The sequence below is a fragment of the Streptomyces sp. NPDC053673 genome (assembly GCF_055585225.1).
On sequence record NZ_JBVJKN010000001.1, the window covers coordinates 111,474 to 169,144 of the forward strand.

General features: G+C 70.8%; 48 protein-coding genes (2 of these 48 cut by a window edge). 20 read left to right on the top strand and 28 right to left on the bottom strand.

The features are described from left to right. From ACZ6ZQ_RS00565 to ACZ6ZQ_RS00590, 6 genes are all read right to left on the bottom strand, one after another. A protein-coding gene (locus ACZ6ZQ_RS00565) for an NUDIX domain-containing protein (protein WP_469766341.1) crosses the window boundary here: on the bottom strand, positions 1–192 show its start. Its footprint begins 300 nt before the window's first position; the window shows 192 of its 492 coding nt (coding positions 1–192); the start codon lies at positions 190–192; the stop codon falls past the left edge of the window. Positions 193–272: 80 nt separating this feature from the next. Then, positions 273–4,319, bottom strand: coding sequence for an SAV_2336 N-terminal domain-related protein (locus tag ACZ6ZQ_RS00570; protein WP_469766342.1), 4,047 nt, complete (start codon positions 4,317–4,319; stop codon positions 273–275). A 5-nt stretch (positions 4,320–4,324) separates the two neighbouring features. Then, positions 4,325–5,353, bottom strand: coding sequence for an AAA family ATPase (locus tag ACZ6ZQ_RS00575; RefSeq protein ID WP_469766343.1), 1,029 nt, complete (start codon positions 5,351–5,353; stop codon positions 4,325–4,327). Then, positions 5,350–7,527, bottom strand: coding sequence for a VMAP-C domain-containing protein (locus ACZ6ZQ_RS00580; RefSeq protein ID WP_469766344.1), 2,178 nt, complete (start codon positions 7,525–7,527; stop codon positions 5,350–5,352). Before ACZ6ZQ_RS00580 ends, ACZ6ZQ_RS00575 begins: the two co-directional genes overlap by 4 nt. A 3-nt stretch (positions 7,528–7,530) precedes the next feature. Further along, positions 7,531–7,911 carry a CU044_2847 family protein gene (locus ACZ6ZQ_RS00585; RefSeq protein WP_469766345.1) on the bottom strand — a complete coding sequence of 127 codons (381 nt, stop codon included), beginning with the start codon at positions 7,909–7,911 and terminating at the stop codon, positions 7,531–7,533. Positions 7,912–7,969: 58 nt separating this feature from the next. Further along, complete coding sequence (locus tag ACZ6ZQ_RS00590) at positions 7,970–9,091, bottom strand: ADP-ribosylglycohydrolase family protein (RefSeq protein ID WP_469766346.1); 1,122 nt, start codon at positions 9,089–9,091, stop codon at positions 7,970–7,972. A gap of 112 nt (positions 9,092–9,203) precedes the next feature. On the opposite strand from ACZ6ZQ_RS00590, the gene ACZ6ZQ_RS00595 reads away from it, so the two are divergent. Together ACZ6ZQ_RS00595 and ACZ6ZQ_RS00600 are read left to right on the top strand one after the other, a co-directional pair. Further along, complete coding sequence (locus tag ACZ6ZQ_RS00595; protein WP_469766347.1) at positions 9,204–10,334, top strand: glycerate kinase; 1,131 nt, start codon at positions 9,204–9,206, stop codon at positions 10,332–10,334. Positions 10,335–10,772: 438 nt separating this feature from the next. Then, positions 10,773–11,585, top strand: coding sequence for an SAM-dependent methyltransferase (locus ACZ6ZQ_RS00600; protein ID WP_469766798.1), 813 nt, complete (start codon positions 10,773–10,775; stop codon positions 11,583–11,585). Between the two features lie 99 nt (positions 11,586–11,684). Here ACZ6ZQ_RS00600 and ACZ6ZQ_RS00605 read toward each other — a convergent pair whose 3' ends face one another. Together ACZ6ZQ_RS00605 and ACZ6ZQ_RS00610 are read right to left on the bottom strand one after the other, a co-directional pair. Beyond that, on the bottom strand, positions 11,685–12,587 hold the full coding sequence (locus ACZ6ZQ_RS00605; protein WP_469766348.1) for a helix-turn-helix domain-containing protein: 903 nt from the start codon (positions 12,585–12,587) through the stop codon (positions 11,685–11,687). 91 nt (positions 12,588–12,678) lie between these two features. Further along, a complete protein-coding gene (locus ACZ6ZQ_RS00610; protein ID WP_453669017.1) occupies positions 12,679–12,912 on the bottom strand; it encodes a DUF397 domain-containing protein in 234 nt (77 codons plus the stop codon). Positions 12,913–13,130: 218 nt separating this feature from the next. Between ACZ6ZQ_RS00610 and ACZ6ZQ_RS00615 the strand changes: the two genes are divergently transcribed. Continuing rightward, positions 13,131–13,622: an ATP-binding protein gene (locus tag ACZ6ZQ_RS00615; protein WP_469766349.1), complete on the top strand. Its 492-nt coding sequence runs from the start codon at positions 13,131–13,133 to the stop codon at positions 13,620–13,622. Positions 13,623–13,702: 80 nt separating this feature from the next. On the opposite strand, the gene ACZ6ZQ_RS00620 is transcribed toward ACZ6ZQ_RS00615, so the two are convergent. Next, on the bottom strand, positions 13,703–14,107 hold the full coding sequence (locus ACZ6ZQ_RS00620; RefSeq protein ID WP_469766350.1) for a hypothetical protein: 405 nt from the start codon (positions 14,105–14,107) through the stop codon (positions 13,703–13,705). Positions 14,108–15,041: 934 nt separating this feature from the next. Between ACZ6ZQ_RS00620 and ACZ6ZQ_RS00625 the strand changes: the two genes are divergently transcribed. From ACZ6ZQ_RS00625 to ACZ6ZQ_RS00635, 3 genes are all read left to right on the top strand, one after another. Then, entirely contained in the window at positions 15,042–15,752 is a 711-nt protein-coding gene (locus ACZ6ZQ_RS00625) for an ABC transporter ATP-binding protein (protein ID WP_469766351.1), read from the top strand. Between the two features lie 20 nt (positions 15,753–15,772). Continuing rightward, on the top strand, positions 15,773–17,980 hold the full coding sequence (locus ACZ6ZQ_RS00630; protein ID WP_469766352.1) for an ABC transporter permease: 2,208 nt from the start codon (positions 15,773–15,775) through the stop codon (positions 17,978–17,980). Between the two features lie 267 nt (positions 17,981–18,247). Continuing rightward, on the top strand, positions 18,248–19,702 hold the full coding sequence (locus ACZ6ZQ_RS00635) for a glycosyltransferase family 39 protein (protein ID WP_469766353.1): 1,455 nt from the start codon (positions 18,248–18,250) through the stop codon (positions 19,700–19,702). Between the two features lie 93 nt (positions 19,703–19,795). Here ACZ6ZQ_RS00635 and pssA read toward each other — a convergent pair whose 3' ends face one another. The 9 genes from pssA to ACZ6ZQ_RS00680 form a co-directional block, all read right to left on the bottom strand. Beyond that, positions 19,796–20,653, bottom strand: coding sequence for a CDP-diacylglycerol--serine O-phosphatidyltransferase (gene pssA / locus ACZ6ZQ_RS00640; protein WP_469766354.1), 858 nt, complete (start codon positions 20,651–20,653; stop codon positions 19,796–19,798). Next, complete coding sequence (locus tag ACZ6ZQ_RS00645) at positions 20,640–21,296, bottom strand: phosphatidylserine decarboxylase (RefSeq protein ID WP_469766355.1); 657 nt, start codon at positions 21,294–21,296, stop codon at positions 20,640–20,642. Before ACZ6ZQ_RS00645 ends, pssA begins: the two co-directional genes overlap by 14 nt. A gap of 170 nt (positions 21,297–21,466) precedes the next feature. Beyond that, the gene (locus ACZ6ZQ_RS00650) at positions 21,467–22,672 is read right to left on the bottom strand and encodes an acyl-CoA dehydrogenase family protein (protein WP_469766356.1); all 1,206 of its coding nucleotides are present in this window, start codon (positions 22,670–22,672) and stop codon (positions 21,467–21,469) included. A gap of 2 nt (positions 22,673–22,674) precedes the next feature. Continuing rightward, the gene (locus ACZ6ZQ_RS00655) at positions 22,675–23,199 is read right to left on the bottom strand and encodes a MaoC family dehydratase (RefSeq protein ID WP_450719417.1); all 525 of its coding nucleotides are present in this window, start codon (positions 23,197–23,199) and stop codon (positions 22,675–22,677) included. A gap of 3 nt (positions 23,200–23,202) precedes the next feature. Beyond that, positions 23,203–24,168: an HpcH/HpaI aldolase/citrate lyase family protein gene (locus ACZ6ZQ_RS00660; protein ID WP_469766357.1), complete on the bottom strand. Its 966-nt coding sequence runs from the start codon at positions 24,166–24,168 to the stop codon at positions 23,203–23,205. Continuing rightward, positions 24,165–26,186: a protein meaA gene (locus ACZ6ZQ_RS00665; RefSeq protein ID WP_469766358.1), complete on the bottom strand. Its 2,022-nt coding sequence runs from the start codon at positions 26,184–26,186 to the stop codon at positions 24,165–24,167. Before ACZ6ZQ_RS00665 ends, ACZ6ZQ_RS00660 begins: the two co-directional genes overlap by 4 nt. Before the next feature lie 16 nt (positions 26,187–26,202). Then, positions 26,203–27,540, bottom strand: a complete 1,338-nt coding sequence (gene ccrA, locus ACZ6ZQ_RS00670) for a crotonyl-CoA carboxylase/reductase (protein WP_469766359.1) — start codon at positions 27,538–27,540, stop codon at positions 26,203–26,205. Positions 27,541–28,016: 476 nt separating this feature from the next. After that, positions 28,017–28,835 carry a TetR family transcriptional regulator gene (locus ACZ6ZQ_RS00675; RefSeq protein ID WP_469766360.1) on the bottom strand — a complete coding sequence of 273 codons (819 nt, stop codon included), beginning with the start codon at positions 28,833–28,835 and terminating at the stop codon, positions 28,017–28,019. A gap of 103 nt (positions 28,836–28,938) precedes the next feature. Further along, a complete protein-coding gene (locus ACZ6ZQ_RS00680; RefSeq protein WP_469766361.1) occupies positions 28,939–30,720 on the bottom strand; it encodes a 3-hydroxyacyl-CoA dehydrogenase family protein in 1,782 nt (593 codons plus the stop codon). 313 nt (positions 30,721–31,033) lie between these two features. Between ACZ6ZQ_RS00680 and ACZ6ZQ_RS00685 the strand changes: the two genes are divergently transcribed. After that, positions 31,034–31,609, top strand: coding sequence for a HEAT repeat domain-containing protein (locus tag ACZ6ZQ_RS00685; protein WP_469766362.1), 576 nt, complete (start codon positions 31,034–31,036; stop codon positions 31,607–31,609). Here ACZ6ZQ_RS00685 and ACZ6ZQ_RS00690 read toward each other — a convergent pair. The 3 genes from ACZ6ZQ_RS00690 to ACZ6ZQ_RS00700 form a co-directional block, all read right to left on the bottom strand. Beyond that, positions 31,558–32,238: a GNAT family N-acetyltransferase gene (locus ACZ6ZQ_RS00690; RefSeq protein ID WP_469766363.1), complete on the bottom strand. Its 681-nt coding sequence runs from the start codon at positions 32,236–32,238 to the stop codon at positions 31,558–31,560. The two genes, ACZ6ZQ_RS00685 and ACZ6ZQ_RS00690, sit on opposite strands and share 52 nt — an antisense overlap. A gap of 54 nt (positions 32,239–32,292) precedes the next feature. Next, positions 32,293–33,885 carry an alpha/beta hydrolase gene (locus tag ACZ6ZQ_RS00695; protein ID WP_469766364.1) on the bottom strand — a complete coding sequence of 531 codons (1,593 nt, stop codon included), beginning with the start codon at positions 33,883–33,885 and terminating at the stop codon, positions 32,293–32,295. Between the two features lie 135 nt (positions 33,886–34,020). Continuing rightward, positions 34,021–35,091, bottom strand: coding sequence for an Rv2578c family radical SAM protein (locus ACZ6ZQ_RS00700; RefSeq protein WP_469766365.1), 1,071 nt, complete (start codon positions 35,089–35,091; stop codon positions 34,021–34,023). Between the two features lie 133 nt (positions 35,092–35,224). Between ACZ6ZQ_RS00700 and ACZ6ZQ_RS00705 the strand changes: the two genes are divergently transcribed. The 8 genes from ACZ6ZQ_RS00705 (at position 35,225) to ACZ6ZQ_RS00740 (ending at position 47,156) form a co-directional block, all read left to right on the top strand. Continuing rightward, a complete protein-coding gene (locus ACZ6ZQ_RS00705; RefSeq protein WP_469766366.1) occupies positions 35,225–35,668 on the top strand; it encodes an SRPBCC family protein in 444 nt (147 codons plus the stop codon). A gap of 240 nt (positions 35,669–35,908) precedes the next feature. Then, positions 35,909–38,338, top strand: a complete 2,430-nt coding sequence (locus ACZ6ZQ_RS00710; RefSeq protein ID WP_469766367.1) for an MFS transporter — start codon at positions 35,909–35,911, stop codon at positions 38,336–38,338. A gap of 166 nt (positions 38,339–38,504) precedes the next feature. Next, on the top strand, positions 38,505–40,979 hold the full coding sequence (locus tag ACZ6ZQ_RS00715; RefSeq protein WP_469766368.1) for an ATP-binding SpoIIE family protein phosphatase: 2,475 nt from the start codon (positions 38,505–38,507) through the stop codon (positions 40,977–40,979). 106 nt (positions 40,980–41,085) lie between these two features. Then, a complete protein-coding gene (locus tag ACZ6ZQ_RS00720) occupies positions 41,086–41,811 on the top strand; it encodes a class I SAM-dependent methyltransferase (protein ID WP_469766369.1) in 726 nt (241 codons plus the stop codon). A gap of 74 nt (positions 41,812–41,885) precedes the next feature. Further along, complete coding sequence (locus ACZ6ZQ_RS00725) at positions 41,886–42,719, top strand: M55 family metallopeptidase (protein ID WP_469766370.1); 834 nt, start codon at positions 41,886–41,888, stop codon at positions 42,717–42,719. Continuing rightward, the gene (locus ACZ6ZQ_RS00730) at positions 42,712–44,091 is read left to right on the top strand and encodes a M20/M25/M40 family metallo-hydrolase (RefSeq protein WP_469766371.1); all 1,380 of its coding nucleotides are present in this window, start codon (positions 42,712–42,714) and stop codon (positions 44,089–44,091) included. The genes ACZ6ZQ_RS00725 and ACZ6ZQ_RS00730 overlap by 8 nt, the downstream gene beginning before the upstream one ends. A gap of 10 nt (positions 44,092–44,101) precedes the next feature. Then, positions 44,102–46,102 (top strand): prolyl oligopeptidase family serine peptidase, encoded by a 2,001-nt coding sequence (locus ACZ6ZQ_RS00735; RefSeq protein ID WP_469766372.1) that lies wholly within the window; start codon positions 44,102–44,104, stop codon positions 46,100–46,102. 121 nt (positions 46,103–46,223) lie between these two features. Further along, on the top strand, positions 46,224–47,156 hold the full coding sequence (locus ACZ6ZQ_RS00740; protein ID WP_469766373.1) for a S66 peptidase family protein: 933 nt from the start codon (positions 46,224–46,226) through the stop codon (positions 47,154–47,156). Positions 47,157–47,313: 157 nt separating this feature from the next. On the opposite strand, the gene ACZ6ZQ_RS00745 is transcribed toward ACZ6ZQ_RS00740, so the two are convergent. Beyond that, positions 47,314–48,411: an adenosine deaminase gene (locus ACZ6ZQ_RS00745; protein WP_469766374.1), complete on the bottom strand. Its 1,098-nt coding sequence runs from the start codon at positions 48,409–48,411 to the stop codon at positions 47,314–47,316. Between the two features lie 184 nt (positions 48,412–48,595). After that, entirely contained in the window at positions 48,596–49,345 is a 750-nt protein-coding gene (locus ACZ6ZQ_RS00750; RefSeq protein ID WP_469766375.1) for a GntR family transcriptional regulator, read from the bottom strand. Positions 49,346–49,631: 286 nt separating this feature from the next. Between ACZ6ZQ_RS00750 and ACZ6ZQ_RS00755 the strand changes: the two genes are divergently transcribed. From ACZ6ZQ_RS00755 to ACZ6ZQ_RS00770, 4 genes are all read left to right on the top strand, one after another. Then, positions 49,632–49,790, top strand: a complete 159-nt coding sequence (locus ACZ6ZQ_RS00755; protein WP_469766376.1) for a hypothetical protein — start codon at positions 49,632–49,634, stop codon at positions 49,788–49,790. Next, entirely contained in the window at positions 49,772–50,107 is a 336-nt protein-coding gene (locus ACZ6ZQ_RS00760; RefSeq protein ID WP_469766377.1) for an MFS transporter, read from the top strand. Before ACZ6ZQ_RS00755 ends, ACZ6ZQ_RS00760 begins: the two co-directional genes overlap by 19 nt. Before the next feature lie 101 nt (positions 50,108–50,208). Beyond that, the gene (locus ACZ6ZQ_RS00765; RefSeq protein WP_469766378.1) at positions 50,209–50,469 is read left to right on the top strand and encodes a LapA family protein; all 261 of its coding nucleotides are present in this window, start codon (positions 50,209–50,211) and stop codon (positions 50,467–50,469) included. A gap of 241 nt (positions 50,470–50,710) precedes the next feature. Beyond that, entirely contained in the window at positions 50,711–51,247 is a 537-nt protein-coding gene (locus ACZ6ZQ_RS00770; RefSeq protein ID WP_469766799.1) for a GNAT family N-acetyltransferase, read from the top strand. A 21-nt stretch (positions 51,248–51,268) separates the two neighbouring features. Here ACZ6ZQ_RS00770 and ACZ6ZQ_RS00775 read toward each other — a convergent pair whose 3' ends face one another. Both ACZ6ZQ_RS00775 and ACZ6ZQ_RS00780 read right to left on the bottom strand, forming a co-directional pair. After that, positions 51,269–51,970, bottom strand: a complete 702-nt coding sequence (locus ACZ6ZQ_RS00775) for an alpha/beta fold hydrolase (RefSeq protein ID WP_469766379.1) — start codon at positions 51,968–51,970, stop codon at positions 51,269–51,271. Positions 51,971–52,192: 222 nt separating this feature from the next. Beyond that, positions 52,193–52,531, bottom strand: a complete 339-nt coding sequence (locus tag ACZ6ZQ_RS00780; RefSeq protein WP_469766380.1) for a DUF6204 family protein — start codon at positions 52,529–52,531, stop codon at positions 52,193–52,195. A gap of 242 nt (positions 52,532–52,773) precedes the next feature. Between ACZ6ZQ_RS00780 and ACZ6ZQ_RS00785 the strand changes: the two genes are divergently transcribed. Beyond that, positions 52,774–54,765 (top strand): DUF5107 domain-containing protein, encoded by a 1,992-nt coding sequence (locus ACZ6ZQ_RS00785; RefSeq protein ID WP_469766381.1) that lies wholly within the window; start codon positions 52,774–52,776, stop codon positions 54,763–54,765. Positions 54,766–54,813: 48 nt separating this feature from the next. Here ACZ6ZQ_RS00785 and ACZ6ZQ_RS00790 read toward each other — a convergent pair whose 3' ends face one another. From ACZ6ZQ_RS00790 to ACZ6ZQ_RS00800, 3 genes are all read right to left on the bottom strand, one after another. Continuing rightward, positions 54,814–55,173: a VOC family protein gene (locus ACZ6ZQ_RS00790; RefSeq protein ID WP_469766382.1), complete on the bottom strand. Its 360-nt coding sequence runs from the start codon at positions 55,171–55,173 to the stop codon at positions 54,814–54,816. A 100-nt stretch (positions 55,174–55,273) separates the two neighbouring features. Beyond that, positions 55,274–56,083, bottom strand: a complete 810-nt coding sequence (locus ACZ6ZQ_RS00795) for a class I SAM-dependent methyltransferase (RefSeq protein ID WP_469766383.1) — start codon at positions 56,081–56,083, stop codon at positions 55,274–55,276. Between the two features lie 197 nt (positions 56,084–56,280). Beyond that, positions 56,281–57,671 carry the 3' portion of a phosphatase PAP2 family protein gene (locus ACZ6ZQ_RS00800; RefSeq protein WP_469766384.1) on the bottom strand. Its footprint extends 271 nt past the window's final position, so 1,391 of the gene's 1,662 nt are visible here — the last part of the coding sequence; the start codon falls outside the window, past its right edge; it ends in the stop codon at positions 56,281–56,283.

Sequence of the window (57,671 nt, forward strand, 5' to 3'; positions counted from 1 at the left end):
CTCCCGCCGGGCAGCCTCACGCGGCGTCTCTCCGGCTTCGGACTCGATCGTCCCGCCCGGAAGCGCCCACCCCTCGCGGTAGTTGGGCTCGACGAGCAGCACCCGCCCATCGGCGTCCCGGAAGAGAGTGGCGGCACCGGCGAGGACGCGGGGCAGGGACGCGATGTACGCGGAGTATTCGTTGGTGGTCACGGCGGAAGCGTAATCGGCCTGCGGATCATGCGTGTCACACCGGACACACACGAACGTCACCGGACATTCCCGGACACCCGTCAGCCCCCGCCCTTCGGGGAAGCGGGCGGCCGTTTCCGGCCGCCGAGCCGCTGCCGTGCCGCGGCGGCGTTGGCTGCCGCGGCCACCGTGTCGGGATGTGCGGCGCCCAGGTTCCGGGTCCAGCCGTGCGCCACCGCGTCGTACAGCTCGGCGGCCTCGGCCCAGCGCTCCATGCGGGCCGTGACGAGCGCCAGTTCATGCAACGTGACCAGGGTGTCGGCATGCAGTGCGCCCAGCTCGTCCGCGCGGGCCCGACAGGTGTCGCGCGCCACCTTGTACGCCTCCGTGAGGCGGCCCATGGAAGCCAGTGTGGAGGCCACGTTGTGGCGGCACCGCATGGTGTCCTCATGGGTCGCACCCTGCAACCGCTCGCGCTTGGACAGCACTTCGAGGTAAAGGGTCAGCGCCTCGCTGTGCCGGCGCAGCAGACCGAGCGAGAAGGCGGCCTGCTGGCGGGCGTCGAGGGTGCGGGGGTGGTCCGGGCCCAGCACGCGTGACCGGTCCCGGGCCACCTGCCGGTACTCCTCCAGGGCCTCGGCGTTCCGGCCCAGCGAGAGAAGGGCGAAGGCCCGTTCATAGCGGGAGCTGAGCGTGGCCTCGTGCTCGGGGCCGAGTACCGCCTCGCGGGCGGTGACGACATCGCTGAGCACGCGCAGCGCGAGCTCGGGGCGGCCGTCCCGCAGCAGCGTCACACCGTAGGCGTGCCGCTCGTCGTGGTCCCAGCCCCGGGCCGGCGAGGTGCGCGGGGGAGCGGGGCTGAAGGCGACCGGCGCGGCCGTGGTGGAGCGGAGCCGGGCGTACGGAGAGCCGAGCTCGATCATGTACGAAGGGGCGAGCAGATCGAGCAGTGCGCTGCGCCCCTGCTGCGAGACGATCACATGGACGCCCTCGCACCTGCTGAGGGCCGCTGCCTCGTCGGCAAGTGCGAAGAAGGACTCCTCGGTGCCGGCGATCCGGTCCAGGTCACCGAGGACGACCAGGAGCCGGGGAAGGCCCGCCGCTTCGGAACCCGTACGCCTGCCACGCTCCTTGAGCAGCAGTCCGGTCAGTTCGCGCAGTCGCACGGGCAGGCCGCCGACGGCCTCGCACCAGACGACGTGCGGCAGCGCGGAGAGCGCCGAGCGGCGCAGCGTGCCGCTGTAGTCGGCGCAGACGACGGTCAGGGCGTCGGCGGAGTGGGCAGCGGCGAGATCCAGGACGACGGCGGTGAGCAGGTCGTGCCGACCGGCGTCGGTGCCGCCCCGGATCAGACCGTGCGGGCCGAGACCGCCCTGATCCGGCGCGTTGATGTCCAGGGACACCCGCCGTCCGTCGCCGTCAGCGCCCAGCGGTACGGCGTCCAGGACGACGGCCGGCCGGCTGTCCGGGTCGAACGCCCACAGCAGTTCGTCCGCGGTGGGACGGGCCGAGGGGTCCTCCGCGAGGCAGTTCACGAGCAGCAAGGAGACCTCGGCGGGCACACCGGCGACCTGTGGGGGCAGCTCGAGGGAGAAGAAGGACGCATCCGGCTCGCCCGTCAGTGCCGCCAGCAGGATCGATCCCACCGCGAACATGTCGGTCGCCGGGGTCGGTGCGTCCGGGTCGTCGACGAGCTCCGGCGCCTCGTACGCGACCTGCTGGCGGAACGCCTCGCGGTGGCTGCTGTGCGCACCGTCGACCGACGCGGTCATCCAGCCCGTGACCCGTACGTCCTCCCCGGCGATCAGCACCGAGTCGGGGCGCAGGGTGCCGTGGACGAGGCCCTCGCGGTGGGCCTCGCCCGTCGCGGCCGCGAACTGGCGGCCGACGGAGAGGAATTGCGCCGGGGAGAGGGCGCCGTGGCCGGTGCGGTAGGTTCGGAGGGTGGGGGCCGGCTCCCCGGTCGCGGGGTCCACCAGGCACTCGGTGGCCAGCCACCCCGGCTCGCTCCGGGTGCTCATACCGAGGAGACGAGGCGCGTGTTCGGCGCCGAGCCGGGCCAGCGCCTCGGCCTCGGTGGTCAGCAGGTCGTACGCGGTCGAACGGTCCACCAGTTCCGGGATGCGGATCATCGCGTACGAGGCGTGGTCGTCGGCGGTCCCGAGGTAGACGCCGATCCTCGGCCGGCCGCCCAGTCTGCGGGCCACCAGCCGGTACGGCCCGACGGACCGTGATCCCTCCGACGGCTGGAGCGAGACCCAGTCGGAGCCGGGCCGGTCGACGAACGCAGGCAGAGACGAGCGCGGTTCCGGCGCCCCCGACTCCGCCTCCCGGTCCGTCCCCGATACCGCCTCCCGGTCCGTCCCCGCCTCCGCCTCCCGGTCCGTCCCCGTGTCCGTCCCCGCCTCCGACTCCGGCTCCGTGTGCGGCTCCGTCCCCGACAGGCCGGACTCCGGCGCGGAGGCATCCCCGGACACCTCCGCCTCCGCGGGGCCGGACACCTGCGGCCAGGGCGACGCAACCGTCGGGCCGTCCGTGGGCGCCGGCATCCCCAGCCGCCGCAGCAGCCGGTCGTCCACCCAGCCGAACGGCCGGGCACCGTCCGCCACTCCGTCCCGGCCCGAAGGGTGCGGCAGCCAGGCCGGGAAGCCCACCGTCCGGTCGGTGAGTTCGGCCATGCGCGTGGTGACCGCGCGGGTGGTGCGGACCAGTTCGGCGGGCGGCACCGTGTCCAGCAGGATGCGGCGGGCGTCCTCCGCGAAGTCGAAGCCGCGGTGCTGCGGCAGCAACTCCCGCTCCGGCCCGTCCGCACCGCGCATCAGACCGCCGAGGAACACCTCCGCCAGATGCCCCGTGTCGACCTCGGGGCCGAGCGCGTCCTGGACCAGCCGCATCGCCGGCACCGACACCGGCGCGACCGCCGCGAGATGGGCGGCGAGCCGGTACGCCTGAGGGGATGCCGCGTTCCGGAAGCGCAGCAGGGCGTCATCGCCGCCCGTACGCGTGACGGCGTAGGCGCGGGGCGGGGTACGCGGAGCCAGCAGCGGCAGCACCATCGAGGTACCGGACGAGCCGACCAGCCGCGCCCAGTCGCCCACCGACTCCGGGGTGGGCGCGAGCACCGGCACCGGAACGCCTCGGTAGGGGGCGAGTTCGGGCGGCAGCACCGGGTCGGCGACCCGCCACGTCCGGTTGGCCGCACCGCGCCGGCGCGTGGTCACCCGCCAGGGCTCGGCACGGATGCCGGACCCGTCCCACAGCCGCTCGGGCAGTGCGTGGAGCACGGCCGTCGGGCCGTTGCGGGCCGCCCGCTCCAGGACCTGGTGCATCCGGCCGTCCCGCCAGGCCGGACCGACGCCGTCGCTGACGACGAGCAGCAGGGTGTGGCCTCCCGCATCCGCGATGGCGTTCACCGGGAGGGCAGCGATGTCCTGCGCGAACGGATGGTGCCGCAGTACCGGTGCGTCGGAGCCCCGGCTGTCCAGCGCGTACACCCGTACGTCACGGAACGCGCCGCTGCGCTCCATCAGCGTCCGCGTCTCCGCCGCGAGCCGCTGCCACAGCAGCATCGACACCCCGTCGTCCACGAGCAGAACGAGATCGAGCCAGCGGGTCCTGGCCGGGCGCAGCACCACGTCCGGCAGACCGGTCTCGGCGATGGCGGTGACCGTGGCGGGCTCGTCCAGCTCCCAGGCATGGCGGTCGGGCCGCAGCTGCTTGAGCGGGCGCAGCGCGCGGCCGATCCGCAGCTCGGCGGAGGCAAGGGCCCTGGCCTCCGGGGCGCGTACGGGCAGGGCGGGGCGGGAGACGGGGGCGTCCGCCGCGCGGGGCGTCGGGGGTCCGTGCAGTTCGGCGCCACGACCTGCGCCCGTGCGCCCCGACGGGGCACCGGTGCTGTCGCCCGCGCCCCGGACCGACGGTGTCGCTCCGCTCGGGAACGCGTCGGTGGAGGGCTCTTCCTGGTGAAGGTGGGCCGTCGGCCCGGACTCCCCGGTGTCCGGCGCCTGGTGCGCCGACGGCGCGGCGGCGGCGAGGGCCGTCGCCGCGCCCGGCGGCAGCCGTCCCGCCAGCCACACCGCGTCCAGCAGCTCCTCGTTCGACAGCTCGACGCCGCCGTCGCCGAGGACCCGCCGCAGCTCCTGCCACACTTCGGCTACACCGTCCCGCCGAGCCGGTGCAGTACGGCGTCCAGCAGCCCGTCCGCGTCCAGATCCACCCCGCCCTTGCGCAGGAACACGGCGTTCAGAAGCTGGTCGGTGGCCAGCTCACCGCGCCCGCGCCGGGCCAGGAAGGCGCGCAGCAGCTCGTCCGCCCCGTCCAGCCGGGTCCCGTCGCCCAGATGGGCCCGCACGATCTCCAGCAGCCGGTCCTCGTCCGGCTCGGGCAGATCGAGCCGGATACAGCGGCGCAGGAAGGCGGGCGGGAAGTCGCGCTCGCCGTTGCTGGTGATGACGACGACCGGGAACTCGGAGCAGCGCACCCGGCCGCGTACCACCTCGGTCCTGGACTGCGGATCGGCGGTCAGCACCTCGACGGACGACTGCTCCTCGGGCAGTCGCGCCAGCTCGGGAATCTCGAACTCGCCCTCCTCGAAGACGTTCAGCAGATCGTTCGGCAGGTCCACATCGCCCTTGTCGAGCTCGTCGACGAGGAGCATGCGCGGGCGGGTGCCGGGCACCAGCGCCGTGCCGAGCGGGCCGAGCCGCACATAGGAGCCGATGCCCAGCTCCTCGGCCGCCTCGCCCCGGTCGCGGCGCAGGTTCGCCTCGCGCAGCCGGCCGATCGCGTCGTAGCGGTAGAGCGCGTCCTGCAGGGTGGCCCGGCTGTTGATCTGCCAGCTCAGCACCCGGCCGAGCCGCAGTTCGTACGCGATCGCACGGGCCAGCGACGACTTGCCGGTTCCGGGACGGCCGGTCACCAGCAACGGGCGGCGCAGGTGCAGTGCCGCGTTGACCACGTCGGCCTCGGCGGGACCGATCAGATAGGGCAGCGGCCCGGACGTGCCAGGATCGCCCGCGTCACTGCCCCCGCCGTCACTGCCCGCGCCGTCACTGCCCGCGCCGTCACTGCCTGCGCCGTCGAAGCGGCGCCACGGCGGGGCCTCGGGGAACGCGACCGCACGGGCCTGTCCATCTCCGTGGAACAGCCGCCAGTCGGCCGCCTCGCCATGACGTTCCGTCATCGGATGTCCGCTCCTTCCGCGGGATCAAGCAGTTCGAGCCCGCCAGGCAGCGGGAGTTCGGTGTCCTCCCACACCAGCGCCGGTCGCGCGGTGCCCGGGTCCTGGGCGCCGTATCGCTCGGCCCTGAAGTGCCGGATGCGTTCGGGAAGCTGATGCAGCGGACCGGAGGGCGCGACCGCGTCGAGGCGGTGCGCGTGCTCGTGCCCCTCGGCCTCACGGTCCCACAGCACCACCGGTACGCCGACGGCGAGGCACAGCTGGACCAGCCGTTCCCGGTCCGCGCGCGGGCCGTGCACCACGACCTGGGCGGTGTCCCGGTGGCTGGTCTCCAGCATCGCGTACACCCGCTCCGGCGAGGTGCAGCTCTCGTCCACGACCAGCGGACCCGCGTGCCCGCTCTCCCAGCGTCGCCGCAGCTCGGCATCGCGTCGCGGCGCGCGGGCGCTCACCTCGGGGCAGCGCAGCGCGATCCGGTAGGTGACGCCGAGCGGCACCCCGGGAAGGAACTCCAGCGGGCTTCCCGCGTCCCACTCGTCGAAGGCCAGCTCCAGACCTTCCCGGCCGACGACGACATCGATCTGGTCGACCGGGGGGCCGCCGTCACCCGCCGCGCGCTCCGCGGACTCGCGGATCAGCCGGCCTATCTCCGGCGCGCTGCGCGGCCGGTCCGCCGCGGCGAGCCGGGCGGCCGCGCCGTCCTTGCGCACCTCCCAGACGTCGCAGCGGAAGTGGCCCTCGGGGTCGCCCGGTGCCATGCCGACCTCGACCACCAGCCGTACGACCGGCGAGGGCCGGTGGGCTGCCCAGGCCGCCGCGTCGCCACGCCGCTGGGAGAGCGCGGCCCGGTGCACCCCGAGACGCCCGGCGACCCGGTCGGACCAGTCGGCCAGCGCCCTGCGCGAGGGGGCGGGGGCGCACGCGGCCGCGTACTCGACCAGCTTGAGCAGCGCGGGTACCGGCGTGGTGCCGTCCGGCAGCGGGCCGCCGTCCCGGTACGCCTCCAACGCGCCCACCACCAGGCCGAGATCGTCACTGGACAGCCGGGACGCGCGCAGCGGCGCGGGCAGTGGCGTGTAGCGCAGGGCCTCCCGGGCGGCACGCGGCAGCAGCGTCGCGTCGGCCTCCACCACCGCCTGAAGTTCCGTGACGAGCAGGCGGTGTTCGTCCACCGAGAGCAGCCGCGCACCGGCCAGCTGCCCGGTGATCAGGAGCCGGTCCAGACTCTCGCGCCCCGGCCCGGTCCCGGCCGCGGGTGCGAGCGATTCACTGAGCGTGGCCAGTGCACGTTCCTCGACCGTCAGTACCGCCGCCAACTCCTCGACAGAGGGGGCGGATTCACCGGCGGGGGGCTCGTATCCCAGCGTGGTCGCGAGCGCACGCGCGTGCTGGGCCCGCCGCACGGGATCGCCCAGCAGCTGCCACAGCTCGGCGGTGAGCGGCGCGGTCGCCGGATCGTCCGGCGGCGCCGGACTGTGGACCGCGCACTCGGCGAGCACCTCCGCCGCCCCGGCCCGCTCCAGCTCGTCCCGTACGGTCTGCCAGGGCACCGCCCAGCTGCGGCGCACCGTGTCCTGGGCGCCGAGCGGGCGCTCGCGCTCCGGCAGTACATGGGCGACCACCAGACCGGCCACGGTGGCGTCGTCCAGGGACCAGAGCGGGCCGCCGCTGAAACCCGGACCGATCGCCGCGCCGGACAGCTCGCCGTCCAGATACCCGAAGCGGCCCTCCTGGAGCTTCACGTGGGTGTCCGCGAAGGTGATCGCCGCACCGCCGCCGTGCCAGGCTCGCAGCGTCTGGCCCTCGGCCATGTCGCGCCAGACCACCGGGCGCGGTCCGGGCGGCGCGGGCTCGGTCAGTTCGAGGACCGCGAGATCGCCCCGCCACACCAGCGCGGACGCGGCGGGCCCGGGCGGCACCCAGACCGACAGCCGGGCCGCCCGCCGGACGGGCCCGGCATCACCGTGGGACTCGGCGTGAAAGGCGATGAGCAGCTCGGCGCCCGTCGGAGGCCCGGTCTCGTACAGATCCCGCCCCAGCGCGTCATTGACGACATGCGCGCAGGTCAGCACCTTGCGCGCGGACAGCAGCGCCGCGCCGCCCGCAGCCTTCCGCCCGTCGGCGTACAGCACCGAGAGACGGGTGGCCGGGGCCGCCGGCCGTCTGAACCAGCCCATGTTTCAGTTCTGCCGCTCCCTGGGCTGCCAGGTGGCCGACACGGTCATCGTGGCCTTGCCGTTCGCCCCGACGATGCCCAGCTTGAGGTCCTGCCCGATCTCCACGCCGAACGCGACCGTGAGTTCGCTGGGCGGGTTCTCGGCGGACGCCACCGAGGCGTGGATCTCGTCCAGCAGCGGACCCATCGGTCTGAGAGCGGTGCGCAGTGCGTCTGCGGCACGCGTCGCGGCGCGCCCCTCTCCGCCACGCGCCACGGGCACCGCAGACCCGAAGCCCTCCGGAAGATCGTCGGGGCCGGCCGTGCGGCCGGACACGGTGAGGGGCTCACCGGTCCCGGACAGCTCCAGCCGCACCTGTGAACCGTCCGTCAGCGAAACTTCCATGTACTCGGGCACCTGGCCATTGTGCCGATCAAGTGCTGTGGTGGGAGACGGTTTCCAGTCAGGCTGCCGCCAATCGTGCCGTCCGGTTCGCCAGTTCCCCGATGCGCGCGCCGTCGAATCCGAACACGGCGCTGCGCACCCGGTCCTCCAGCGGCTGCGTCCACTGGGCCGGAATACCGGAGGCGCCGACCAGCACACCGGCAACCGAACCCGCCGTCGCGCCGTTGGAGTCGGTGTCCAGGCCGCCGCGGACGGTGAGGGCGATCGTGTCGGTGAAGTTCCCCGCGCCGTACAGCAGTCCGGCCGTGATGATCGCGGCGTTCGGGACCGTGTGGATCCAGCTGAGGCGCCCGGTCTCCCGGTCAAGCTCGGTGAGCGCGTCGGACCAGGTGAGGCCGGCGTCGTGCAGCGCGGTGGCGTGGCGGACGGTACGGGAGAGGCGGCTGCTCGCCGGGATGTGCTCCAGTGCCGTGTCGATCGCCTCACGCGCACCGGTGGCGGTGAACGCCGCGGCGATCATCGCCGCGGCCCACATCGCCCCGTACACCCCGTTGCCGGTGTGGGACAGCACCGCGTCCCGGCGGGCGAGGGAGGCCGCGCGGTACGGATCGCCCGGGCAGGTCCAGCCGAAGATGTCGGCGCGGATCAGGGCGCCGATCCACTCCTGGTGGGGATTGTCGTGGGTGGCGGTGAGCGGCGGCTTCAGTCCGGCCGTGAGGTTGCGGTAGGCGGCCCGTTCAGCCGTGAAGGTCTGCAGGTACGGCAGCCGCAGCAGCCACAGCTCGCCGACCTGCTCGGTGGTGAACGCGAAGCCGTGGGTCTCCAGCAGATGGAGCCCGAGGATCGCGTAGTCGACGTCGTCGTCGCGGCAGCTGCCGTGGATGCGGCCGCGGACGCATTGCCGCCACTCCGGGCGCAGCTCGAAATCGGCCGCGGCGCCCGGGGGCGGCTCGGGCAGATAGTCGGTGAGCGGAAGCGCGTCGGTGAGCCGCAGGTAGCGGTCGATGCGCTCGCGCGTCCAGTAGTCGCCGCGTTCGACGGGCTTCCCGAGCATGTTGCCGGCGATCCTGCCCAGCCAGCCGCCGAGGATCCGGTCGGCCGTCCGAGGGGCCGTGAACTCGGCGCGTGAAGGGCCGGGCGGCGCGGGCTGGTCGATCGGTCCCGTACGTTCCGTACTCATGACGCCCCACTATGGTACGAAATACCGTCTCATCAGGGGGTGGCACACCGTCTCGGGGTGCGGATAGGGTCGGGGCGGCGCGACTGCACGTTCGAAAGCAAGGGATAGCAAGGTGGCGGACGGAGCAGTTACTGCCGCGCGAGTGCTCGTGGCGGCGGACAAGTTCAAGGGCTCGCTCACGGCCGTACAGGTCGCGGAGCGGGTGACGGCGGGGCTGCGGCGGATCGTCCCCGGGCTTCCCGTGGAGACCCTGCCCGTCGCGGACGGCGGCGACGGCACGGTCGCGGCGGCCGTCGCAGCGGGCTTCGAGCGCCGTGAGGTACGGGTGACCGGGCCGCTCGGCGAGCCCGTGACCGCGGCGTACGCCCTGCGGGGCACCACCGCCGTGGTGGAGATGGCGGAGGCCTCCGGCCTCCAGCACCTCCCCGAAGGGGTCTTCGCGGCCCTCACCGCGACCACGTACGGCTCCGGTGAGCTGCTGCGCGCTGCGCTCGACGCGGGGGCGCGGACGATCGTCTTCGGTGTCGGCGGCAGCGCGACGACGGACGGCGGGGCCGGGATGCTGGCCGCGCTGGGAGCGCGCTTCCTGGACGCGGACGGCAAGCCGGTCGGCCCCGGCGGCGGCGCGCTGATCTCGCTGGCCGAAGCGGATCTTTCGGGCCTCGACCCGCGTTTCAGGGACGTCAGCCTGGTCCTCGCCAGCGACGTCGACAACCCGCTGACCGGCCCGAAGGGCGCGCCGGCCGTCTTCGGCCCGCAGAAGGGCGCCTCGCCGGACGACGTGGCCGCACTGGACGCGGCGCTCACCCACTACGCGTCGGTCCTCGGCCCCGAGCAGGCGCAGTCGCCGGGTGCCGGCGCGGCGGGCGGCATCGGCTACGGCGCGCTGGTTGCGCTCGGCGCGAGCTTCCGCCCCGGTATCGAGGTCATGCTCGACATCCTGGGCTTCGCGTCGGCCTTGGAGCGCGCGACCCTCGTGATCACGGGCGAGGGCTCCCTGGACGAGCAGACCCTCCACGGCAAGGCCCCGGCCGGCGTCGCCGCGGCGGCCCGTGCGCAGGGCATCGACGTCGTCGCGGTCTGCGGCCGGCTCGCCCTGTCCCCCGAGGCCCTCGGCAAGGCGGGCATCCGCCGCGCGTACTCCCTGCTGGAGCTGGAGCCGGACCCGGCGGTCTGCATGGCGCAGGCCGGCCCGCTGCTCGAGCGGGCGGCGGAGTCGATCGCGCGGGACTTCCTGGCCTAAGGGCTGTCCCGCAATACCCACCGGGCGCACGACGACAGCTACGGCCCCTCGCCGCGTTGTCGAATCGTCCCGATACATCCAGTATTGGGACGACCCTGCGCCTTGCGATGCGTCCCCTCGGCCCTCCGGGCCTGGTGAGACCCCATGCATCTGACGCCGCGCGCTGGTCCGCCGGGTATTGCGGGACAGCCCTTAGGGGCTGTCCGGCGGATCCTGCCGGACTCGCGGCACCGAAGCCCCCGGGATCGCCCGGGGGCTTTCGCGTGCCTCCGGGGCGCCCCGGGACCGCGGTGCCGCGTATGCGGGAATGCCGGAGTGTGGCTGAAAGAGGTCCCTGCCGATTTTCTTGCCGGCTGAACGACCTGTACCGCCTCCTCAGCTCTCCCTAGCATGTGCGTCTTGCAGGATCCGATTCCCACTGACGTGAATGAGGACTGGATGCAGCGCGAGTCGTGGCGCCCGGACGCCATCGACACCAAGGTGCCGAGCGTGGCGCGCATGTACGACTACTTCCTGGGGGGCGACGACAACTACCAGTCCGACCGCGACGCTTGCGAGGAGCTTCTCAAGCAGGTCCCCAGCACCAAGACGCTGGCCGTCAACAACCGCCGGTTCCTGCGGCGTGTGGTCCGGACGCTGGCTGCCGAGCACGGAGTGCGGCAGTTCATCGACCACGGCTCCGGGCTCCCGACCCAGGACAACGTCCACCAGGTCGCCCAGGCCGTCGACCCGGCCTCACGCGTGGTCTACGTCGACAACGACCCGATCGTGCTGGCGCACGGCCGCGCGCTGCTGGAGGAGAACGAACGCACCGCGGTCATCCAGGCCGACATGCGGGACACCGAAGGCATCTTCGGCCATGAGGAGACGACGCGGCTGATCGACTTCGACCAGCCGGTCGCGGCGCTGTTCGTGTCGGTGCTGCACTGCATCCCGGACGAGTCCGACCCCGCGGGACTGATCCGGCGAGTGGCCGAGCGCCTCGTGCCGGGCAGCTTCCTCGTGGTCTGTCAGCTCGTCAGCGACCGGCCCGAGATCCGCCGGTTCGTCACCGACTTCATGGCGGAGGCCACGGGCGGCAACTGGGGCCGGGTGCGCGAGGAACACGAAGTGACCGAGTACTTCGCGGGCCTGGAGATCCTGGAGCCGGGCCTGGTGGAGGTGTCGACCTGGCGGCCGGACACCGACCTCGCCCCCGTCCAGCAGACCGACGAATGGATCGAGTGGGGCGGCGCCGCCCGTCTCGTCTGACGGCGCTGTCTCGTCTGACGGCGCCGACACCTGTCGCCTTCCACGACGCGGCCCGGGCGGCATGCACGGGTGAGCATCCCGCCCGGGCCGCGGCGGTGTTCAGAGCCCGGTCAGGCGCTCCTGGATCAGGGCGCGTGACTCCTTGGGCGTGAGGGCACATGCCCCGAGCCGGTCCATCATGTCGCGGTACTGCTCGACGACCTGCGGCTTCTGACTGAACGTGCTGTCCGTCAGATGCTCGATGTAGACGGCGTCCTTGAGGTCGCTCAGCGCGAAGCGGAGATACGTCACGCCCGTGCCGACGCCGACCGATGCCGTCACGTCCAGGGGAGCGATCTGCAGCGTGACACGGGGTTGCTGCGTCATCGCGACGAGCTGCGCGAGCTGCCCGCGCATCACCTGCGGACCGCCGACCGTGCGCATCAGTACGGACTCGTCGATCACCGCCCACAGGCGCGGACCGTCCGGCTGCGCGAGCTGCCGCTGCCGCTCCTGACGGAGGGCGACCCGGCGCAGGACGTCATGCGTGTACAGGCGGGCGGGTCCGGACTGGATGACCGCGCGTGCGTAGGCGGGGGTCTGCAGCAGTCCCGGTACGTAGAAGGGCTCGTAGGTACGGATGGTCGAGGCCGCGCCTTCGAGGGCGACCAGCGGGGTGAAGAAGTCGGACAGGACGTCGCTGAAGGAGCGCCACCAGTCGGCCCGGCGGGACTGCTCCACCAGCCGCAGGAACTCCGCGACGCGGTCCTCGCCGTCCACCCCGTAGAGACTCAGCAGGGCAAGGGCATCGGCCGGCTTGCAGCCGTGGCGGCCCAGTTCGATACGGCTGGTCTTCGACCGCGAGAAGCCGAGTCTGACGTCGACGGCGGAGGGGTCGAGTCCGGCACTGATGCGCAGCTCGCGCAGCTTGCCGCCCAGAATCACCTTCAGGGCGGTGGGGTTGCCTTCGACCGCCCCCAGCTGCCCGACGAACAACGACGGGCTCGGTTCGACTGCAGCCATCGCTTGCTCCTGCGGATGATGAGAAGACGACGACACTATCCCGCACCCCCGGGCGTGAGCCATGGGGAAGCGGTCGGCCGTGCAACCGATTTCAGCCAATCATGGAGTCGAAATCGCCATCCCGGGCTCCCGCGACGAATGCCGCGACCTCGTCGCGCGTATAGACGAGCGCCGGACCGTGCGGATCGCGGGAGTTGCGCACGGCCACCCGGCCACCAGGCAGTGCGGCCAGCTCCACGCAGTTCCCGGTGGCGTTGCTGTGGCTGCTCTTGATCCAGGTCGCCGAGACCAGCGTGTCCGCCTGCATGCCGTTGGAGTACTCCATGCCCACGAGCCCCTCTTCGTGCGTACGTCGGTCCGCCTCGGATCCGGCCACTGCAATCTCAGATGCAATTGCATTGCCGAGCCGGACTCGACAATACTCGTTCCGCATCGACCGCCGCAGCGTCGAACACCGAAGCCTGCAGGGGGACATGACCAGTGACGATTTATACGTCAACCAGTTCGAGCACCAAGTCCTCGTACGTTGACTGGCGTTCTCCTGTGGAATTCGGCCCGAAACCGTCGTCCGACGGACCGTGTGCGCAGCGGCAGCAGGGTCTGGACGAGTACCTCGACCCTGGTGGCTTCGCCGCCTGCGGACTGGACGGCGGACTGCGAAATGCCCGTCAGGCGCGCCGGTTCGTCGGCATCACCCTGCACGGCTGGGCCATGGACGCGCTCGTTCCCGACATGGAACTGGTCGCGAGCGAACTGGTCACCAACGCCGTCCGGCACGCGCTCGCCGAACCGTCGGAGGAGTGGGCGGACTACCCCCTCTGGCTGGGCCTCTTCCGACAACCCGCGCACGTCGTCTGCACGGTCACGGACCCCAGCTCCGACCCGCCGCGGCCATGCGCACCTGAGGCCCTGGAACTCGGCGGCAGGGGACTCGCTCTGATCAGTGAACTGAGTGACAGCTGGTCCTGGTCCCTGACGCCGCCGTGCGGCAAGGCGGTATGGGCGAGCCTCGCCCTGCCGACGCGGGCGACCTGAGACAGCGTCAGCGAGTCGATGTCCGGGGGCGCGGATGCCCTGTGTGGCAGATGCCGGCATCTGCCACACAGGGCATGGGATCAGCGTCCGTCGCCGGGCCGGTCGTCCGGGCCGCACTTGTCCGGGGTCAGGTCAAAGTGCACGCAAGCGGTGACCTTCACGACGTAGTTGGACGTGGAGGAGTCGCTGTACGTGGTCTCTCCCTGGCCCTTCGTGTTCCAGAGGCGAAGGCCCTTGGTGTTCTTGCGGTCGAACTCCGAGTAGACGGAATTGCCGTCCGCCCTCTCGTCGCGCACGGCAACATTCTTGTTGCCGTTCGACTTCAGGCTGTAGGCGTAAGAGATGTGGATGTTCGGGTTGGTGTGGTGGTTGAGCCTGGACGTGACGTCCTCGCCGGCGTCGGCGTAGGCCGGCGCTGCGCCCGCAAGGGCGCCGACCATGGCAGCGGCCATCGCGGCCCTCTTGGCACTCCTGGAAATCTGCATGCTTTTCCCCTCTGACGCAGCAACTCACCAGCTGCGGTTGGCGGTCATCGCGATGAAACGGCCTTCAGGTGGCGCACCCACGGACAGGGCAGCGCGAGACAGGAAGCACCGAACGGCTTCCGCTGTAGAGACCCCCGTGGGAGCGAAGAAGAAGGCCTTCCTCGCGTCCAGAGCGAGATCTTATGTCAAAGCCAACGGCAGGCAAACGCACTTCCGTTGGGGCTCGCATCACCGCTTGGCGCTTCGCTCAGGACGTCCTTGTGGTCGCTCAACGCCGTTATGGCATGGGCAACTTGATGTCTCGTGTGCTGCACCCGGCAAGCAACAGCACTGCCTGAACGGAGAGTTGAAGCACGGCACGTACACACCTCCCCCTTGGTGTGACGTGCGTCATATGCCGTCGATGCTCGGCGCTCGGCTGAAGCGGGAGGCCGGAAGGGGCGGGACCCTGCAATGCGGGGCCTGGCCGGCCACGTCAATCCCTCTGTGGATTAGGAGGGGTGAGGCATTTTCGGAAGGCCGGCATTGCTGCCCGTCCGTCAAGCTGTTTCAGCGACGCTGGAATCGACGTGTCGCACGTCACAGGCGCGGACTCATGTACGCACTGTTCCGATCGCCTCAACTCTGCTTCAAATGTCGGGACCATAAGCATCCATCGGGATCCTTAGGTCGGTTTTGCCTTCGTGACGCAAAGTGAACGTGTCGAGGGCATACGCAGGTTGCTTCCTTTTGCCTGGTGATCGCCGTGGCCTAATGTCGGCACTTATCGCGAGGGCTGACCTCTCTCGCGCAACGTGGGGAAGATTCACGGGGGCGCTGTTTCATGCTCACCGGAAGAGCCCCTATCCGCGGGACGGGGGTGGTCGCCTCTGCCCCGCAGCGCCACCGCGACGTCGACGGTGAACGCGGCAACAGCTACCCGAGGGCACATCACGTGAGCAACTCCGACACCGGGCCCGCGCCCGACCCCGTACTGCACATTCAAGATCTGAACTACTCGGTCCGGAACCGGGCCCTGTTCAAGGGCCTGCAGCTCAGTGTCAGTGCCGGCGAGTCAGTGGCGATCACGGGTCCGAGCGGCTCGGGCAAGAGCACGCTGCTCTCGTCGATCCTCGGTCTGATCAAGCCGCACGGCGGAAGCATCCGGGTAACCGGTGCGGAAGTAACGAAGCTGCGGCGTGCGCAGATCGCCAAGCTGCGCAGCGAAACGATCGGCACAGTCTTCCAGTTCGGGGAGTTGCTGCCCGAACTCAGCCCGCTGGACAACGTCGCGCTGGCGGCGCTGTTGTCGCGTTCTGACCGCGCCGGCGGGTACCGCCAGGCACAGGAACTGCTGGATGAACTGCGCGTTCCGCGGGCCGATTCGACGGAGGAACTCTCCGGAGGCGAGCATCAGCGTACGGCTGTGGCCCGTGCGCTGATGAACTCGCCCGAGCTGATCCTGGCCGATGAGCCCACTGGCTCCCTCGACCCTGACGCCACTGCTCGCATCGCGGAACTGCTCTTCGATCTCCCTCGACGGCGCAGGTGCGGGCTGGTGCTGGTGACGCACGATGTCGAGGTTGCCGCGCGAGCGGACCGGGTGCTGCGTCTTGAGGCCGGTCTGCTGGTACCTGCCGGGGTGCGGGAGGCGGTGGAGGCGTGAGCGGGGCGAGACATGGCGGCTTGTCACTTCGCCTCCTGCGCATAGGGCGCGACGCGGGTCGACGCTCGGAGGCGGCCGGTACCAGGGCCGCGGCCCTGGCGCTGTCGGCGTTCGCTGTCGCACTGTGCCTGGGCCTGCTGGCGATGGTGCACGCCTCCTATGCCGGTAAGGAGCTGCGGCGTGACGCCAGGACTCCGGTTGGGCAGACGGATCAATCGCAGGCCAGCCGGGCCACGTTGTGGCTGGTCGGCTCGGACGCGCTGACAGGGCAGCGGAGTTTCAGCGTGGTATTCATCGCGCCGCATACGCCGGATGCCCCACTCCCTCCCGGGGTGGATCGCTGGCCAGGGTCGGGTGAGGCCGTTCTGTCCCCCGGTCTGCTGAAAGCCGGCGCCGGGGAGGGAATCGCCGGCCGTTACGGAAAGCTCTCGGGCACCATCGGGCAGGAGGGGCTGGACGACCCTGGAGAGTGGCTCGCCTACGTCCGGCCCGCCAAGGGCATGAAGGCCGAGGCGCCGATCGAGGCCGTGGTCGGTTTCGGGCCGAAGGCAGGCACGCCGGCTGAAGGCTTGCAGCCCGGAACGGGGCGCGACAACGACAAGCCCGAGTGGATGTTCCAGGGCCTCGTCATCGGCCTGCTGCTCGTACCGAGTCTCGTGCTCCTCTTCACCGCACTCCGTGCCGGGGCACATGGCCGTGACCGCAGAGGCGCCCTGGTCGACGCCCTGGGAGGACTGAGGCGCGACCGCGCCCTGATCGTCGTGGGCGAGGCGATGCGACCGGTGACGTCGGGGGCCCTCGCGTCGATTCCGTTCTTCGCCGTGGCCGCGTTCGTCGACATCCGGATCCCGTACGTCGGCTACGTGCTGTCATCCGCCGACGTGCGTCAGCACGGCTGGCCGGTACTGCTGACGCCCGTGGCCGTCATCGTGACGGCACTGGCCCTGGCCGTCATCAGCGATCAGCTGTCCAGCCGGGCCAAGGGGACCCGACCCGCCAACGCGAGCAGGTCACGCCGGCAGCGGTACCTCGCCATTCTGTGTGCGCCGGCGATCCTGTTCGCCAGCCGCGGTCCGGAACTCGCCGGCGACAGTACGCAGTACCGGGCATGGATCAGCTGGATCGGCCTCGCCCTCGTCGTACTCACCCTGCCGGCCGGGGTGGCAGTCGTCGTCGCCAAGCTCGGGGGAAGCCTGGAGCGGACCGGGCGACAGCGGGGGTGGGCCGGTGCGCTGATCGCTGGCCGCCGCATCAGCCACTATCCGGCGGCTACGGCCCGCCTGGTCACCGGTGTGACGGTTGCGCTGATCGTCTTCATGCAGGCCCTCGCCTGGCAGGCGATGTTCGGGACCTACCACGCCAAGATCGAGGAGATCCTCAGCGCTGTCGACAGGAACGTGGCCGAAATCGGCCCCAGGGGGACGGTCTCCACCGGGGACGCCGTCGCCTATCTCAACCTCATCCCCGAGGGCAATGTGCCTGTCGTCCTCGCGCCTCCCCGTACCGCCGGCGATGGCCCCATCACGGTCAGCGGAGGATGTGATGCTCTTGAGAGCCTTCGGCTGCCGTGTTCACCCACACCGGCCCGCCTCGATGTCGCTGTCGATCGCCGCTTGCAGCAGCTGCTCCGCTGGAACACGGAGGGCGGCACCTATCTGAAGGTGGTCCGAGCCGACCACGCTGAACTGGCCAAGCAAACCGCGCAGAGCACCAACACTCTGGCGGTGGTGAGCGCCGATGGCGGCGTCCCTGCCGTCGCGGCTCTCAAGGAAGCCTCCTACCGGGCTTATCCCCGCGGGGCCCAGGTCCGCTTTCCCGGGGAGGAGTGGCTGGCGGACGGCATTCCGGACCGGGATCAGGGCCGGTGGATTCGGCTCTTCGGTGTGCTGGGGATGGGAATCCTCGTGCTCGCCATCGGCCTCAGTGGCAAAGCCGAGTTCCTGCGCCAGGGCCGGGCACTGGCGCCGCTGACCGTGTTGACCGACGGATACCGCGTCTTTCGCAGCAGCGCAGCCTGGGCGATCGTCGCGCCGCTCGCGCTCGCCGCACTGGCGGGTTGCGTCGTCGCTGCCTGGACCGCACGACCGGTCGCCCGGCCAGGAATGACCTACTTCGTCCCCACGGGCCTCATGGCAACCGCCGTCACCGTGGTGCTCGCCGTGTCGGTCGTGATGGGGCTGTGGGCCGCTCGGATCGCAGGGCAACAGGCACGCAACTGGAGGGCCTAGGCCCTGTCCGGGCGATCTTCGAGGAGCAGGCCGCGGCGTCAGATGCGGGTTGTAGCGAAACGAACCGATCGCCCTTCATCCAGCCCGATGTGAGCGTCTCCCGCATGCGTCGGCGATCCGGCTGATCCTCACTCCTGCCGGCCATGGCGCTCTCCCCGCACGCGGCCATCCGCCGAATCGGGCGTCTCATCGGACGCCCGAGGCCGACTTCGCCCGGCTTCGCCCGACTTCGCCCGGCTTCGACACCCCAAGGACCTGAACGACTCCATGAGCTGCCACATAACCATCCTCCGGCGCCGCCTGCCCGTCTGGCTGATACCGCTGCTGTGGACCCTCGTTCTGGGCCTGTGGGGGCTTTCCCGGCAGCACAGCGTGTGGCGGGACGAAGCCGCAACCTGGCAGGTGGCCCGGCGGTCCGTCGCCGACATCTGGCACATGCTGGGGGAGGTCGATGCCGTGCACGGCCTCTACTACCTGCTCATGCACGGGCTCTTCGAATGCTTCGGGCCCAGCACCACGACCCTGCGCCTGCCCTCCGTGCTGGCCATGGCGGTGGCGGCGGTGTGTGTGACGGTCATCGGCCACCGGCTGGCCGGTGTCCGGGCGGGCCTGGGAGGAGGGCTGGCGTTCGGGCTGCTTCCGGCCGTGCAGTTCTACCTCCAGGAGGGACGCCCGTACGCACTGGTCGTGGCAGGAGCCGGCGTCTCCACACTGCTGCTGGTCACCGTGCTGCGGGGACGCGACCGGAAAGCGCACTGGGCGGCGTACGGCGGCACGGTCCTGCTGTGCGCGCTGCTCAACTGGCTGTCACTGCTGATACTGCCCGCGCACTTGGCGACCCTGGCCTGGACGAAGGCCGGGCGCGGGACATGGATCCGCTGGTCGGCGGCCGCAGCGGCTGCCGTGGCAGCCGCCCTGCCGTTGATCCTGTTCACCCGGACCCAGTCCCAGCAAGTGTCCTGGATCCCGCCGCTGACCTGGCACATGCTGATCGGCCCGGCGATCCTGCTGGCCATCGGCACTCTCGGGGCCCTGCTGGACCGGCCGCGGGCAGGCCGACTGTCGCTGGCAGCCGTCGCTCTGCCATTGCTGGCCGTGCCGCAGATCGGCCTGATCGGCCTCTCCTTGGCCAAGCCGCTCTTCCTGGACCGCTACGTCCTGTTCAGCATGCTGGGCCTGGCCCTGCTGATCGGCGCAGCACTCGGTGCGGTGGCACGGAAGATCAAGCCGCGGTTCCCGCGAGTGTCACGATGGCTGGTCCCGGCCGTGGTAGCCGTGGCGGTGATCGCACTGTTGCCGCAATCGCTGGCCAAACGGTCCCCGGCCAGCCGCGTGGACGACGTCCTGGCGGTGGCGGCGGACGTGCGACGGCTCAAGGAGGACGGCGACGCGGTTGTCTTCATTCCGGCGGCCCGGCGCGATACCGCGCTGGTTTCCCCCGCCGCATTCTCCGGTCTGCGGGACATCGCGCTGGCGGAGAGTCCTGTGGCGTCCGGGACGCTGAAGGGTGAGGAGGCGAGTCCGGAGCGCATACGGACCGCGATGCTGGCACAGCGGCGGATCATGCTGATCACCGATATGCCTGAGGTGGCCCGGCCGGTGTCGGCGACAAGGGACAAGGAGAAGACCGCCGTCCTGAAGAGGTGCTTCACAGTGGTGGCGGACGAGCAGGTCCGCGGGCGGCGGGTGACGGTGTACGAGCGGCTCCCATCAGCCCCGTAGGGCATCGAGGGGTGCTGCTGCAGGAAAGCCCGAGGGGCCCGGACCGATTCGCGATTCGGTCCGGGCCCCTCGGGCAAAACGTACAAGCGCGAGCTACGGCGCCTGCGTCATCCGCGCCTCGCGGCGGTTGTCACGGAAGTTGTTCACCCGTCGCGCCGTGGCGAACAGCGGGATCACCGCGCCGAGCACGAGCTGCAGCGCGCAACCCGTCTGAAGCAGCAGCTGCCCACCCGGGGCATCAAAGGCCCAAGCCGCCAGCAGCCCTATGCTCAGCACGATCCACGACAGCATCGCGACGGCCAGCCGTCCCCGCGGCTTCGGGTACTCGACCCGGCTCACCATCAGCCACGCGGTACCGACGACCGCCAGCAGTGTCGCCTCGAACGGCAGCTCGAGCAGCACGATCGAGACGACCGTGAGCGCACCGAAGGGCGAGGGCATGCCCTGGAACGTGCCGTCCTTCACGGTGACGCACGAGAAGCGGGCAAGCCGCAGCACCACCGCCAACAGCACAACGATCGCGGCCACCGCCGCGACCCGCTCATGCGCGTCCCTCGCGACCATGCCGTAGACGAGCACGAAGTACGCGGGCGCCAGACCGAAGCTGATCAGATCGGAGAGATTGTCCAGTTCCGCACCCATCGGCGACGACCGCAGCTTGCGGGCGACGAGGCCGTCGAACAGGTCGAAGACAGCCGCGCACAACATCAGGATCACGGCCGTGGCCGCGCTGTTGCGGGCCATGCCCGACTCGTCACCCGTGAGGTGCGGGATGAGGATCCCGGTGGTGGTGAAGTACACCGCCATGAAGCCACACGTCGCGTTACCGAGAGTGAGGGTGTCCGCTATCGACAGCCGCAGAGAGAGGGGCATCTCCTCCGCTTCGTCCCCGGACCCGGACTCGGCCTCGGCGGCCCAGCCGGCCTGTGTCTCGGGATCAATCACGGTCAATGCGAGTCACCCCCGCGGTCGTGGCCTGGCCGACCTCGACGGCGACCTCGACACCGGCCGGAAGGTAGATGTCGACCCGGGAGCCGAAGCGGATCAGGCCGATGCGCTCGCCCTGCTCGACCTTGGTGCCCTGCGGGATGTAGGGAACGATGCGGCGCGCCACGGCGCCGGCGATCTGGACCATCTCGATGTCACCGAGCTCGGTGTCGAAGTGCCAGACGACGCGCTCGTTGTTCTCGCTTTCCTTGTTGAACGCCGGAACGAAACCGCCGGGCACATGCTCGACGGACGTCACCGTGCCCGCGAGCGGGGCGCGGTTGACGTGGACATTCAGCGGGCTCATGAAGATGGCGACGCGGGTGCGCCCGTCCTTCCACGGCATGATGCTCTGCACCACACCGTCGGCCGGGGAGATGACCCGGCCGTGGGCGATCTCGCGCTCGGGGTCGCGGAAGAACCACAGCATGCCCGCCGCGAGCGCGGTGGTGGGCACGGCGATGGCCGCGGCACGCCTCGACCGGCGAGAGCGCGCAAGACTGAGCGCTGCGGTCGCGACGGTCGGGAGAAGCCACGGCGATGCTCCGCGCGCGAGGCGTACGCCGGCGAGGCTGTCGCGATGTGCAGAGGTTTGGCTGTGGGGCATGGATGACCTTCGTAGCGGATGATGCCGCGCTGGCAACAGGGGGACGGCGGCTTTCCGGCGATGCTATCGGTTGCGGGCCGCAACTGGGCAAGCCAGAGGCCGAGTCGACGGCCGGAAGACGATAACAGGGTGTGATCTTCTTCGCGGCCGTACCGACTCAAAAGTGATAATCAGCCCTGGAACCGGTATTCCTCAAGGAGTCGACGGCCAATGATCATTTTCTGGATCTCGGCGGTACCTTCGCCGATCAGCAGCATCGGAGCCTCACGGTAGAGGCGCTCGATCTCGTACTCCTTGGAGAAGCCGTAGCCGCCATGGATCCGGAAGGCGTCCTCGACGACTTCCTTGCAGTACTCGGAGGCGAGGTACTTCGCCATCCCTGCCTCCAGGTCGTTTCGTTCCCCGGAGTCCTTTTTGCGTGCCGCGTTGACCATCATGGCATGAGCGGCCTCGACCTTGGTAGCCATCTCGGCCAGCTTGAACTGGATCGCCTGGTGCTGGGCGATCGGCTTTCCGAAAGTGTGACGCTGCTGGGCATAGGAGACACCCAGCTCGAAGGCACGCTGGGCGACACCGCAGCCACGCGCCGCCACATTGACGCGGCCGACCTCCACGCCGTCCATCATTTGGTAAAACCCTCGGCCGGTGGTGCCGCCGAGGACCCGATTGGCCGGAATGCGCAGTCCGTCCATGATGAGCTCGGTGGTGTCGACCCCCTTGTAGCCCATCTTGTCGATCTTCCCGGGGATGGTGAGGCCGGGGCGGACCTCTCCGAATCCGGGCTCCTTCTCGATCAGGAAGGTCGTCATGGACTTGTGCGGGGCGGTGCCCTCAGGGTGTCCTTCGTCACTTCGCACCAGAACGGCGACCAGAGTCGAGGTGCCGCCGTTCGTCAGCCACATCTTCTGGCCGTTCAGGACGTACTCGTCGCCGTCCTTCACCGCCTTCGACGTGATCGCCCCCACGTCCGAGCCGAGCCCCGGCTCGGACATCGAGAACGCGCCGCGCACCTCGCCGGCCGCCATCCGGGGCAGGAAGTACTCCTTCTGCTCCTGGGTGCCGTGCTGCTTCAGCATGTACGCCACGATGAAGTGCGTGTTGATGATGCCCGAGACGGACATCCAGCCGCGGGCGATCTCCTCGACGCACAGCGCGTACGTGAGCAGGGACTCGCCCAGGCCCCCGTACTCCTCCGGAATCATCAGGCCGAAGAGCCCGAGCTCCTTGAGGCCGTCGACGATCTGCTGCGGGTACTCGTCGCGGTGCTCCAGCTCGGTCGCGACCGGGATGATCTCCTTGTCGACGAAATCCCGGACGGTGGCCAGGATCTCCTGCTGGATGTCGGTCAGACCGGCGGTCTGGGCGAGTCGTGCCATGACTACTTCTCCGCCTTCTTCGAGGGCTCGATCAGCTCCGGGCGGCCGGGCTGCTCGCCGCCGCGCTCCTTGATGTACGTCTCGGTGGGGACCATCACCTTGCGGCGGAACACGCAGACGAGCGTGCCGTCCTGCTTGTAGCCCTTGGTCTCGACGTAGACGATCCCGCGGTCGTTCTTCGACTTCGAGGGGGTCTTGTCGAGGACGGTCGTCTCGCCGTAGATCGTGTCGCCGTGGAAGGTCGGCGCCACGTGCCGCAGCGACTCGATCTCCAGGTTGGCGATGGCCTTGCCGGAGACGTCCGGCACGGACATGCCGAGCAGCAGCGAGTAGATGTAGTTGCCCACGACGACGTTCTTGCCGAAGTCCGTCGTCTTCTCCGCATAGTTGGTGTCCATGTGGAGGGGGTGGTGGTTCATCGTCAGGAGACAGAAGAGGTGGTCGTCGTACTCGGTGACCGTCTTCCCGGGCCAGTGCTTGTAGACAGCGCCGACCTCGAACTCCTCGTAGGTGCGTCCGAACTGCATCGCTTACGCCTCCGGGGCTTCGAACTTGGAGGTACGGGTCATGCCGGCCGCGCGGCCCTTGCCGGAGATGACCAGCGCCATCTTGCGGCTCGCCTCGTCGATCATCTCGTCGCCGAGCATCGCCGAGCCCTTCTTGCCGCCGGCCTCGGACGTGTAGTACTCGTACGCGTCCAGGATCAGCTCGGCGTGGTCGAAGTCCTCCTGGGACGGCGAGAAGATCTCGTTGGCCGCGGCGACCTGGTCCGGGTGCAGCACCCACTTGCCGTCGAAGCCGAGGGCGGCGGCCCGCTGGGCGACGGCGCGGTAGCCCTCCTGGTTGCGGATCTGCAGGTAGGGGCCGTCGATCGCCTGGAGGTTGTGCGTACGGGCCGCCATCAGGATGCGCATCAGGATGTAGTGGTACGCGTCCGCCGGGTAGCCGGGCGGCTGCTCGCCCACGACCAGCGACTTCATGTTGATGGACGCCATGAAGTCGGCCGGGCCGAAGATGATCGTCTCGACGCGCGGGGAGGCGGCCGCGATCGCGTCGACGTTCACCAGACCCTTGGCGTTCTCGATCTGCGCCTCGATACCGATCTTGCCGACCTCGAAGCCCATCGTCTGCTCGATCTGGGTCAGCAGGAGGTCCAGCGCCACGACCTGCTCGGCGTCCTGGACCTTCGGCAGCATGATGCAGTCGAGGTTCTGGCCCGCGCCCTCGACGACCGTCACCACGTCCCGGTACGTCCAGTGGGTCGTCCAGTCGTTGACCCGCACGACACGCGTCTTGCCCGTCCAGTCGCCCTCGTTGAGGAACTTGACGATGGTGTGCCGGGCCTCGGGCTTGGCCAGCGGCGCGCACGCGTCCTCCAGGTCCAGGAAGACCTGGTCGGCCGGCAGCCCCTGGGCCTTCTCCAGGAAGCGCGGGTTCGAACCGGGCACCGCGAGGCAGGAGCGGCGCGGGCGCAGCCGGTTGACGGACGTAGTCATGCGGGGACCTCCAGAGGGTCGAGCTTGTTCGCTTTCCGGATCTCGTCGACGATACGTCCGATGATCTCCGTGATACCGAAGTCCTTCGGTGTGAAGACGGCGGCGACACCCGCACGCTTCAGTTCGGCGGCGTCGGCGTTCGGGATGATCCCGCCGACGATGACCGGAATGTCGCCGGCACCCGCCTCGCGGAGCCGGTCGAGGACATCCGGTACCAGCTCGGCGTGCGAGCCGGAAAGGATCGACAGGCCCACACAGTGCACGTCCTCCGCGAGTGCGGCGTTGACGATCTGCTCGGGCGTGAGCCGGATGCCCTGGTAGACCACCTCGAAGCCGGCGTCGCGCGCGCGGACCGCGATCTGCTCGGCGCCGTTGGAGTGCCCGTCCAGGCCCGGCTTGCCGACGAGCAGCCGCAGCCGGCCGGAGGCCAGCTCGTCGGCGGTACGGGCCACCTTCTCCCGGACGAGAGCCAGCGGGGTGCCCTCCTCGGCGGTCACGGCGACCGGCGCCGACGAGACCCCGGTCGGGGCGCGGAACTCGCCGAAGACGTCCCGCAGCGCCCACGACCACTCGCCTGTGGTGACACCCGCGCGGGCGCACTCGACGGTGGCGGCCATCAGATTGCCGTCGCCGGCGGCCGTGGCCTTCAGCGCGGCCAGGGCGTCCTGGGCGCGGCTCTCGTCGCGGTTGTCGCGCCACTCGTGGAGCTTTGCGACGACCCGCGCCTCGTTCGCCGGGTCCACCGTCATGATCGCGGTGTCGAGGTCCGCGGTGAGCGGGTTCTCCTCGGTGGTCTCGAAGATGTTGACGCCGACGATCTTCTCGTCGCCGGCCTCGATCCTGGCCCGCCGCTCGGCGTGCGAGGACACCAGTTGCGACTTCAGGTAGCCGGACTCGACGGCCGCCATCGCGCCGCCCATCTCCTGGATCCGGGCGATCTCGGCGAGGCACTCCTCGACCAGGGCGTCCACCTTGGCCTCGATGACGTGCGAGCCCGCGAAGATGTCCTCGTACTCCAGCAGATCGCTCTCGTGCGCGAGGACCTGCTGGATACGGAGGGACCACTGCTGGTCCCAGGGCCGGGGCAGGCCCAGGGCCTCGTTCCACGCCGGCAGCTGGACGGCGCGGGCGCGCGCGTCCTTGGACAGCGTCACGGCGAGCATCTCCAGGACGATGCGCTGGACGTTGTTCTCCGGCTGGGCCTCGGTCAGTCCGAGCGAGTTGACCTGGACGCCGTAGCGGAAGCGGCGTTGCTTCTCGTTCTCGATGCCGTACCGCTCGCGCGTCACCTTGTCCCAGATACGGCCGAAGGCGCGCATCTTGCACATCTCCTCGATGAAGCGGACGCCCGCGTTCACGAAGAAGGAGATACGGGCGACGACATCGCCGAACTTCTCCTGCGGCACCTGCCCGGAGTCGCGTACGGCGTCGAGCACGGCTATCGCCGTGGACATCGCGTACGCGATCTCCTGGACGGGTGTGGCCCCGGCCTCCTGCAGGTGGTAGCTGCAGATGTTGATCGGGTTCCACTTGGGGATGTTCGCGACCGTGTAGGTGATCATGTCGGTCGTCAGGCGCAGCGACGGTCCCGGCGGGAAGACGTGCGTCCCGCGCGACAGGTACTCCTTGACGATGTCGTTCTGCGTCGTCCCCTGGAGCTTGGTGATGTCGGCGCCTTGTTCCTCCGCGACCACCTGGTAGAGCGCCAGCAGCCACATGGCGGTGGCGTTGATGGTCATCGAGGTGTTCATCTGCTCCAGGGGGATGTCCTGGAACAGCCGGCGCATGTCACCGAGGTGCGAGACCGGGACCCCCACCCGGCCGACCTCGCCGCGGGCGAGGATGTGGTCGGGGTCGTAGCCGGTCTGCGTCGGCAGGTCGAACGCCACCGACAGGCCGGTCTGGCCCTTGGCGAGGTTGCGCCGGTACAGCTCGTTGGACGCCTCGGCCGTGGAGTGACCGGCGTACGTGCGCATGAGCCACGGCCGGTCCTTCTGGACCTTCTGACGCTCTGTCATCTAACGGACCTCTGACTCAGATGTTCCGGAAGCGGTTGATGGCGTCGATGTGCTTGGCGCGCATCTCCTCGTCGCGCACGCCCAGGCCCTCGCTCGGAGCGAGCGCCAGCACGCCGACCTTGCCCTGGTGCAGGTTGCGGTGCACGTCGTAGGCGGCCTGGCCGGTCTCCTCCAGGGAGTACACCCTGGAGAGAGTCGGGTGGATCTTGCCCTTGGCGATCAGGCGGTTGGCCTCCCACGCCTCGCGGTAGTTCGCGAAGTGCGAGCCGATGATGCGCTTCAGCGACATCCACAGGTAGCGGTTGTCGTACTCGTGGTTGTAGCCCGAGGTCGAGGCGCAGGTGACGATCGTGCCGCCCTTGCGGGTCACGTAGACCGAGGCGCCGAAGGTCTCGCGGCCCGGGTGCTCGAAGACGATGTCGACGTCCTCGCCGCCCGTGAGCTCGCGGATGCGCTTGCCGAAGCGCTTCCACTCCTTCGGGTCCTGGGTGTGCTCGTCCTTCCAGAACTTGTAGCCCTCGGCGTTGCGGTCGATGATCGCCTCGGCGCCCATCGCGCGGCAGATGTCCGCCTTCTGCTCGCTGGAGACGACGCAGATCGGGTTGGCGCCGCCGGCCAGCGCGAACTGGGTGGCGTACGAACCGAGTCCGCCGCTCGCGCCCCAGATCAGCACGTTGTCGCCCTGCTTCATGCCGGCGCCGTTGCGGGAGACCAGCTGGCGGTACGCGGTGGAGTTGACCAGACCCGGTGCCGCCGCCTCCTCCCAGCTCAGGTGCTTGGGCTTCGGCATCAGCTGGTTCGACTTGACGAGTGCGATCTCCGCCAGGCCGCCGAAGTTCGTCTCGAAGCCCCAGATCCGCTGCTCGGGGTCGAGCATCGTGTCGTTGTGGCCGTCGGAGCTCTCCAGCTCGACGGAGAGGCAGTGCGCGACGACCTCGTCACCGGGGTTCCAGGCGTTGACGCCGGGGCCGGTGCGCAGGACGACGCCCGCCAGGTCGGAGCCGATGACGTGGTACGGCAGGTCGTGGCGCTTGGTGAGCTCGGAGAGCTTTCCGTAGCGCTCCAGGAAGCCGAAGGTCGGGAGCGGCTCGAAGATCGAGGTCCAGACGGAGTTGTAGTTGACCGAGCTGGCCATGACCGCCACGAGCGCCTCACCCGGGCCGAGCTCGGGGACGGGCACGTCGTCGAGGTGGAGGGACTTGCGCGGGTCCTTCTCGCGCGTCGTCAGACCCGAGAACATCTCGGTCTCGTCCTTGTGCACGGTCACCGCACGGTACGACTCGGGGAGCGAGAGTGCGGCGAAGTCGGCGGACGTCGAGTCCGGCGACTGAATCGCGTCCAGGATTTCCTTCACGGTGTTGCCTCCGGCGAAGAGCGTTCGAATTCGGTGAACGCTGAGGGGAACGTCGGGGAGTGCTGCTTCGGAGGTGCCGTCGGTATCGGCGGGGGTGGTGCTGTGGCAGCGCTTTTGTGGGCGCGGGAGGTTGCCTGTGACGCAGGCGTCCGGGCGCGCGAGCCGGGAGGCTTGCGGGGACAGCCGGCGTACGACAGTTGTCTGCACGCCGGCCGCCCGGACAACATCAACGTATGGCACCCCGTGCCAACTCGCAAGACACTGGGTGCCAGAGATTTCACTCAGATGCAATCCGCGTGTCACAGATGAGCGATGATCGATCGAAAGTTCGCTGAAAAGCGACAATCGCCGGACGGGCTCAGAATGAGCTCGTCCGGCGATTGAGGAGAATCGAGGAGAGGGTCTGGGACCGGGCCCCCACGTGGCGCCGCACACATCGCGGGAAGGGGCGGGGCGGCGCGGGGAACGGCCCCGCGCTACTTCTTCCTCAGCGCCTGCTCGATCGTGCGCATGACCTCCGGCAGGGGCACGTCCGTGCGGGCCACGGCCACCAGCACCTCGCCGCTCGTGTGCACCTGCGCGGCAGGGCTCCGGTCCGCGCCGGAGCGCCCCGCGCCGATCCCCGTGCCGAACGTGTCGCGGACGATCGCGAAGGCGTGGTCGAGCTGGGCCTCCACATCGCCCTGACCGCCCGCCCGCAGCCAGCGGCGCAGTACGTGGTTGTGGGCGGTGACCACGGCGGACGCCGCCACCTCGGCGAGCAGCGGGTCGTCGTTGCCGTCGTGGTGGTCGCGCTCGTCGAAATGGCCCAGCAGATAGCGGGTGAAGAGCCGCTCGTAGCGGGCCACCGAGGCGATCTCGCGCTCGCGCAGCGTGGGCACCTCGCGGGTGAGGCGGTAGCGCTCGACGGAGACCGCCGGCGAGGCCGCGTACATCTTCATGACCTCCTTGATGCCCCGGCACACGGTGTCGAGCGGGTGCTCATGGGCCGGAGCGGCGTTCAGCACCGCCTCGGCCCGTACGAGCGTGTCGTCATGGTCGGGGAAGATGGCCTCTTCCTTGGAGCGGAAGTGCCGGAAGAACGTCCGGCGGGCTACACCGGCCGCCGCGGCGATCTCGTCGACGGTCGTCGCCTCGTACCCCTTGGTCGCGAACAGCTCCATCGCTGCCGCGGCCAGCTCTCGGCGCATCTTGAGCCGCTGAGCTGCGGCGCGACTGCCTGCGGCACTTTCCGGGGCGTCGGTCGTGGCGGAGGTACGGGCCGTCCGTCGGGGAGCGTCAGCGGGCTGGGACATGCCCTGAACGTACTGCATTTGCGCAGGAGACTGTGCCTGCGGGGGCGGGCCGCCCGCGCCGTCGAGCAACCCGCCCCACCCCGCGCCGTGCGCGCGGCCGGAATCAGCGACGGGCATATTCGCGGAAGCCGCGCCCCGTCTTGCGGCCGAGGCAGCCCGCAGCCACCAGGTGCTCGAGCAGTGGCGCGGGGGCCAGGCCCGGGTCCCGGAACTCGCGGTGCAGCACCTTCTCGATGGCCAGCGAGACATCGAGACCGACCACGTCGAGCAGCTCGAAGGGCCCCATGGGGTAGCCGCCGCCGAGCTTCATCGCGGCGTCGATGTCGTCGAGCGATGCGTAGTGCTCCTGGACCATCTTGATCGCGTTGTTGAGGTACGGGAACAGCAGCGCGTTCACGATGAAGCCGGCCCGGTCGCCGCAGTCCACCGGGTGCTTCTTGATCCGGGCGGTGACCTCGCGGACCGTCGCGTGGACATCGTCCGAGGTCAGGACCGTACGGACCACCTCGACGAGCTTCATCGCCGGGGCCGGGTTGAAGAAGTGCATCCCGATGACGTCCTGGGGCCGCGAGGTGGCGCGCGCACAGGCGACGACGGGCAGCGAGGACGTGGTGGTGGCGAGCACCGCGCCCGGCTTGCAGACCTTGTCGAGAGTGGCGAACAGCTCCTGCTTGATCTCCAGGTCCTCGGCGACGGCCTCCACCGCCAGATCGACCTCGGCGAAGGCGTCCAGCGAGCCGGCCGGGGTGATCCGGGCCAGCGTCTCGTCCCGTGCCTCGGCGGTCAGCCGGCCCTTGTCGACAGAGCGTGAAAGCGACTTGGCGATACGGGACTTGGCGGTCTCGGCCTTCTCCTGACTGCGGGCGGCGAGGACCACGTCGTAGCCGGCCTTCGCGAAGACCTCCGCGATCCCACTCGCCATCGTGCCGGAACCGGCCACGCCCACCGAGCTCACCGGGCGGGCGGCGGCGGTCTGCGCGGCCTCCAGCGGCGTCAGCGCGTCCCGCACGACCGTGCTGCTGTCCGGCGCCTCGTACGTGTAGAAGCCGCGTCCCGACTTGCGGCCGGTCAGGCCCGCCTCGCTGAGCTGCTTCAGGATGGGCGCGGGGGCGTGCAGCCGGTCACGGGACTCGGCGTACATCGCGTCGAGGACGGTACGCGCGGTGTCGATGCCGATCAGGTCGAGCAGCGCGAGCGGGCCCATCGGCAGGCCGCAGCCCAGCTTCATCGCGGCGTCGATGTCCTCGCGGGAGGCGTACTTCGCCTCGTACATCGCGGCGGCCTGGTTGAGGTAGCCGAAGAGCAGCCCGTCCGCGACGAACCCGGGCCGGTCGCCGACCGCGACGGGCTCCTTGCCCAGGTCGCGGGCGAGGGCGGTGACGGACTCGACCGCCTGCGGGGCGGTCAGCACCGAGGAGACCACCTCGACGAGCTTCATCGCCGGGGCCGGGTTGAAGAAGTGCAGGCCGAGGACGCGCTCGGGGTGCGCCGAGTCGGCGGCGAGCCGGGTCACGGACAGCGCGTTGGTGCCGGTGGCCAGGATCGCCTCCGGGCGGACGATGGCGTCGAGCGCACGGATGACCTGCTGCTTCGTCTCGTACGACTCGGGCACGACCTCGATCACGAGGTCGGCGTCGGCCGCCGCCTGCAGATCGGAGAAGGTGCGGAAGCGGGCGAGGACGTTCCGCCGCTCCTCCTCGGTGATGCGCTCGCGCTGCACGGCGCGGGCCGTGGAGGCTTCGAGGGCGGAGGCGGCGTGGCGGGCGGCGGCGTCGCTGATGTCGATACCGATCACCTCGCGGCCGGCGCGGGCGAGGACCTCGGCGATGCCGGTGCCCATGGTGCCGAGGCCGACGACGGCAATGGTGGAGAGAGGGGTGTCCATCACGGGACTCCAGGAATGAGTGACGACTGAGGGAGGGCGCGCGTGCGGAAGGGGCGCGCTGCGGTGCGTGTCGCTGTGAACCGCGGCCAAACCGCGGTGAGGAAGCGACGGACTCTGTCCCGGAGCCACGTCGTACAGAACTGCCGAACCGACAACACTCGCGGTGGCTGCGTCACCAGGCCACCGAGAGCTGCGCGGGTGTGACCCGCTCACTTGAGGTTAACTTGCGGGTAACGAGCGCGCCAGCCCTGTGCGGATGTGATCTGCGCCGCGCGCCCCGCGGACGCGGCAGCCCGGCAATAAGGTGCTTGCCATGGACGCGGATCTCGAGGACCTGGCGCTGCGCACGCAACAGGAGCTGACCGGTCCCGCCGACGAGGAACTGCACCGGCAGCTGACCGCCACAGTCGACCTCGACGCACTCGCCGCCGTGCTGACCGAGACCGAACGGCCGTTATGGGCGCGGGAGATCGCCGCGTTCCGGCTCGGCTGCGCCGGGGACGACCGGGCCTTCGAACCGCTCGTCCTGCTGCTCAACCACCGCGACGCCGAGCGTTGCGTCTCCGCCTCTTACGCCCTGACGAGGCTCCGCGACCCACGCACCGCACGCGCCGCCGCCGCGCTCGCCACCAACGAGCTGCGCGTCGCCTACGCCCTGACCCCGGTGCGGCTTCTCACCACCCTGCGGGCCCCCGAATCCACCCCGGCGCTGATCACCACACTTGGGCGGAGGCTGGCCCCGGGAGATCCGCACTGGCGGGTGGCGCTCGCCTGCGTCGAAGGTCTGGGCGCGCTCGCGGACGAGCGCGCCCGCCCGGTCCTGGAAGCGGCCCGCGCTCACCCGCGCCTGTCCGCCGCCGCCTCCGCGGCACTCAGCCGCCTGCCGTAGCGCACCTCGGGCACCGCGACGCCGCCCACCTCGAACGGCTCCTCGGCCCCGTCAGCCGCGAACCCCGCCCGCTCGTAGAAGCGGCGCGCCGCCGCGTTCTCCTTCAGCACCCACAGCAGCAGCGACGGACAGCCGTCTGCCTTGGCCCGGGAGACCAGTTCGGCCATGAGCACACGTCCCACCCCGGTCCCGATCCGCTCCGGCCGTACATAGAGCGCGTAGACCTCGCCGTCGCGGGTCGTCGCGTCCTCTTCGCGGTACGGCCCGTAGCAGCCCCAGCCGACCACCTCGCCACTCACCTCCGCGACCACATGGACCACCCCCGCGCCGGCCGCGGCGGCCAACTGCGCCCTGCGCCGCTCGGCGTCCTCCGCCTCGTCCATCCCGTCGAGATACGACCGCGGTATCAGCCCCGCGTACGCGTGCCGCCATCCGCCGACCCGGACGGCCGCGACCGCCTCGCAGTCGGCATCCGCCATGTCCCGCACCCGAACGCCCTGGCGGCCCTCGTCGGAGGCGATCCGGCCGGACGCCGCGGGGAAACGGCCCGCGCCCGTCGTCGCACGGGTGCGGCCGGTGGCGGGGAGGACGCCGTCAGGGGCGTGCACACGGGTGAGGTGCGTATTCATGTCCTCATCCTGGCGCACGCCACTGACAACGGGAGGGCCCGGCCGGGGTGCCGGTCAGTTTCTGTGACCGAGTGCCTGGTGCAGTGCGGACCCGGCCCGGGCCGCGTCCGTGGACCCGGGGCGGAGCGACGTCTTGAGCGGCTTCGGCTCCGGACCCGCCGCGCAGACGGCGTCCGCCTCACCGGCGCCTGCCCGCGGCAGCTTCCCGGTGGCCAGATAGTCCGTCAGATGGCGGTCCAGGCAGGCGTTTCCGCCCAGCGTGATCCCGTGGTTCCCGCCGCCGTCCTCGACCACCAGACGGGAGCCGTGCAGTTTGCGGTGGAGAGCGGCACCGCCCTCGAACGGGGTGGCCGCGTCCTCCGTGGCCTGGAAGATCAGCACCGGCGGCAGTGCATGGTTCGAGACGTCCGTCGGGCGCAGCGGCTCGACGGGCCAGGACGCGCACGGGGCGTTGTACCAGGCGTTGTTCCAGGTGGAGAAGCGTGCCTTGGCGTACACCGTCCAGTTGTCGCCGCGCCAGGTGGCCCAGTCCCGGGGCCAGCCGGCGTCCCGGCACTGCACCGCCGTGTAGACGGAGTAGCCGTTCTCGCCCTCCGCGTCGACCGCGCCGAAGGACCTGTACGCCTCGACCAGCCGGCGGGGGTCCTTGTCGTTCACATACGCCGCGAACGCCTCGGCGAGGTGCGGCCAGAAGCCGTTGTAGTAACCGCCCGGCAGGAAGGTGTCCTCGAGTTCGGCGGGACCGACCTTCCTGCCGCCCGGCTGCTTGCGCAGCGCGTCACGCATCGCGTACCACGCGGCCTCGACCCTCGCCGGGTCGCTGCCCAGCCGGTACGTCGCGTTGTGTTTGGCCACCCATGCGGCGAAGGCCTTGTGGCGGGCGTCGAAGCCGTAGTCCTGGCCGAGGTTGGCGTCGTACCAGACGCTGTCCGGGTTCACCACGGAATCGAGCACCGCGCGCCGCACCCGGTGCGGGAAGTACTTGGCGTACACGGCACCGAGATACGTGCCGTACGAGTATCCGAGGTAGTTGATCTGCGTGGCACCGAGGGCGTGCCGGATGAGATCCAGGTCCTTCGCCACGTTGACCGTGTGCATATGGGGCAGCACATTGCCGTACTTGGCCGTGCAGGCCTGGGCGAAGGACCGTGCCCTGGCCAGATTCGCCTCCTCGAGCTCCTGGTTCCCCGGCACCGTGTCGGGGCGTACGGGGGCGAAGTGGCCGGGTCTGCAGTTCAGCGCGGGCTTCGAGGCGCCCACACCGCGCGGGTCGAAGCCGACGACGTCGTACTGGGCGGCGACCTTCGCGGGCAGTGAGGCCGCCACGAACCCGGCCAGCTTCCGCCCGCTTCCGCCGGGACCGCCCGGGTTGACCAACAGCGGCCCCTGGAACGTCCGTGCCGTGTGCCGGACCCGCGAGAGCGCGAGCGAGATCCGCCTGCTGTGCGGATCGGTGTGATCCAGCGGCACCGCCAGCTGGGCACACTCGAGCCTCGGGTACTTCTCGGTGGCGCAGCCGGTCCACTTCAAGGCCCCGGCCTGCGATGCCGCGGGTTCGGCGGGTCCTGCGGACGCGGAGGGCACGGCGGCGACCAGTCCCGTCACCGCCGCTCCGACGGCGACCAGCACTCCTGCGCGACTGTACATATGGCCTCCCGTGATGGCGGGGGGCGCGGCCGAGTGGCAGAGCCCCGGCGGCAGCGTTCCCCGATATCCGCCCGGAAGGTCATGTTCGTACGGGATGTGACCCGTTTGGTGAGGTGGCGGGCCCGTGAACAGGCTTCAGAGGAGGGTGAGCTGAGTGGCGGCAGGCTCGGCAAGAGCGGGCTCGGCGGTCACCGGGATCCGGCGCGGTGTGCCCCGCTGGGCAGGCCCGATGCCGAACTCCGAGGCGAGCTCATGGACGTGACGGGTGATCCGCCGCTGGTACCACTTGGGCGCGTAGGCCCCCTCCGCGTAGAGCCGCTCGTAGCGGCGCACCAGATGCGGATGCTCCCGCCCGAGCCACGCCATGAACCATTCGCGCGCTCCCGGCCGCAGATGGAGGACGAGCGGGGTCACGGACGTCGCCCCGGCCGCGGCGATCGCCCGTACCGTCGCGCGCAGCTGATCCGGGTGGTCACCGAGGAACGGGATCACGGGGGCCATCAGGACCCCGCAGCCGATGCCGTGGTCGGTGAGGGTCCGTACGACGTCGAGGCGGCGCTCCGGCGAGGGGGTGCCCGGCTCGACCGTGCGCCACAGCTCGCGGTCCGTGAAGCCGACGGAGACGGAGATCCCGACCTCGGTGACCGCGGCGGCCTGTCGCAGCAGGTCCAGGTCGCGCAGGATCAGCGTGCCCTTGGTGAGGATCGAGAAGGGGTTCGCGTAGTCGCGGAGGGCGTCGATGATCCCCGGCATCAGCCGGTAGCGCCCCTCCGCCCGCTGGTAGCAGTCGACATTGGTGCCCATCGCGATGTGTGCGCCCTGCCAGCGGCGGGAGGCCAGCTGGCGGCGGAGCAGCTCGGGAGCGTTGATCTTGACGACGATCTGGCTGTCGAAGCCGAGGCCCGTGTCGAGGTCCAGATAGCTGTGGGTCTTGCGGGCGAAGCAGTACACGCATGCGTGGGTGCAGCCGCGGTACGGATTGACCGTCCACTCGAACGGCATCCGTGAGGCGCCGGGGACCCGGTTGAGTATCGAGCGGGCACGGACCTCGTGGAAGGTGATTCCGCGGAACTCCGGGGTGTCGAAGGTGCGTGTGGTCACCGCGTCGGCGCCGAAGAGCGTGATGTCCCCGGCCTCGGCGGGGCTCTCGGGGTCCGTGGCGTGCGGGGTGCTGAGGGTGTTCTCGGCGAGATTGTCCCAGCGCATGGGCGCCTCCTCGGTAGCGCTGACCACAGAATAGAACATGTGTTCCCTTGATCGCCGCAACCCCGATTTTGGGCGGCCGTGCGTGAAGTGGTTGGCTGGTCCATCCCAAGAACCGAATGCTGGAGGATGAGGCATGGCGCAGGTCGAGGCCACGACGGAGCGGATCATCGCGGCGGGCGCGGAGACCGTGTTCGACGCGCTGGCCGACTACAAGGACACCCGCGCGAAGCTCCTGCCCGGGCACTTCAGCGAGTACCAGGTGCGCGAGGGCGGCGACGGCGAGGGCACCCTCGTCCACTGGAAGCTCCAGGCCACCAGCAAGCGCGTCCGCGACTGCCTGCTGGAGGTGACCGAGCCGACCGACGGGCAGCTCGTCGAGAAGGACCGCAACTCCTCCATGGTCACCACCTGGACGGTCACGCCGGCGGGCGAGGGCCGCTCCAAGGTCGTCGTCACCACCGTCTGGAACGGTGCCGGCGGCATCGGCGGCTTCTTCGAGCGGACCTTCGCCCCCAAGGGCCTCGCGCGGATCTACGACGAGCTCCTCGCCAAACTGGCCGCCGAGGTCGAGAAGTAGTCCCGCCCTTTCGCGGCTCGCCGTAAAGGTCACCGTTTCGAGTGGTTTTCTCCGCGGCTCCGCCGCGCGCCCGGCGCGCCGGAAGCCGCGGGAAAGCTCCTGATGAGCGCCCGGAGTGCGCCCCGGTGGCCCGCTCCGCACACCGTCCGCGCCCCCGCTCCCCAGTAACGTCCCGCTTGCTCCGTCTTGGCGCGTAATGCGAAGAATGGCGCCGCGCAGCCGCGACGAGGGGAGCAGTACGTGGGCGGGATCACGCTGGTGAAGGACGGGCAGGCCGCCGGGGAGACGGCCGAAGACCGCTGGGCCCCCGAGCCGCCGGCCGCAGGATCCTCCGGCGTGGCAACGGACCTGAGTCCCCGTCGCGTACGCCTCGTCTTCTTCGGCCTGATGCTCGCGCTGCTGCTCGCCGCGCTCGAGCAGATGATCGTGGCCACCGCCCTGCCGAAGATCGTCGGCGAACTCCAGGGCCTGGACCGGATGCCCTGGGCGATCACCGCGTATCTCCTCACCGCCACCATCGGCCTGCCCGTCTACGGAAAGCTCGGCGATCTCTACGGCCGCAAGGGCATCTTCCAGTTCGCGATCGTCGTCTTCGTCATCGGCTCCGCCCTCGCCGGCTGGTCGCGCACCATGGACCAGCTCATCGCCTTCCGCGCCATCCAGGGCATCGGCGCGGGCGGCCTCATGATCGGCGTACAGGCGATCATCGCCGACATCGTCCCGGCCAGGGAGCGCGGGCGTTTCATGGGGCTGATCGGCGCCGCCTTCGGTCTCGCCTCGGTCGCGGGTCCGCTGCTCGGCGGCTTCTTCACCGACCATGTGTCCTGGCGCTGGTGCTTCTACTTCAATGTGCCGTTCGGCCTCGTCACGCTCGTCGTCGTCGCCGTCGTCCTCAAACTGCCGAAGCCGGCGGCGCGGGCGCGCTTCGACGTCCTCGGCGCGCTCTTCCTCGCGGCCGCCTCCACCTGCCTGGTGCTGCTGACCAGTTGGGGAGGCACGGAGTACGCGTGGGACTCACGCGTCATCCTCGGACTCGCCGCAGGGGCCGCCGGAACCGCCCTGCTGTTCCTGGTCGTCGAGCACTACGCGCCCGAACCGGTCATCCCTCTGCGGCTGTTCCGCGACTCTGTCTTCACCATCACCGGCCTGGTGGGGGCCGTCGTGGGTGTCGCCCTCTTCGGCGCCGCCAGCTATCTGCCCACCTTCCTGCAGATGGTCGACGGCGCCAGCGCCACCGAGTCGGGGCTGCTGATGCTCCCCATGATGGGCGGCATCGTCGTCGCCTCGGTCGTCTCCGGACAGCTCATCAGCCGCACCGGCAACTACAAGGTCTACCCGGTGCTCGGCAGTGCCGTCTCGGCCGTCGGGATGTGGCTGCTGTCCAGGCTTGAGGCCGACACCACCCGGCTCCAGTACTCCGTCTGGCAGGCGATCCTCGGCGTCGGCATCGGTCTGGTGATGCCCGTCCTCATCCTGGCCGTGCAGAACGCCGTGCCGCCCGCCGATCTCGGCACCGCCACCAGCGCGAACAACTACTTCCGGCAGATCGGCGGCAGCGTCGGTGCGGCCGTCTTCGGCACCCTCTTCGCCGACCGGCTCACCGACTCCCTCGCCGGCCGGCTCCCGGCCGGCGCCGGACTGCCCGTCCCGGAGTCCATCACTCCACAGCTCGTCCACGCGATGCCACCCGCCCTGCGCGACGGCTACATCCAGGCGTACGCGGACGCGATGCCGCGGATCTTCCTCTACCTCGTGCCGGTGCTCGTCCTCGGCCTCTTCCTCGCCTTCTTCCTCAAGGAGAAACCGCTGGTGTCCCTCAACGCCCCCGCCTCCGCCCAGCCCACCTCCGTACCGCACGCGCGCACCGCGCCACCGTCCCCCGCGCCCGCATCGCCGTACCTCGTGGGCGTACCCGTCTGCGGCACCGTCCAGCACCACGACGGCACCACCGTCCCGCGTGCCGCGCTCACCCTCATCGATGTACGCGGGCAGCAGATCGGGCGCGGCGCCAGCGGCGAGGAGGGGCGCTACGCGCTGAGCGTGCCCGGCCCCGGCTCGTACGTCCTGATCGCGGCGGCCGGCGGGCACCAGCCGCAGGCCGTGTCCGTCACCGTGGGCGAACGGCCGGTGGAACTCGACGTCGTCCTCGGCGGCGCGGGCCGGCTCGCCGGGAGCGTCGTCACCGCCGACGGCAGTCCGGTGCGCGACGCCGCGGTGACGCTGACCGACGTACGCGGAGAGGTCGTCGCCACCACCCGCAGCGGACGCGAGGGCGGCTATGTGATCGCGGAGCTGGTGGCGGGGGAGTACACCCTCGCGGCGAGCGCACCCGCGTTCCGTCCCGCCGCGCTCCCCGTGAGCGTCCAGTCGTCCCGCGAGACCCGGCAGGACATCGAACTCGCGGGCGGCGCGGTCCTGCGCGGCACCGTGCGGGCCGGCGGCGGACGGCCCGTCGAGGACGCGCGGGTGACGCTGCTCGACGCAGGGGGCAATGTCGTCGACACCCTCACCACGGGCCCCGACGGAACCTTCCGCTTCGTCGATCTGTCGTCCGGCGAGTACACCGTGATCGCGGCGGGCTATCCGCCGGTGGCAACGGTGCTGCAGGTCGCCGGCGGCGGACGCACGGAGCGCGATCTCCAACTGGGGCACGAGGACCAGGGTTCCTGACCTCCTGTCGGCGGAGTCATGCGTTCCGCGATTCCGTGCGCGGGCGCACGACCGATTCGGCCGATGCCCGGCGCACGGTGGTCGCAGGGGCCTACCGTGGAGTAAGCAGAGTCTTCAGTGGAGTGACCGCCGCAGATCCCGCGCCCGGGGAAGGAGCCTCCCACCGATGGACAGTGGTGTTCCGCCGAAGCTGCCACGGCAGTACGCAGCGGCCGGGCGGATTCCGCTCGCCGTGGTCGTCGTGGACGGCGACGGCCTCGTGTCGCACTGGTCGACCGGCGCCCGGCGGCTGTTCGGCCACGCGAAGGAGGCTGCCCTCGGCCAGCCCGTCGTCGAGCTGTTGCCGGTCACCGGCGCGCTGACCGAGGAAGGCTCGTACGAGTCGGACGACAGCTACGGCGGTCTCGGACCCGGCCTCGACGCCTCGTTGAACGGGCAGACGTCCTACCCCGCGGCGGGCCGGGCCCGGCTCACCGGCGGCGACGTGGCGGAGGCGAAGGCGCGGAAAGACCGGGTGGACGTCCTGTGGTGGTCGTATCCGCTCGTCGGCCCCGGGCCGGAAAGGCTGCTCGTCCTCGCCGCCGACGCCGCGCAGTTCGACCCCGGCGAGGACACGCCGGGAGCCGAGGAGAGCATGGAGCGGATCGCTCCGGGCTTCGCGCTGCACACCGAGTTCCCCGGCTTCGACGAACTGGCCCGGCGGCTCCCGGAGATCCTGCCGAGCATGAGCGTCCAGGAATCCACCCGCATCGTCGCGCAGGTGCTGGAACTGGGCTATCCCGTCATCGAGTTCAGCCACCACGACCGGGTGCCGGTCACCCCCGACTGGGGAGTGCCGAGGCGCGCGGAGCGGCGGGAGCGGCTGCGCGCCGCCCAGCAGGCGGTGGCCGCGGGACGCCACACGGACGAGGCGGATCAGGAGCTCGACCTCGAATACGCCGCGGTGCGGGAGCGGCTCGAATTCCTCAACGAGGTGAGCGGCCGCATCGGTTCCTCGCTCGATCTCGCCCGGACGATCCAGGAGGTCAGCGCGGCCGTGGTGCCGCGCTTCACCGATGTCGCGGGCACGTATCTGCGCGAGCAGGTCATCGCGGGCGAGGGTTTCCCGGACGGCCCGCCGGACGCCACCACCCTGTGGCACCGGGTCGCCGTCGAGCATGTCGATGCTCCGGGACGCTGGGACGATGTCGTACCCGTCGGCGAATCCATGCCGTTTCCCGTGCACACCCCCTTCTTCCAGTGCATGACCACCGGCGAGCCGGTACTGGTACCGAGGATCAGCGAGGAGATGGGCACCGCCATCGCCTCCCAGTTCGAGAAGCGCGACATCCGGCCGCTGATCAGCGGCCGGTCGATGCTGGTGGTGCCGCTCAAGGCACGCAATGTGGTGCTGGGTTTCATGATCCTGCTGCGCCACCCGGAACGCGCCATGTTCAACGACATGGACCGGGTGACCGGCGCGGAGCTCGCCGCCCGCGCGGGTCTCGTTCTCGACAACGCACGTATGTACACGTACCAGGAGACCGTCGCCGAGACCCTTCAGGATTCGATGCTGCCGCAGGTCACGCCCCGTATGGCGGGCTGCGACACGGCGACCCGCTATCTTCCGGGCACCCTGCTCGGACGCGTCGGCGGAGACTGGTTCGACTCCATCAAACTGCCCGGCTCGCGCACCGCACTGGTCGTCGGCGATGTGATGGGCCACGGCCTCAACTCGGCGGCCATGATGGGCCAGTTGCGTACGGCCGTCCAGACGATGGCGGCCCTCGACCTGCCACCGGGGCAGCTCCTGCGCAACCTCGACGATCTGGCCCAGCGGCTCGGTGAGCACTACCTCGCGACCTGTCTCTACGCCGTGTACGACCCGATCGCCGGCGAGCTGCTGCTGGCCAACGCGGGCCATGTCCCGCCCGTCCTCGTCCGCGCGGCGGACGGCCGCAGCGAGCTGCTCGGTCTGCCCACCGGGGCGCCGATCGGCGTCGGCGGGGTCCCCTTCGAGACCGTGCGCGTCCCCGTCGAGCCCGGTGACCGGCTCGTCATGTGTACGGACGGGCTGGTCGAGGTACGCGGCGAGGACATCGGCGTCGGTCTGGCGACACTCTGCGAGTCCGCGGCACACCCGGCCGCCTCCATGGACGACGCCTGCGACACCATCATCAGGGCGCTCAACACGCGTGGCGGACGCAAGGACGATGTCGCCCTGCTGATGGCGAGGCTCAACGGCATCGCGGCCGACGACGTCGCCCGGTGGCAGCTGGCGCCCGAGCCGCGCGAGGTCCCGAGGGCCCGCCGGCTGGTGCGCGAGCAACTGGCGGCCTGGGGCCTGGACGAATCGGCCGGCACACTGGAACTGCTCGTCAGCGAGCTGGTCACCAACGCCGTACGGCACACCGACAGCCGCCGGATCGAGCTGCGGCTCGTCCGCACCGACGCGCTGCTGTGCGAGGTCACGGACGAAGGGCACACCCTGCCCACGCTGCTCAGCGCCGGCCCGGACGACGAGTCCGGGCGCGGACTGCGGGTGGTGAGCGCCCTGGCGAGCGAGTGGGGGACCAGCCGGTCCGGCCACGGCACCTCGGTCTGGTGCGAGCTGCCGGTCCCGAGCGGGGCGAGGCGTGCGCGCGTGTCGAACGCCAGGTGAACGATTGCGCCGGAACCTTGTCGCTCCGACCTGTCGGCGGTAGACCGATCTTGACGCAGCGTCAGGTCCTGGCGCCGTGCAGTCCGTTCACCCTGGGGAGCTGCGCATGAGCGTGACGAGTCGGTACAAGGACGCCTGGGAGGGCTTCTGGCGGGAGGCTCCGGACGAGCCGGGAGCGGTGTTCTGGGACGCCGAGCCGGCGCTGACGGCGAGCCGGCACCTGGCTCTCTTCGAGCCGCATCTCACGGCGCCGGGGCTGCCTCTCGTGGATCTCGGCTGCGGCAACGGAACCCAGACGCGGTATCTCGCGGACCGCTTCCCGCGGGTGCTCGGGGTGGACCTGGCGGCGGCCGCGATCATGCACGCCCGCCGGCAGGACAGACAGGGTGAGGTCCGCTTCCGTGAGGTCGACGCGGTGGACGCGGCCGCAGTGGAGCAGCTGCACGCCGAGCTCGGCGACACCAACGTCTACATGCGGGGCGTGCTGCACCAGAGCGAGCAGCAGGACCGGGCGGCCCTGGCGGAGTCCATCGCGACCTTGGTGGGGGACGGCGGCCGGGCCTTCGTCGTGGAGCCGGCCGAGGCCGCCGGGCAGGTCCTGATGAGCCTCGCGCAGAGCCCGTCCGGCCCGCCTCCGAAGCTCCGGCCGGTCCTGCGGCACGGCATCGCGCCGGGCACGGTCGCCGACGCACAGGTCCCGGAATACTTCCGGGCAGCGGGCCTGGACGTGGTGGCGAGGGGCGAACTGCCGCTGGCCACGACCGAGTACGCGGCGGACGGCTCGCGCATCGAACTGCCGTCGACTTGGCTGGTCGTGGGCCGGAACGGGTGACGCCACAGGTCTGAACCACGGACAGTTATCCACAGGGCTGGTCGGCCCGGCGGGCGGCGCGTACGGTTCCAGGCATGAAGATCCTCATCAGTGCCGACATGGAAGGCGCCACCGGTGTCACCTGGCCGGCCGACGTGCTGCCGGGCACGCCTGAGTGGGAACGGTGCCGGTCCCTGTTCACCTCGGATGTGAATGCGGCGGTGCTCGGCTTCTTCGACGGCGGTGCCGACGAGGTGCTTGTCAACGAAGCGCACTGGAGCATGCGTAATCTGCTGCTGGAGCACCTGGACGAGCGTGTCGAGATGCTGACAGGCCGACACAAATCGCTCTCCATGGTCGAAGGCGTGCAGCACGGCGATGTGGACGGCATCGCCTTCGTCGGCTACCACACAGGAGCGGGCGCCGAGGGTGTGCTGGCGCACACGTACTTGGCGAACTCGATCACGGGCGTCTGGCTCAACGGCACACGGGCGAGCGAGGGCCTGCTCAACGCGCACGTGGTCGCGGAGTACGGCGTCCCGGTGATCCTGGTCACAGGCGACGATCTGACCTGCGAGGACGCTCTGGGGTACGCACCGGAGGCCCGCAAGGTCGCCGTCAAGGACCATGTCTCACGGTACGCGGCGGTGTGCCGCACACCGGCCCGCACGGCCGCCGACATCCGCGCGGCGGCCAAGGAGGCCACGGCACTGGCCGTCCGCCACGATCCGGTGCAGGGCGGTCCGTTCACGGTGGAGCTGGAGTTCGACGCGGAGCACCTCGCCGCCGCCGCGACCGTCGTACCGGGCGCGACCCGCAGCGGCGAGCGGCGCACCGTCTACACCAGCGAGACGATGTATGAGGCCATTCGTACGTTCAAGGCGGTCACGACGATCGTCTCAGCCGCGGTGGAGGAGCAGTATGGCTGACGTGACTCGCCCCGAAACGCAGACCGGCACGCCTTCGGCAACTCCCGCCGGCACGACCGTCGACAGCATCGCCCTCGACGAGGTGGTGGCCTTCACCTCCGAACTGATCCGCATCGACACCACCAACCGCGGCGGCGGGGACTGCCGCGAGAGGCCCGCCGCCGAGTACGCGGCGGAGCGGCTCGCCGGAGCCGGCCTCGAGCCGGTGCTGCTGGAGCGCACCCCCGGTCGCACGAATGTGGTGGCCAGGATCGAAGGCACCGACCCGTCCGCCGACGCCCTGCTCGTCCACGGCCATCTGGACGTGGTCCCCGCCGAGCCCGCCGACTGGTCCGTGCACCCGTTCTCCGGCGAGGTCCGCGACGGCGTCGTCTGGGGCCGCGGAGCCGTCGACATGAAGAACATGGACGCGATGATCCTCGCGGTCGTCCGGGCCTGGAAGCGCGCGGGCGTCCGGCCCCGCAGGGACATCGTCATCGCCTACACGGCGGACGAGGAGGCCAGCGCGATCGACGGTTCGGGCTTCCTCGCCGACCAGCACGCGGAGTTGTTCGAGGGCTGCACGGAAGGCATCAGCGAATCCGGGGCGTTCACCTTCCACGCCGGGCCCGGAATGGCGCTGTACCCGATCGGGGCGGGAGAGCGGGGAACCGCCTGGCTCAAGCTCACCGCCCACGGCAGGGCCGGGCACGGCTCCAAGGTCAACCGGTCCAATGCGGTGACCAGGCTGGCCGAGGCCATCGGCCGGATCGGCCGGCACGAGTGGCCGGTCCGTCTCACACGCACCGTGCGGGCCGCCCTGTCCGAGCTGGCCGTGCTGTACGGCATCGAGGTCGACGTCGATGCCCCGGACTTCGACGTGGACGCCTTCATGGCGAAGCTCGGCCGGGCCGCGGCACTGGTCGAGCCGGTCGTGCGCAACAGCGCCAACCCGACCATGCTGGACGCCGGCTACAAGGTCAACGTGATCCCGGGGCATGCCACCGCGTATGTCGACGGGCGGATGCTGGCGGGCGGCGAGGAGGAGTTCCGCGAGACCCTCGACCGGCTCACCGGACCCGACGTCGACTGGGAGTTCCACCATCGGGAGGTGGCCCTGGAGGCACCCGTCGACTCCCCGACCTTCGCCAAACTGCGCGCGGCGATCGAGCGCTTCGATCCCGCCGGGCACGTCATCCCGTTCTGCATGTCGGGCGGCACCGACGCCAAGCAGTTCGCCCGCCTCGGGATCACCGGCTACGGCTTCTCACCGCTGAAGCTGCCCGAGGGCTTCGACTACGCGGCCATGTTCCACGGAGTCGACGAGCGCGTGCCGGTCGAGGCTCTTCACTTCGGCGTCCGGGTTCTCGACCACTATCTGAAGTCCGCATAGGGGAGTTGGCATGGTACCCACGGGGGCTTACGGCACCTGGCCGTCGCCGATCGACGCCGCGCTCGCCGCATCCCACGACGGCCGTCCCGAGTACGCGGGCGCCGTCGGTGACGAGCTGTGGTGGACCGCGCCACGCCCCACCGAGGGCGGGCGCCGCGCCCTGGTGCGCCGGAGGGTCGGCGGAGCCGAGGAGTCGGTGCTGCCCGCCCCGTGGAATGTGCGCAGCAGAGTCATCGAGTACGGCGGACAGCCGTGGGCCGGAGCCGCCCGGCCCGATGACGGCCCGCTCGTCGTCTTCGTCCACCACCCCGACCAGCGGCTGTATGCGTACGAGCCGGACGGCGGCGGCGAGCCGCGGCCGCTCACCCCCCTGTCCCGGGTGGGCGGCGGGCTGCGTTGGGTGGACCCGGTGATCCACCTCGACCGCGGTGAGGTCTGGTGCGTGCTGGAGGAGTTCACCGGGGAAGCGCCCACCGATCTGCGGCGGGTGATCGCGGCGGTGCCGCTGGACGGTTCGGCGGCCGACGACCGCGGCGCCGTCCGGGAGCTGACCGACGACCGGCACCGCTTCGTCACCGGCCCCCGGCTCTCGCCCGACGGGCGGCACGCCGCGTGGATCGCCTGGGACCACCCGAGGATGCCGTGGGACGGCACGGAGGCGATGGCCGCCGAGGTGACGGACGGCGGATCCTTCGCCGCGGTACGGAAGGTCGCCGGCGGGCCCGACGAGTCGGTCGCCCAGGTCGACTGGGCCCGGGACGGCTCGCTGCTGTTCGTCTCCGACCCCGGCAACTGGTGGGAGCTGCGGCGCATCCGGCCCGATGTTCTCGCGGCCGGCGGGGCGACCGCCACCGGACTCTGCGAGGGGCGGGGCGAGGAGTTCGGCGGGCCGCTGTGGAAGATCGGCCTCAAGTGGTTCCAGCCGTTGGACAACGGGCTGATCGCGGTCATTCACGGAAAGGGAACCACGGCCCTCGGCATACTCGACCCCGAGACGGGGGAGCTCGTGGACGCCGCGGGCCCCTGGACCGAGTGGGCGCCGACGCTGACCGCGCACGGCAGCCGCGTCTTCGGTGTCGCAGCGAGCCCGCGCAGCGCGTACGAAGTGGTGGAGCTCGACACCTGCACGGGCAGGACCCGTGTGATCGGCTCGAAGCACGACGACCCCGTGGACCCCTCGTACTACCCCGAGCCGCAGATCCGCACCTTCACCGGGCCGGACAACCGGGAGATCCATGCCCATGTCTATCCGCCCCACAACCCGGACCGCATCGCGCCCGGCGACGAGCTGCCGCCCTATGTGGTCTGGGCGCACGGCGGACCCACGGGCCATGCCCCGCTCGTCCTGGACCTGGAGATCGCCTACTTCACCTCGCGTGGCATCGGCGTCGCAGAGGTCAACTATGGCGGCTCGACCGGCTATGGCCGCGAGTACCGGAACCGGCTGCGCGAGCAGTGGGGTGTCGTCGATGTCGAGGACTGCGCATCGGTCGCCGAGGCCCTGGCCGCCGAAGGCACGGCCGACCCCGCTCGGCTGGCGATCCGCGGCGGCAGCGCCGGCGGCTGGACCACGGCTGCGTCCCTCACCGCCACCGATGTGTATGCGTGCGGCACGATCATCTATCCGATCCTGGATCTGATGGGCTGGGCCACGGACGAGACCCATGACTTCGAGTCCCAGTACCTGGAGTCGCTGGTCGGGCCGCTCGCCGAGGTCCCCGGGCGTTACCGGGAGAGATCACCCATCGAGCACGTCGAGCGGATCTCCGCCCCGTTCCTGCTGCTCCAGGGGCTGGACGACCCGGTCTGCCCGCCGGTGCAGAGCGAGCGGTTCCTGGCCCGGATGGCGGGGCGCGGCATCGCGCACGCGTACATCGCCTTCGAGGGCGAGAGTCATGGATTCCGCCGCGCGGACACCATGATCCGCGCCCTGGAGGCCGAACTGTCCCTGTACGCACAGACCTTCGGCATCACCCGCACCGACGTCCCCCAGCTCGAACTGAAGAAGTGAGCGCTGGAGAAGTTGAGCGCTGCGGAGATGAGCGCTGGAGGAGTGAGCGCGGGAGAAGTGAGAGCTGAAGAGTGATCACAGAAGAACTGACCACTGGAAAAGTGCTTTGGGAGCCCGCGAAGTGACCCTCACGCCTCTGACCCGGCCCGCGCGCCTCGTGCCGGGCGCCAGGATCGCCGTCGTGGCGTCCAGCGGTCCTGTTCCCGCCGAGCGGCTCGAAGCCGGCCTGGACATTCTGCGCGGCTGGGACCTGGAGCCGGTCGTGATGCCCCATGTCCTCGACGAGCACCCGCGGCTCGGGTATCTCGCGGGAGAGGACGGGGCCCGCGCCCGGGACCTGCAGGAGGCGTGGTGCGATCCGACCGTCTCCGCGGTGATCTGCGCCCGCGGCGGCTACGGCGCCCAGCGCATGGTGGACCTGCTCGACTGGGAGGCGATACGAGCGGCGGGCCCGAAGGTCTTCATCGGCTACAGCGATGTGACCGCGCTCCATGAGGCCTTCGCCGTCCGGGCGGGACTTTCGACCCTGCACGGCCCGATGGCCGCGGCAGCGACCTTCCTCAAGGACACCCGCACTCAGGAGTCGCTGCGCGCGACCCTGTTCGAGCCCGAGTCGGTCAGGACCCTCGGCCTGGAGACCGCCCGTACCCTCGTGCCGGGGCGCGCGAGCGGCATCACGCTGGGCGGCTGCCTCTCTCTGCTCGCGGCCGAGCTCGGCACCCCTCATGCCCGGCCCTCGGCCCAGGGCGGACTGCTGCTGATCGAGGACGTGGGCGAGGAGCCGTACCGGCTGGACCGGGTCCTCACCCAGCTACTCCGCTCCGGCCGGCTCGACGGAGTGGCCGGGATAGCGCTCGGCTCCTGGGAGGAGTGCGGGCCGTACGAGGAGGTCCAGGCGCTGATGCGGGACCGGCTGGGCGGACTCGGGGTGCCCGTCGTCGAGGAGCTGGGCTTCGGTCACAGCGCGACGGCACTGACGATGCCGCTGGGTGTTCCGGCGGTGCTCGACGCGGACGCGTGCGTGCTCAGGCTCGACGTACCCGCGCTGCGCTGAACTCCCGCCCCGCACCGCTCGCTCTCGCCGCAACTCCCCGTGGTGCGTGGCTCGTTGAGCTGAGGCCGCTGCTCGAAGCACCGTAGGCGCACAGCGGTGGGGTGGTGGGGGACCGATGCGCTCCACCGGGACAGGCCCCGGCCCCCCCGTCCGGCGGCTACAGCGCCGCGTACCCCGGACGGATCACCTCGTCGATGATGCGGCGACGCTCCGGGAGAGGCAGGAACGCCGACTCGACCGCCGCGACGGTGAACTTCTCGAAGACCTCGGGGCCGTAGCCGAAGGCGTCCGCCATGTGCTGGAACTCGTGGCTCATGGTGGTGCCGGAGACCAGGCGGTTGTCGGTGTTCAGGGTGATCCGGAAGCCGAGGCGGCGCAGCAGGTCGATCGGGTGCGTCGCGTAGTCCTTCGCCGCGCCCGTCTGGAGGTTGGAGGTCGGGCAGACCTCCAGCGCGATCCGGTTGTCACGGACGTACGCGGCGAGGTGGCCGAGCGTCGCCGTGCCGTCGTCGTGGACCTGGATGTCGTCGGTGATGCGCACGCCGTGGCCGATGCGCTCGGCGCCGCAGACCTGGACCGCCTCATGGATGGACTCGGCGCCGACGGCCTCGCCCGCGTGAATCGTGAAGTGGCAGTTGTGGAGCTTCAGGTGCTGGAAAGCGGGGAGGTGGTTGGCCGGCGGGTTGCCGATCTCGCCGCCCGCGATGTCGAAGCCGGCGACCCCGCGGTTCCGGTGGGCGACCGTCAGCTCCGCTATCTCCAGGGAGCGCTGAGTGTGCCGCATGCCCGTGAGCAGCGCACGGACCGTGATCCGGCCGTCCGTGCGGCGCTCGCCCTCGCGGAAGCCCTCGTTGACGGCGTCCACGACCTCGTCGAGGCTGAGACCGCCCTCCAGATGCTGTTCCGGGGCGTACCGCACCTCGGCGTAGACGACCCCGTCGGCCGCCAGGTCCTCGGCGCACTCCGCGGCGACACGGAAGAGGGCCTCGCGGGTCTGCATCACCGCACAGGTGTGGGCGAACGTCTCCAGATAGCGCTCCAGCGATCCGGAGTCCGCGGCGTCGCGGAACCAGACGGCGAGCGCCTCGGGGTCCTCGGTGGGCAGATCGCCGTAGCCGCACTCACGGGCCAGCTCGATGATCGTGGCGGCGCGCAGGCCGCCGTCCAGGTGGTCGTGGAGGACGGCCTTGGGGGCCCGGCGGATCCAGTCCGCGACGGCGGACGAGGCGGCGGCGGTGTTGTCAGACAAGTGCATGCAGCGGGAGTGTACGGCACGGCGGCGCCGGGCGCTGTGACGCACCCGGGACACCGGCACGCCCCAGGCGGGACCTTCGCAACACGCCCTACGCCCAGCGGGCGCAAGGAGAGCTCCCGTCGCCTGCGCCACCCGGAGCCTGTCCGGTGGATCTTGCCGGGCTCGCCCGATCGACCGGACAGCTCTAGTTCGACTGCAGCACGGGCAGCGCCGGCGCCCCCGTCGGCAGCATGTGCTTCGCGGCGAGGATCGGCACGTCCCCGGCCCGTACGACCTGCGTGATCAGCACCGCGGGTGTGTCGGCCGGGCGGTCCAGCTGGGCCCCGCGCCGCTGCCCGAGCAGGGTCGCGGTCACCCCCGAGTGCGCGGTCAGCGACACCCCGCGAGAGGCCCCGGCCAGGACCGCCAGCATCGAGGTCCGGTCGGCGTCACGGGCCTCGCGCAGCGCCTGCGCGAATGACGGATGCGCGCGGTCCAGTACGTCGTCGGCCGCGGCCCACTCCTGGCTGAGCGCGGCCGCCGCGCCCTCCCCCGACAGTACGGACTCCCAGAACCGCAGCTCCGCCCGGGCGGGCGCGAGCAGATGCTGCGTGGTGAAGTCCGTCGGCTCCTCGACGGCCCGCAGCAGTGCCTGTACCCGCAGTGGCGCACCCGCCGAGAGCTGCTCCTCCAGCGGCTGGATGTACTCGAAGCCGCGCCGTGGCGGGCGGTCGTTGACGGTCCTGCCGACCCCGCGCCGTACCGTCAGCAGCCCGTCCTCCTGGAGGAGCAGCAACGCCTCGCGCAGGGCCGGCCGGCTGACTCCCAGCTCGGTCGCGAGCCGGGGCTCGGACGGCAGGGTGGAGCCGGGCGGGTAGATGCCGTCGTGGATGGCGTCCGCGATGCGCTCGTACAGGACGACTACCGGCCTCCGCTGCTGTCCGCTGACCACCACGGCCCCCTCCTTGGCTCACTTGTCTGGCTGCTCACTGCCCTGCTGACGACTGCCTGCCTGCTGACTTACTCGTCCCGTTGTCCGCCGGGTTGAGGGTTCACTTTCCCGCTCACCGTAATTCACATCCAGAAGGCCCTGACCGTTCTACGCACGTAGATTCCACCCTGTCTGAGCGACACTTGTCAGACAACTGGCAGCTTTCTTCGAGATGATCGATCGGAGAGCCGTCGTATCGATGAGCACATCGGTGGATTCGAGACCTGACATCCCAGGCAAAGGGGCCGACATGTCATCCACGCTCGGCCGGACGCGTTCCGGAGCCGACTCCGACCTGGCGGGCCGCGGCGGCATGCTGCCGGCCATGGTGCTGGCCATGCTCGGCTACCGGATCAACGCGAGCACAACGAGTGGGTCCTCGTCGCCTCGTTGGCCGCGCTCGGCGTGACGTACGGCGGCTTCATGCTCACCGGCCTCAACGGCCTGGCCGTCACCACCGCGCCCAAGGACAAGCCCGGCTCGCTCTCCGGACTCAACGGCGCATGCTTCGGCATCGGGGCCTCGCTCGGTATCGCCCTCGCCTCCGCCATGATCACGGCAGGCAGCACCACGCAGGGCGTGACCGAGGCCGGCTACCGGAACGCGATGTTCGTGGCGCTCGCCATGCTCGGCGCGGGCGTCGTCACCGCGCTGCTGATCAAGCGCCCAAACCCGGCCACCACGGCCGACGAGGACGAGCCGCAGCTGGTACTCACCCACCACTGAGGCCCGCGTCCCACCCGAACGCGCGTAGGTCTACCCGTACGTCTCACCCGTACGGCTCGCCCCAACGCCTCATGGGACCAGGATCCGTCCATCCTGGTCCCATGAGCTCCAAGGACGTGAAGGGCAGCACGAAGGGCAGGGCGAAGAGCGGAGACGGCTTCCGCAGCAGGCTCACGCCGTCCAGGATCGCCGTTGTGGTGATCGCGGTCCTCACCCTGATCTTCATCTTCGAGAACACCCGGCGGGTGAGGATCAGAATGCTGATCCCCGAGGTCACGCTGCCGTTGTATCTGGCGCTGTTGGTCACCTGGATCCTTGGTGGGCTCTGTGGCGGGTACCTCTTCCGGCGCCGCACCAAATAGCCGGCGTTAGCCTGGCGTCATGCCCGCCATGCCTGCCGTACCTGCTGACGCCGACGCCCCGGACCCGGGCTCCGACCCCGCTTCCGCCTGCGAGCCCGCCTCCGAGCGCGCCCCCGCTTCCGCCTGCGAGCCCGGCTCCGAGCGCGCCCCCGCTTCCGCCTGCGAGCCCGAGTCCGCTCCCGGCTCGGAGTCCGACTCCGCGCTCCGCTCCCACGGTGATCCCGACGACGGCTATCTCGCCGTGGGTCCGCGGGTGGGCATACGTCACTACCGCCTCGACGACGCCGAAGAGTTCACCGCACTCGCCCGCGAGAGCAGTCAGTTGCACCGGCCCTGGCTCTTCCCGCCCCAGACGACCGCCGCGTACGCCGCGTTCGCCCGCAAACTCATCGACGACCCGACCAAGGCGGGCTTCCTCGTCTGCGAGCGCCGAAGCGGCCGGATCGCCGGATTCATCAACATCAACAACATCGTCGAAGGCGGCTTCCTCTGCGGAGCCGTCGGCTACGGCGCCTTCGCGCCCGCCGCGGGCCGCGGCTTGATGAGCGAAGGCCTCCGCCTCGTCGTACGCCATGCGTTCGGCCCGCTCGGACTGCACCGCCTCGAAGTCAACATCCAGCCGCGCAACGAGGCGTCCATCGCACTCGTCCGACGGCTGGGCTTCCGGCTGGAGGGCTTCTCGCCCGACTTCCTCTTCATCGACGGGGCCTGGCGCGACCATGAACGGTGGGCGATGACCGCCGAGATGACGGTCCGCGACGAGGGCCCGTCCTCCTGATCCTGCCGACCGTGGCGGGGCTCAGGACTCCACGGCTGACCTGTGCAGGATCCGGGCCAGCTCGCGTGGCTGGGAGAACATCGGCCAGTGGCCGGTGTCCATCTTGACCAGCCGCCAGCGCTCGCCGGTCAGCAGCTCGGCCACGTCGTCGGACGGCTCGGGGCCGTCGAGCAGGCACTTGACGTACGTCGCCGGAAGCTCGCCGAGCGGGCGTGCCAGCACGGCCGGCTCGGTCAGCGTGGCGCCCGGATGCGGCGTGGCGCCGCCCACGAACCGGGCGATCTGCTCGTCGGTGAGACCCTGGCCGTCGCACTCGGCTGCGGTCAGGGGCGCCCAGAAGCCGTCGTTCCCGGCGATCGCCGCCTCGAACTTCGCCTGGCCCTGCCACCAGGCGGAGGCGAACGACCCGCCGTCGGCCGGAACGCTGGAGTCGACGAAGACCACTCGGGTCAACCGGTCGCCGATCCGCTCGGCGGCCTGACCCACCGGGATGCCCGAGTAGCTGTGCCCGACAAGGACGACGTCGCGGAGATCATGACGTTCCACCTCGTCGACGATGTCCTGTACATGGGTCTGCTGCCCGGCCGGCACGCCCTGCCTGTCGGCGAGGCCGGACAGCGTCATCGGGTGGGCGCCGTGCCCGGCCGCACGCAGCTCCGGCACCACCTCGTCCCATGCCCAGGATCCAAGCCACGCGCCTGCTACCAGAACGAATTCAGCCATGGGGGCAATGTAGCGGGGCGGTCTGACAACGCGCCCCGGATTCCCCGGGAATCTCAGTGGACTCACGATGCGCCTGTCAGGAAGGGCCCAGGTTCCGTCCCGGGAAGCCCCGCAGCGCGAAGTCCGGCTCGGAAGGTCACGAGCACGGCCGGTCCCACCGTGAACCGCCACTGGAGTGGCGTACTCCGGCGGGCCGGCCCCTCACTCCGGCCCCCGCCCGCCTCAGCGGCCGCGCTTTCGGTTGATCTTCATCGTGTCCATGTCGGTCGCCGACGACCTGAGGTCCCGGAAGCCGTACCCCAGTTCCTTGAGCGCGGTCTCCGCACGGTCCTCGGCGATCGCGGCCGCCAACTCCTCGCCGTCCGCCGCGTCGGACGCGACGACATAGCGGTACGTGAAGTGCTTGAGCGCACGGTCGTACACGAGCGAGCCCTCCGCGGTGAACTGCATCTGCGCGAGGCCGTGGTCCTCCACGTCCGCGAGAAGCGCCTCACGCGCCGCGTCCGTCAGACCGTCCCAAGTGCCGCGCACGATCACCCGGTAGGTGTGCTGCGTACCCATGCTCTCCCGCCATCCTCTGCCGCCTGCCCCGGCGATGAACCGATCGGAGATCGAGAGTACGACGGTGAGGACTGCCCGTGTACGGAATATCCCCCGCTCCCGGCGGACTGCGGTCTTTGCCGAAGACTGACCCACAGAGCCCCTGGTCAGGGCGGAGCGCACCGTGTTCCATGGTCAACGGGACCGTCGGCCGCGGCAGTTGCCGGCGACCGCGTGAACGATGCGAACGAAGCGAGGTTGCCTTGGCCACGACCGTGCGACGTGCCGTACTGACCCTGCCCGTGGCCCCGCCCGGGCCCGAGAATCCGCTGCCCGCCCTGCGGCCCCTCGACGAACTGCACGCGCTCGACGAACGCGCGAAGGAGGGGCTGCCCCGCGACATGGCCCGCCAGATCGGGTACGAGCCGCTGCGCACCGCCCTGCCGACGCGTCTGCGCGACGGCTACGGCCGGGAACGCGCCGGGGCGGACCTCGACACCGTCGTCATCGAGAACGACCGGCTGCGGGTCACCGTGCTGCCCGGTCTCGGCGGCCGCGTCCACTCCCTGCACCACAAGCCCACCGGCCGCGAACTCGTGTACCGCAACCCCGTCCTCCAGCCCGCGGACTTCGCCCTCAACGGCGCCTGGTTCTCCGGTGGAATCGAGTGGAACATCGGGGCGACCGGCCACACCACCCTGGCCTGCGCCCCGCTGCACGCCGCCGTGGTCCCGGCCCCCGACGGGGGCGAGATGGTCAGGCTCTGGGAGTGGGAGCGGCTGCGCGACCTGCCGTTCCAGGTCGACCTCTGGCTGCCCGCCGACTCCGACTTCCTCTACGTCGGCGTGCGGATACGCAACCCCCACGAGCGGCCCGCGCCCGTGTACTGGTGGTCCAACATCGCGGTGGTGGAGGACGAGCGGAGCAGGGTCCTGGCACCCGCCGACGAAGCCTGGCACTTCGGCTACGAACGCACCCTGCGGAAGGTCCCGGTGCCACGGCACGACTCCACCGACCGTACGTACCCGACCCGCAGCGAGTACCCCGCCGACTACTTCTACGACGTACCGGGGGAATCCCGTAAGTGGATCGCCGCACTCGACGCGCACGGCCATGGGCTGGTGCAGACCTCGACGGACCGGCTGCGCGGACGCAAGCTCTTCCTCTGGGGCTCGGGACGTGGCGGGCGGCGCTGGCAGGAGTGGCTGACGGAGCCCGGTACGCCCGGCTATGCCGAGATCCAGGCCGGACTCGCCCGTACCCAGCTGGAACATCTGCGGCTCGATGCGGAGGAGGAGTTCAGCTGGCTGGAGGCGTACGGGCCGCTGTCGGCCGACCCGGCGGTCGTGCACGGCGACGACTGGGCGGCGGCGTGCGCCGAGACAGCCGGACGGCTGGAAGCCGTTCTGCCGCGAGCGGACGTCGACGCCGTGTACGAGGCGTGGCGGCGCTGCGCCGACACCGAGCCGGGGGACACCCTGGCCGCCGGCTCCGGCTGGGGCGCGCTGGAAGTGCTGCGCACCGGCGTGAAACTGCCCGGCACGCCCTTCGACGAGGCCACGCTCGGTGCGGAACAGGCGCCCTGGCTGGAGCTGCTGCGCACCGGCGTCCTGCCCGCGCCGCGCCGAGTCACCCCGCCGGGCCCCACGCTGGTCGCCCCGCACTGGCGCGACATGCTGGAGACGGCCCCCGCAGAACCCCACACCGAGTACCACCTCGGCGTCGCCCAGTGGCACGCCGGCGATTTCGCCCAGGCCGTGCGCAGTTGGGAGCGCGGCCTGCGACTCGCCCCCTCCCGCTGGCCGTTGCTGCGCTGCCTCGCCGTCGCGGAGCTCACCGGTGGCCACCGCGAGCGCGCCGCCGAGCTGTACGCGGAGGCCTTCGACGACCTGTGCGCGGAGCGCCGCGACCACGGCGAGAGCTGGACCGCGGCGACGGCGGCGCTCGCCCGGGAGACGATCGAGGCTCTGCTCGCGGCCGGGCGCACCGTGGACGCCCGCACGGTACTGGACCGGTTGTGGCCGTCCCTGCGCAGCCGGGGGCGCTTCCGTCTGCTGGAGGCCCGGCTCCTGCTCGCCGAGGGCGAGGGCGCCGCCGCCCGCGCCGTCTTCGACGAGGGTTTCGAGGTGGCGGACCTGCGCGAAGGCGCCGAAGACCTGGGCGAGCTGTGGGCGGAGCTGACCGACGACCCACTGCCGGAGCGTTACGAGTTCCGGATGCGGCCGCCCCGTTCGCAGGGCCCGGGCGAGGGATGAAGCCGCCGTCCACGCGTCGACGGGCGAACAGCCTCGGTCCCGCACGACTCAGTCCCGCACGACCGCCCGGCGGTCGACGTACTCGAAGACCGACCCGTCCGGGTGGACGGCGATGAGATTGCGGCCCACCGGGGTCGGCACCGGTCCCGCGATGACCCGGGCGCCGACCTCGGTGAGCGTCGCGTGTGCCACGTCCACGTCCTCGACCGCGATGGTCGCCGTGACCTTGCGCAGCACCTCCAGCTCCGACTCAGGGCCGCTCATCAGCAGGAAGCAGCCCACGGCCGCGACCGACACCCCGCCACGCCCGAAGCGGAGCGCGGGGGTCCCGGTGAGGCGTTCGTAGAAGCCGGCGGCGGCCTCCAGATCGTCGACGCAGATGCGCAGCGTGGTTCCGAGGATCTCCATACGGGCGAGGGTAGTTGGCGCAGCAGCGCCGCGAGATCGATTCCCGCCGCCGGACCCCGGGGGTCCCGCGGGCCCCGTGGCCTGCTGCACGGGACAGGCTCTACGCCCGGCAGATCAGCTCGCCGTGCGGGACCATGAACCAGGCGTCGTCATGGCTGCCCCACTCGCGCCAGGCGTCGGCGATGGCCGCCAGGTCCTCGGTGCGTGCGTGTCCGCCGTCGACGGTCAGTTTCGCGTAGCCCGACGCCGTCGTACGGTCCGCCCACAGGCCGCTCCACCAGGCGCGCTCCTCGGGCGTCGTGAAACACCAGGCGGATGCGGTCGCCATGATGTCGGTGAAGCCGGCGCGGCGGGCCCATGAGTACAGCCTGCGTCCCGCGTCCGGTTCGCCGCCGCTCGCCCGGGCCACCCGGTGGTAGAGCTCCAGCCAGCCGTCCAGGTCCGGGACTTCGGGGAACCAGGTGAAGGCCCCGTAGTCGCTGTCGCGGACCGCGACGATCCCGCCGGGACGGCACACCCGCCGCATCTCGCGCAGCGCCCGCACCGGGTCGCCGACATGCTGCAGGACCTGGTGGGCGTGGACGACGTCGAAGGAGTCGTCGGGGAAGTCCAGTGCGTGGACATCGGCGACCGCGAAGCGGACATTGTCCAGGCCGCGGCGGGCCGCCACCTCACCGGCCTGTGCCAGAACGTCCGCCACCGCGTCAACGGCCGTGACCGTGCCGGGTGCCACCAGCGAGGCCAGGTCGGCCGTGATCGTGCCGGGTCCGCATCCGACGTCCAGCACGTCTGCGCCCGGGCGCAGTTCGGGAACGAGGTATGCCGCGGAGTTGGCGGCGGTCCGCCAACGGTGGGAGCGCAGCACGGACTCGTGGTGCCCGTGGGTGTAGACAGCGGTCTCCTTCGGCATGGCCGTACTCCCTCTCGTGAAGTGGTACGGACACGGTACGCCGGTGTGCCGAATGATGAGATTGACGTCTTGCTATCTGAACAGATCCGTCTTGATCAGTTGCGTCCGGACGCGATGCCGTCCGGACCACCGCTGCTGGTGTCCGGACCCTGGTATTCGGACCCTGGTGTCCGGAGTCGATGCTGTCCGGACGCGCTTCAGCTCTCGATGACCGACGGGACCGTCAACGGGCGGTACACGACCAGCGCCTCCAGCGCCTTGTCCACGACCAACTCCGGTGCGGACTCGGCTACTTCGCCGTCGTACGCGAGCGGGGTGCCGGGGGCCAGACCGGAGATCCGCAGCCGTCGGAGCCGCACCGCCGCGTGGACGGGAGAGCGGCTCAGCGGACCGGCGAGCGCCGCCGCGAGCAGCCGCAGCCCGGGACCCCGGCCACCGTGCACCACCCTGACGTCCAGCAGCCCGTCCGCGAGGTCGTACCGTCGGCCCGGCGTCGGGCCGATGCGCTGGTAGATGCCGTTCCCGGCGAACAGCAGCCACAACGGCCGCCTGCGCCCCCCGAACTCCGCTTCCAGCGGATGCTCGCCGCGCAGGGTCCGCAGCGCGGCGAGTACGCCGGCCGGCCAGCTGCCGATCCGCGGAGACCAGTGCTCGCGTACCCGTACCAGCTCCGGATAGACGCCGAGGGAGAAGGTGTTGACGAAATGGCCCTCCGGTGCGCCGCCGGGGCCGGGCGTGAAGCGGCCCAGGTCGACGCGTACGGCGTCACCGGCGGCCAGGGCCCGGCAGGTGTCGTGGACGGTCTCGATGCCCAGGTCGTACGCGAAGTGGTTGAGTGTGCCGCCTGGGAACACGGCAAGTGGCAGCCGGTGCCGGGCGGCGATCGCCGCGGCGCGGCTGACCGTGCCGTCGCCGCCGAGGATTCCCAGCGCCCGGCAGCCGCTCGCCGCCGCTTCCTCCAGCGCGGCGTCGAGCTCCTCCGGCGCACACTCCACCACCGTGGCGAGCGGCAGGGCGTCCCGCACCAGGGCCGTCGCGTCCTGCGGGCCCTGGGTTTCCTCGGGACCCTGCGGGCCCTGGGTTCCCTCCGGGCCCTGGGTTCCCTCCGCACCCTGCGTGCCCTCGGTGCCTTCCGCGGCCGCGAGTCCGCCGAGCGCTACTGCGCTGCTCGCGCCGGCCGAGCGGTTGGCGACCACGACGAGGTCCCTGCCGCCCGGCAGTACCGGCGCCTGGGCATGCGGCCGGCCCGGCGGCGGCAGCTGATCGCGGGTGGGCACCAGCCCGCGCACCGCGAACGCCGCACCCACGCCCAGCGCCGCACCCGCCAGCACATCGGCCGGATAGTGCGCCCCCGTGTATACACGGGACAGTGCGACCGCGGCCGCGAGGGGCGCGACCGCCGCGCCCCACGCCTTCGACTCCATCGCCACACCGGTCGCGAAGGCCGCCGCGGAAGCGGAGTGCCCGGAGGGGAAGGACGTGGTGAACGGCTGCCGCTTCAGCTGCCGGATCAGCGGCACGGCGTCGAGTATCGGCCGGGCCCTGCGCACCGACCGCTTGCCCACGGTGTTGATCGTGGCGGAAGCGA

Coding starts and splice junctions, on each gene's coding strand:
- ACZ6ZQ_RS00720 (WP_469766369.1), top strand. CDS start 41,086: ATGAGCGTGACGAGTCGGTACAAGGACGCCTGGGAGGGCTTCTGGCGG.
- ACZ6ZQ_RS00795 (WP_469766383.1), bottom strand. CDS start 56,083: ATGCCGAAGGAGACCGCTGTCTACACCCACGGGCACCACGAGTCCGTG.
- ACZ6ZQ_RS00610 (WP_453669017.1), bottom strand. CDS start 12,912: ATGGAGTACTCCAACGGCATGCAGGCGGACACGCTGGTCTCGGCGACC.
- ACZ6ZQ_RS00635 (WP_469766353.1), top strand. CDS start 18,248: ATGAGCTGCCACATAACCATCCTCCGGCGCCGCCTGCCCGTCTGGCTG.
- ACZ6ZQ_RS00575 (WP_469766343.1), bottom strand. CDS start 5,353: ATGACGGAACGTCATGGCGAGGCGGCCGACTGGCGGCTGTTCCACGGA.
- ACZ6ZQ_RS00605 (WP_469766348.1), bottom strand. CDS start 12,587: ATGGCTGCAGTCGAACCGAGCCCGTCGTTGTTCGTCGGGCAGCTGGGG.
- ACZ6ZQ_RS00590 (WP_469766346.1), bottom strand. CDS start 9,091: ATGAGTACGGAACGTACGGGACCGATCGACCAGCCCGCGCCGCCCGGC.
- ACZ6ZQ_RS00745 (WP_469766374.1), bottom strand. CDS start 48,411: ATGCACTTGTCTGACAACACCGCCGCCGCCTCGTCCGCCGTCGCGGAC.
- ACZ6ZQ_RS00705 (WP_469766366.1), top strand. CDS start 35,225: ATGGCGCAGGTCGAGGCCACGACGGAGCGGATCATCGCGGCGGGCGCG.
- ACZ6ZQ_RS00585 (WP_469766345.1), bottom strand. CDS start 7,911: ATGGAAGTTTCGCTGACGGACGGTTCACAGGTGCGGCTGGAGCTGTCC.
- ACZ6ZQ_RS00655 (WP_450719417.1), bottom strand. CDS start 23,199: ATGCAGTTCGGACGCACCTACGAGGAGTTCGAGGTCGGCGCTGTCTAC.
- ACZ6ZQ_RS00600 (WP_469766798.1), top strand. CDS start 10,773: ATGCAGCGCGAGTCGTGGCGCCCGGACGCCATCGACACCAAGGTGCCG.
- ACZ6ZQ_RS00665 (WP_469766358.1), bottom strand. CDS start 26,186: ATGACAGAGCGTCAGAAGGTCCAGAAGGACCGGCCGTGGCTCATGCGC.
- ACZ6ZQ_RS00780 (WP_469766380.1), bottom strand. CDS start 52,531: ATGGGTACGCAGCACACCTACCGGGTGATCGTGCGCGGCACTTGGGAC.
- ACZ6ZQ_RS00580 (WP_469766344.1), bottom strand. CDS start 7,527: ATGGGCTGGTTCAGACGGCCGGCGGCCCCGGCCACCCGTCTCTCGGTG.
- ACZ6ZQ_RS00685 (WP_469766362.1), top strand. CDS start 31,034: ATGGACGCGGATCTCGAGGACCTGGCGCTGCGCACGCAACAGGAGCTG.
- ACZ6ZQ_RS00695 (WP_469766364.1), bottom strand. CDS start 33,885: ATGTACAGTCGCGCAGGAGTGCTGGTCGCCGTCGGAGCGGCGGTGACG.
- ACZ6ZQ_RS00680 (WP_469766361.1), bottom strand. CDS start 30,720: ATGGACACCCCTCTCTCCACCATTGCCGTCGTCGGCCTCGGCACCATG.
- ACZ6ZQ_RS00730 (WP_469766371.1), top strand. CDS start 42,712: ATGGCTGACGTGACTCGCCCCGAAACGCAGACCGGCACGCCTTCGGCA.
- ACZ6ZQ_RS00765 (WP_469766378.1), top strand. CDS start 50,209: ATGAGCTCCAAGGACGTGAAGGGCAGCACGAAGGGCAGGGCGAAGAGC.
- ACZ6ZQ_RS00645 (WP_469766355.1), bottom strand. CDS start 21,296: ATGCCCCACAGCCAAACCTCTGCACATCGCGACAGCCTCGCCGGCGTA.
- ACZ6ZQ_RS00700 (WP_469766365.1), bottom strand. CDS start 35,091: ATGCGCTGGGACAATCTCGCCGAGAACACCCTCAGCACCCCGCACGCC.
- ACZ6ZQ_RS00755 (WP_469766376.1), top strand. CDS start 49,632: ATGTCATCCACGCTCGGCCGGACGCGTTCCGGAGCCGACTCCGACCTG.
- ACZ6ZQ_RS00735 (WP_469766372.1), top strand. CDS start 44,102: ATGGTACCCACGGGGGCTTACGGCACCTGGCCGTCGCCGATCGACGCC.
- ACZ6ZQ_RS00660 (WP_469766357.1), bottom strand. CDS start 24,168: ATGACTACGTCCGTCAACCGGCTGCGCCCGCGCCGCTCCTGCCTCGCG.
- ACZ6ZQ_RS00725 (WP_469766370.1), top strand. CDS start 41,886: ATGAAGATCCTCATCAGTGCCGACATGGAAGGCGCCACCGGTGTCACC.
- ACZ6ZQ_RS00620 (WP_469766350.1), bottom strand. CDS start 14,107: ATGCAGATTTCCAGGAGTGCCAAGAGGGCCGCGATGGCCGCTGCCATG.
- ACZ6ZQ_RS00715 (WP_469766368.1), top strand. CDS start 38,505: ATGGACAGTGGTGTTCCGCCGAAGCTGCCACGGCAGTACGCAGCGGCC.
- ACZ6ZQ_RS00650 (WP_469766356.1), bottom strand. CDS start 22,672: ATGGCACGACTCGCCCAGACCGCCGGTCTGACCGACATCCAGCAGGAG.
- ACZ6ZQ_RS00790 (WP_469766382.1), bottom strand. CDS start 55,173: ATGGAGATCCTCGGAACCACGCTGCGCATCTGCGTCGACGATCTGGAG.
- ACZ6ZQ_RS00775 (WP_469766379.1), bottom strand. CDS start 51,970: ATGGCTGAATTCGTTCTGGTAGCAGGCGCGTGGCTTGGATCCTGGGCA.
- ACZ6ZQ_RS00690 (WP_469766363.1), bottom strand. CDS start 32,238: ATGAATACGCACCTCACCCGTGTGCACGCCCCTGACGGCGTCCTCCCC.
- ACZ6ZQ_RS00675 (WP_469766360.1), bottom strand. CDS start 28,835: ATGTCCCAGCCCGCTGACGCTCCCCGACGGACGGCCCGTACCTCCGCC.